Here is a 56987-nt window from a genome sequence, read left to right as displayed (position 1 = left end):
GAGCGAGCTTTTCTACAACGCCGTGCCCAACGCGACCCGTGTCGCCCCGCCCCTGCCTGTGCCACGTATGTATCCCACGCAAAAACCAGCCAAGGTTTACCTGTTTGGCACGTGCGTGGTCGACCTGTTCTTCCCCGAAGCCGGCATGGACGCGATCCATTTGCTGGAGCGCGAAGGCATCGAAGTCGACTACCCGCAAGGGCAAAGCTGTTGCGGCCAACCGGCCTACACCTCGGGTTACACCCAGCAGGCGCGCGATGTCGCTCGCTCGCAACTGGCCCTGTTTGCCGAGGACTACCCGGTCGTAGTGCCGTCTGGTTCCTGCGCGGGCATGCTGCGCGAGCACTATGAAGACTTGTTCAAAGACGAACCCGACACCCTGAAGCGCGTTCACGCCCTGGCCGAACGCACCTACGAACTCACCGAATTCCTGCTGTTCGTGTGCAAGGTCCAATTCAAGGACCACGGCGCCCCGGTCAAAGTCGCCTTGCACACTTCCTGCTCCGCCCGCCGCGAAATGAACACCCACCTGCACGGCCGCGAAATGCTGGCCCAGTTGAGCAACGTTGAACGCATCGACCACAGCCACGAAAGTGAATGCTGCGGCTTTGGTGGGACATTCAGCGTACGCATGCCGGATATTTCCGGCGCCATGGTGGCCGACAAGACCCGCTCCTTGATCGAAACCGGCGCACACCAAGTGCTCACCGCCGACTGCGGCTGCCTGATGAACATCAACGGCTCGCTGGAAAAACAGAAGCAATCACTGCGCGGCCAGCATCTGGCCAGTTTTCTGTGGCAGCGCACCGGAGGTGAACAATGAGCACCAGCACACTGATCCCGACCGTCGCCGTCGAAGAAGACTTCCGCGAACGCGCCCACGAAGCCTTGGCTGACAAACAACTGCGAAATAACTTTCGCAGTGCCATGGATTCTCTGATGACCAAACGCGCCGTGGCCTTCAGTGATGCCCACGAACGCGAGCACTTGCGCGCCCTGGGCAACGCCATTCGCGCCCGCGCCCTGTCCAAACTGCCCGACTTGCTGGAGCGACTGGAAGCCAACCTGACCCGCAATGGCGTGCAGGTTCATTGGGCCGAGACCGTCGAAGAAGCCAACGAAATTGTCTTGTCGATTGCTCGCCGTCGCGCGGCCAAGCAAGTGATCAAAGGCAAATCGATGGTCAGCGAAGAAATGGAAATGAACCACGTGCTCGGCGCCCAAGGCATTGAATGCCTGGAATCCGACATGGGCGAATACATCGTTCAGCTCGACAACGAAAAGCCTTCCCACATCATCATGCCCGCGATCCATAAGAACGCCGGGCAAGTGGCCGACTTGTTTCACGAAAAACTCGGCGTGGAATACACCAAGGACGTCGACCAACTGATCCAGATCGGTCGTCGCGTACTGCGGCAAAAATTCTTTGAGGCCGACATCGGCGTCTCCGGCGTCAACTTCGCCGTGGCCGAAACCGGCACCTTGCTGCTAGTGGAAAACGAAGGCAACGGCCGTATGTCGACCACTGTGCCGCCCGTGCACATCGCTGTGACCGGCATCGAAAAAGTCGTCGAAAACCTGCGCGATGTGGTGCCGCTGGTATCACTGCTGACCCGCTCCGCCCTCGGCCAGCCCATCACCACCTACGTCAACATGATCTCCGGCCCGCGCAAACCCGGTGAACTCGACGGCCCTGAAGAAGTGCACTTGGTCTTGCTCGATAACGGCCGCAGCCAAGCGTTTGCCGACAGCGAACTGCGCCAGACCCTGAACTGCATTCGCTGTGGGGCCTGCATGAACCATTGCCCGGTTTACACGCGCATTGGCGGCCATGCCTACGGCGAGGTCTACCCCGGTCCTATCGGCGCGATCATCACACCGCACATGGTCGGGCTGGCCAACGTCCCGGATCACCCAAGCGCGTCTTCGCTCTGCGGCGCCTGCGGCGAAGTTTGTCCGGTCAAAATCCCGATCCCGGCGTTGCTGCGCCGACTGCGCGAAGAAAACGTCAAAGCGCCCGACACCCAGCCGCGCATCATGCGCGGCCAGGGCAGCAAGTATTCACGCAAAGAGCGTTTTATCTGGAACGCCTGGGCCAAGCTCAACAGCTCGCCCAACCTCTATCGGTTGTTCTTGAAAGCCGCCACCCGCCTGCGCGGTTTGACCCCAAGCAACGTAGGACCGTGGACCCAAAACCACAGCGCCCCTAAACCCGCCGCCCGTTCGCTGCACGACATGGCCCGCGAGCATTTGGCGAAAAAGTCGGGAGACCAGTGATGAGCGCCAAACACAACATCCTAAACAAACTGCGCAAAAGTCTGACGGGCACAACGCCTGTGGCTGACAACTTTGACGAAGTGCTAGTGACGCAACCCTGGACCTACACCCAGGAGCAACGCATCCCGCAATTGCGCAAGCTGATGGAAGCCGTACACACCGAGATTCACCTCAGCAGCGAGCACGGTTGGCCTGCCTTGTTGGCGCAACTGGTCACGGACCGGCAACTGCCCAGCCTGCTGATTGCCCCGACGACCCCTCATGGGCAAAAAGTGACGGCGCATTGGGCGCAAAATCCTGCGCTACCAGCACTTAAAGCCTACGACCGCCGGGTAGAAGACTGGAAAGACGAACTGTTCAATGACACGCCTGCCAGCCTGACCACCACCTTGGGCGCCATCGCCGCCACCGGTAGCCTGATCCTGTGGCCGACCCCCGAAGAACCCCGCTTGATGAGCCTCGTTCCGCCGGTGCATTTCGCCTTGCTTAAGGCCAGTGAGATCCGCGACAACTTCTATCAGGTGCAACGTGAAATGAACTGGGCCGCCGGCATGCCGACCAATGCACTGCTGGTGTCCGGCCCGTCTAAAACGGCCGACATCGAGCAAGTTCTGGCCTACGGCGCCCACGGTCCGAAAGACCTGGTGGTGTTAATCCTGGAGGACGCATGAGCCTGCCCGCTGCTTTTCTGCGCGACGCCGAACGCCTGATCCCGCAAGACCGGCGTTTCACCGACGCCCTGTCGACCCTGGCCTTTGGCACCGACGCGAGCTTCTATCGGCTGATCCCGAAACTGGTGGTGCGCGTTGAGTCCGAAGACGAAGTGGTTGAACTGCTGCGTCTGGCACGGCGCGACAACGTCTCGGTGACCTTCCGCGCAGCGGGCACCAGTTTGTCCGGCCAAGCCATCAGTGATTCAGTACTGATCGTGCTGGGGGATAACTGGAACGCTAAAGAAATTCGCAGTCAGGGCACGCAAATCCGTCTGCAACCTGGCGTGATTGGCGCCCAAGCCAACGCATGGCTGGCGCCGTACGGGCGCAAAATCGGTCCGGATCCGGCCTCGATTAACGCCTGCAAAATTGGCGGCATCGTGGCCAACAACGCCAGCGGCATGTGCTGCGGCACCGCTCAAAACACCTACCACACGCTGGCGGGCATGCGGGTGGTACTGGCCGACGGCACACGTATCGACACCGAAGATGCAGCCAACGTGGCCGCGTTCCGTCAAAGCCACAGCGCACTGCTCGAACAGCTGGCGACATTGGCCCGCGAGACCCGCGCAAACACTGAATTGGCAGCAAAAATCCGCCACAAATACCGTCTGAAAAACACCACCGGCCTGTCGCTCAACGCCCTGGTGGATTTCGACGACCCGCTGGATATCCTCAGCCACTTGTTGGTGGGCAGTGAAGGCACCCTGGGCTTTATCAGTTCGGTCACCTACGACACGGTCATCGATCACCCCAACAAAGCCTCGGCGCTGATCGTGTTCCCGGACGTGGAAACCTGCTGTACCGCCGTGACGGTGTTGAAAAGCCAACCGGTGTCCGCCGTTGAACTGCTTGATCGCCGCAGCCTGCGTTCTGTGCAAGACAAGCCCGGCATGCCTGCTTTCGTACAGCAACTGTCGGCCAATGCCTGCGCACTCTTGATCGAATCTCGGGCGGCCACGCAGACGTTGTTACACGAACAACTGGCGCACATCATGGGCTCGCTGTCGGCATTTCCTGTCGAGAAACAAGTCGATTTCACTGAAGACCCGGTCGAAAACGCAAAGCTGTGGGCCATCCGCAAAGACACCTTCCCCGCCGTGGGCGCCGTGCGCAAAACCGGCACCACAGTCATCATCGAAGACGTGACCTTCCCCGTCGAACAATTGGCCATCGGCGTAAACCGCCTGATTGAGCTGTTTGACAAGCATCACTACGACGAAGCGATCCTTTTCGGACACGCGCTAGAGGGCAACCTGCACTTCGTCTTCACCCAAGGCTTCAACAGCCCGGAAGAAGTCGCACGTTATCAGGCGTTCATGGATGACGTAGCCCAGTTGGTCGCTGTGGAATTCGGCGGCTCGCTCAAGGCTGAACACGGCACCGGCCGTAACATGGCGCCCTTCGTGGAACTGGAATGGGGCAGCGATGCTTATCAACTGATGTGGTCACTCAAGCGTTTGCTCGACCCACAAGGCATCCTGAACCCGGACGTCGTACTCAGCGACGACCCACAGATCCACCTCAAACACCTCAAACCCCTGCCCGCCGCAGACGAGATTGTGGATAAGTGCATTGAGTGCGGGTTTTGCGAACCGGTGTGCCCGGCCAAGGGCTTGACCCTTAGCCCGCGCCAGCGAATCGTGATCTGGCGTGACATTCAAGCTAAAAAACGCGCCGGGGTGGACACCCGAGAGCTGGAAAAAGCCTACGAATACCAAGGCATCGACACCTGCGCGGCGACCGGTTTGTGTGCGCAACGTTGCCCGGTCGGCATTAACACCGGCGAACTGGTGAAGAAACTGCGCGCCCGCAACGCCGATCATGTCAAAACGGCCGACTGGCTGGGCAATCACTTTGCAACCACGCTGCAAGGGGCGCGTTTTACGCTGCATGTGGCCAATGGCGCGCGCATGCTCTTGGGCGCGCCGCGTCTGGCCCGGCTGTCTGCCACTCTGACCAAGGCCAGTAAAGGGCGCGTGCCCCAGTGGACCAACGCCATGCCGCAACCTGAGCGGGCGATACGCTTCACCCCGCCGATCAACGATGCACGCCCGCGCGTGGTGTACCTGGCGGCGTGCGTGTCCCGTGTCATGGGCCCCGCAGCGGGCGACCGCGAACAAATGTCCCTGTTGGACAAAACCCGGGGGCTGCTGGAAAAAGCCGGTTACCAAGTCGTCTTCCCCGACAACCTGGACAGCCTGTGTTGCGGCCAGCCGTTTGCTTCAAAAGGGTACGCCGAACAGGCCGAACACAAGCGTCAGGAAATGATTGGCGCCTTGCTGCACGCCAGCCGTGGCGGGCTTGACCCGATCTACTGCGACACCAGCCCGTGTACCCTGCGACTGGTGCAAGACCTGGGCGACACCCGCCTCGACCTGTACGACCCGGTGCGCTTCATTCGCACCCACCTTGTGGATAAGTTGCGTTTCACCCCGCAACCGGCGCCGATTGCCGTGCATGTCACGTGCAGCACGCAACACTTGGGCGAAAGTCAGGCACTGATCGATATTGCGCGGTTATGCAGCCAGGAAGTGGTCATCCCAGAAGGCATTCACTGTTGTGGCTTTGCGGGTGATAAAGGCTTTACCACGCCGGAGCTCAATGCCCACTCGCTGCGCAGCTTGAAAGACGCCGTGCAGCACTGCAGCGAAGGCATTTCCACCAGCCGCACGTGCGAGATTGGTCTGACGCAACACGGCGGTATCGACTACCACGGGTTGGTGTATTTGGTGGATCGGGTCACCACGGCTAAAGCGCTACAGCCTTAGGGCGTTCGGTCAATGTGACGCGCCTGCTTGCACTCAGGCGCGTCCTGCTCAGTGCGTCGTCAAACCGTCCAGCGATTTGTCGACATGCTCCCTGGCCAGCTCCACCAGGTGCATGACCGACAACACCAAATGGCGCGTGTGCCCGCTCAAACCATTCCCCGCCTCACTCGCCGAAGCGCCCGCGCAGCGCAACAAGTCTGACGCTTGGGCCAAAGCCGCTTCTAAATTGACACTGCTGGGGGCGGCATACGGGTGCGTGCCCGTGTGCCACGTGGGCTTAAGGTCGAGCCGGTAATAACGAAGGGCGCGTTCGGCGGCGGCCCGGTCCAGCGACTGTGAATCGCACGGGGCAGCATCTTGCAGGGGAAACAGGGGTGGATCAGGGGTGATCTTGCTCATGGGGCTCTCCAAATTTAGGGAGCTGCCAACAGTCGCTACTAAACGATTAGGGGTGGCAGCCGTACGCAGGTTAGTAGACCGGCAAACTTGGAAACCGGCGCACCCGAAGGCGCCCTGCGCACGGCCACCATAACGCGGAGGCCAAAAAAAGCGCCTCTGGAAGGTGGCGCCTTGCGCCAAGTTTGAAAGCCAGGCTACTAAACCCGACCGCTGATGAGCAGCGATGGGCCGAGACTATGCCCTGAACTGGACTGGCGCAAGCGAACGGGATTTTCTAGGAAGTTTCGACGGAATGAAAGGGATGAGGCCTACGAAACCCTCAATTTCAGCGTCTGCGGGCGCCTGCGAAGTCGCACGTGATCGCGCCCTCACACCGTCGCTCCCCGCAGGACAAAAAAATTAATCCCATGATGGCCAATTAAAAGCAGAACCCTTGAGCACGGCTATAGTCAATTGGCTTGAGCCCCATTGTTTTGGGCTTATAACCGAGCCCGGAGCCACCGGGCCTAACGTCTGCACAAGGAGTTTTCCCCATGAAACGTACCGCGCTTGCTGGCCTGTTTGTGGCTGCTGCAATGTTGGCCTCTCCGGTGTTCGCCAATGAGCCCGCAAAAGATGACCTGTGCGCCATCAACTTGCAGGAAATCGATTCTGCGATGGAGACCTCCGGGCAGACCAGCGAAAACACCAGCGACGACATCAAGACGGGCATAGAGAAAGCAAAGTCCGAACAAGCCAAGGGCGACAAAGCGGCTTGCATCGCCACCACCACACAATTGCTCAAGCGTATCCAGGACATCAACAAGGGCGACAAAAGCAATTAAGCCTTGAGATTGGCCTTCTGCGTCAGATTGGCGTAGACTCCGCAAGCTTGCTGGTTATGCACAGCAAGCATCGGGGCCGTTTAGGATTCGACGCCGGTTGCGAAACTCTAGGTGCATGCCGAGTTGGTAACAGAACTCGTAAATCCACTGTTGCAACTTTCTATAGTTGCCAATGACGAAACCTACGAGGGTCAAGCTCTCGCAGCGTAAGCTGCCTTAGCCATCCTCCTGGTACCTTCGGGTCCAGCAATCACTAGGGGATGCCTGTAAACCTGAAGTGATTGTCATATAGAACAGGATCGCCGTGCAGTACGTTGTGGACGAAGCGGCTAAAACTTACACAACTCGCCCAAAGCACCCTGCCCTTCGGGTCGCTGAGGGTTAACTTAATAGAAACGGCTAAGCATGTAGTACCGACAGCGGAGTACTGGCGGACGGGGGTTCAAATCCCCCCGGCTCCACCACTTCAACATCTAAAGACGTCCACGGACGTCTTTTTTTGTGCCTGAAATCCAGAAAAATCAAGGGCTTCGGGGCTACTGGCTTCAAGAGAGTCCATTTGAGTTCCGCTCCTTTTGGTATCCCAAGCGTGCTGGTGCCAATGTTTGGAACACCGCAACGGTGTCAGAAGTAGCTCTCATGCCTGCGTGAGCCCACCACCTGGCCAGCCGCCAGCGCAAGGCAGAGAACAAAGCCAAGCGAGCACTGTCGGGACAATCGTTAGAGAATGTGGCGATTGCCAGGTTCGATTTGAACAAATACTTTGTCACCGCAGCCTGCGCCTAAGACATCTGGCACGCGCTCACCCTGCATAGTTTTCTAAGCCTAGGTTTTCTGGTCATCGTGCGTGTGTACGGCCCGCCACAGGCGTTTTTTGATCAGACGTGGAAGCCGGGGGACTTGGTTAAACAATCGTCTCCCAGCTCGCCACCGGCGGCTGACCGCGGTTAAACCTTGGCGCGATCCTAGAAAACGTCTGCGTCCGCCAGGCACTTGCCCTGACGGTCTTTACCGGACAATGCGGGCTCGCCCTTTAGAGGCCAGTCGATGCCGATTGCAGGATCATTCCAGCTGATGCAACGCTCGTGTTCCGGCGCGTAATAGTCTGTGGTTTTGTAGAGGAACTCTGCGCTGTCGGACAGCACGACAAAACCATGGGCAAACCCTTCTGGCACCCACAACTGGTGCTTGTTTTCAGCGGATAGGTACGAGCCGACCCATTTGCCGAACGTCGGCGAGCTGCGCCGGATATCCACGGCCACGTCGAATACTTCTCCGTGAACCACACGCACCAATTTGCCCTGGGCGCGGTGAAGCTGATAGTGCAGGCCGCGCAGAACGCCTTTCACGGAGCGGGAATGGTTGTCTTGAACAAATTGCACCGAACGCCCGATGGCGTCTTCAAACTGGCGGTGGTTGAAGCTTTCAAAGAAAAACCCGCGATCATCCCCAAAGACCTTGGGTTCGAATCGCACGACGTCGGGTATGTCTAGCGGGGTGGTTTTCATCAATAGATCTTCTCTAGCAGAAGGCGTTTCAGGTAATGACCGTAATCGTTTTTGCACAGCGGCTCAGCGAGCGCTTCCAGTTGCTCGGCACTGATCCACTTTTGTCGAAACGCCACTTCTTCAGGGCAGGCGACTTTCAGGCCCTGGCGGTGTTCCAGCGTGGCAATGAAAAGACTCGCTTCGAGCAGTGACTGGTGCGTGCCGGTGTCGAGCCAGGCATAACCGCGCCCCATGATCTCAACCGACATTTCGCCCCGCTCCATGTAGATGCGATTAACATCGGTAATTTCCAGTTCACCACGGGCTGAAGGCTTGATGCTCTTGGCGATGTCCACCACTTGCTGGTCGTAGAAATACAGGCCCGTCACGGCATAGTTGGACTTGGGCTTGAGCGGTTTTTCTTCAAGGCTGATGGCTTTGCCCTGATTGTCGAATTCCACCACGCCATAGCGTTCCGGGTCTTTCACGTGGTAGGCGAACACGCTAGCGCCTGTCTCACGCTGCATGGCGCTGTGCAGCAGTTCGTTGAACTGGTGACCGTGATAGATGTTGTCGCCCAACACCAGTGCGCATGGGTCATTACCAATAAAGTCCTGACCGATGATGAACGCTTGTGCGAGGCCGTCGGGTGAGTCTTGCACGGCATACGCTATGTTCAGGCCCCAACGGCTACCATCGCCCAGCAATTGAGAGAAACGCGGAGTATCTTGTGGCGTCGAGATGATCAAAATATCGCGAATCCCGGCCAACATCAGTGTGGTGAGCGGGTAATAGATCATCGGCTTGTCATAAACCGGCAATAGCTGCTTTGAAATAGCCAATGTCGCCGGATGAAGGCGGGTGCCAGATCCGCCAGCCAAAATGATCCCTTTACGCTTAAGCATGTTTAATTCCTACACATTCGGTGAGCATCCGTCCCACACCATCTTGTCGAATGCCAAGCCTCGACGAGAGGATCCTTGCGGACATCAAGTCGCGTCCCCTTCAGCGATCCAGAGGACGACTTGGGGCACTGCGTGCCGGTAAGCCTAATACACAATGGCCGACTGCGACGTTATCGCAACCTGTAACGCTGAAAAATTCGATAAAACAATCGAGGCTGCTGAGAATCTTGCGAAACACAGAGCCATTGAGGCGCGGCAGGCAGGATACCTGCAACGTAGTGGATCGGCTTCTTTTTATGCCAATTCAACAGGTTATCGAGGGGGATTGACCGAGAAGGGGCTCAGCGCAAAAGGGAGGGATTGAGAAGACAAGTCTCAGGGTGCTGATTAAATCGCTGGTATGAAAGCATGCATCCATTTTTGAAGCAGTTATCGGCCCTCGTAAGGGCCGATAACAGGCTAGAGCGAAGCCCCAGCTTTAGACATTCGGCGAGCGCCAGTCATCCGAACCCGAAGTGCCGCACACTTCGTGCGTCCAGGTGATTTTGCGATACGTGAAATGCACGTCCTCCAGGTGCGTGAAATGAGCATTTTCCGGGTCCTGACAGTTATGCATGTACCCATTGATCTCAACGATGATCGCGTCTTCAAGCTTGGTGGTGTAGTAATGCTCCTGAGTGCCATTGGCAGACGTTCTGTACCACTGGATGACAACCTCGCTCATGCGCTCACCTGATGTCAGTGCCGCCCACAGCAATGGAGAAGCCTTGTCGAAAACCTTAGTAACGCACACAGGCTTGTGAACGCGCTGCCCGGTTGGCTGACCCGATTGAGGATCACGTGGAATGATGACCTGGTGACTGAACGCCTGGACCATGACCTGGTTTTCATGCCCTTCCTGATAGGAGTTCCCCACTGAATCTGCCGTGAAGGCTTCATTGGTGATCAACCCCTGTTTTTCACCGGTGACGGACATATACGCTGGCGTAGCCATAACTCTCTCCTTGGAATCCATAGGGTAAACCTGCGAATACTGTTTGCAGGTGCCCCTGTAATCCAAGACTTGTGCCAGAACAGCTGAACCCCTTATGCATCGGGGGTTTGAAAGCTGAGCGCAACTAAAAAATCATATAAACAGACACTTGATGCCTTCGATTGCGCAACTATTGGCTCACTCCTCTGCAATTAATGGCGCAACGGGCTGCAGGCCCTGGTTATTAAGACTCGACGAATTCGGGGCCGGTAAAAAACAGTCGGTTTGCAGTACGAAAAGTTGCGCAAATGAGGGATGTTGAAAAGGCTGCGTTTGAGCGTGCAATACGCCTACATCCGAAATCGATGACACCCTCCTCGCGACCGCATAAAAAAGGCCCTTCCCGTTTCCGGAAAGAGCCTTTTAATTAACGCAACGCTTTAGCCCAAGTTAACGCCATAACTTGAGGCCAGGGCCGCCAGGCCACCCGCATAGCCTTGGCCGATGGCCTTGAACTTCCACTCGCCATTATGGTGATACAGCTCGCCGAAATTCATCGCGGTTTCGGTCGATGCATCTTCACTCAGGTCGTAGCGCGCAATTTCTTTACCGTCCGCTTTGCTCAGAACGCGGATATACGCGTTCGAAACCTGACCAAAACTCTGCTTGCGTGCATCGGCGTCGTGAATGGTGACGGCGAACACCAGCTTCTTGGTTTCCGGTGCAAAGCCGGCCAAGTTCACGTTGACCTGTTCGTCATCGCCATCGCCCGCGCCCGAACGGTTGTCACCCTGGTGCACAACGTTGCCGTCCGGCGACGTCTTGTTGTTGTAAAACACAAAGCTGCCGTCATTCAGCACTTTGCCATTCTCACCAAGGATGAATACCGAGGCGTCGAGGTCAAACTCCGTACCATCCGTTACACGTGGATCCCAACCCAGACCTACAACCACTTCGGTCAGACCGGGGGCTTCTTTAGTCAGGGAAACGTTGCCGCCTTTACTCAGACTTACTGCCATGTTCGTGAACCCTTATAGAGAGAGTTGGTGGGGTGACGATTAAAATTTCAGACCGAAACTTTCAGCGAGAGGCTTGAGGCCACCGTTAAAACCTTGGCCTACCGCACGGAATTTCCACTCGGTGCCGTGGCGATACAGCTCACCAAAAATCACCGCTGTTTCGGTGCTGGCGTCTTCATCCAAGTCATAACGTCCCACCTCGACGTTGGTGTCCTGATTCACAATGCGGATAAACGCATTGCGCACCTGACCGAAGCTTTGACGCCGGGCTTCAGCTTCGTGGATGGTGACCGTAAAAGCGATCTTGTGGATATCAGCCGGTATTTTTGACAGGTCGACCTTGATCGCCTCGTCATCTCCGTCACCTTCGCCGGTACGGTTGTCGCCGGTGTGCTCTACCGAGCCATCAACACTTTTAAGCTGGTTGTAAAAAATGAAGTCAGAATCGGCGCGTACTTTGCCGTCAGCCTTGAGCAGGAAGGCGCTGGCATCCAGGTCAAACTCCGTACCATCCGTAGAACGGGCATCCCAACCCAGTCCAACGAGGACTTTGGTCATCCCAGGGGCTTCCTTGGTCAACGACAGGTTGCCGCCTTTAGTGAGGGAAAGTGCCATGAGTGATTCTCCTTAATAAATATGCGATCAAGCGTTCGTGTCGTTTTTGACGTCAGATTGCTCTTCATCTTTACCGGGAAAGATGACGCTGGCCACGATACCTATGGCCAATACCACCAATACAACGATCAAGCTGGTGTTCGGATCGATGCTGATGCCATGGCCAAACAGGTGATCGGTGGCGTTCAGGGCCAGCTTGCCGGCAATAAAGAACAACAGCGCGATAACCGATTTTTCCAGGTGAACGAGGTAGCGCTTCAGGGCTTCGAGTACGAAGTACATGGTCCGCAGGCCCAGAATCGCAAACATCATGGCCGAGTACACGATCAACGGTTCGCGGCTCACGGCGATCACTGCCGGTACGGAGTCGAAGGCGAACAAGATGTCCGACACCTCAACCACCACAACACACAAAAACAACGGTGTTGCGAACAAAGCACCCTTGCCCACCAGGGTCATTCCCTTGTTCTGCGGCTTCGTGATCTCTTTTTCAAGCTCTGTGCGTGAAACAAAGAAATTATGCCCGTGCAGCTTCGGCCAAACCGGGAAGAGTTTTTTCGCAAACCGGTAAGCAATGTGCTGGGAATAATCCTCGTCTTCGTCGTCTTCGCTCCCACGCAGCATCATGATCGCCGTCCAGGCCACGACCACGGCGAACAGCACTTCGACCCATGGGCCGAACGCCAGCAAGCCCGTACCGATAGCCACGAAGATGAGACGGAAAACGATGGCCCCGATGATCCCCCAGTACAAAACACGGTGGCGCAGCGCGTCCGGTATTTTGAACCAGGCAAAAATCGCCATGAACACAAAGAGGTTGTCGACGCTGAGCACTTTTTCGAGCGCGTAACCGGTCACGAACAGGCTGGCCACGCTCGGGCCGTGGGCGTAGTACAAGTAACCCGCAAACGCGAGGGAGATCAGCACCCAAAAGATCGACCAGACGGCCGCATTGGTCAGCGTGACCGGTTTATCGCTTTTGTGCGTGAACAGGTCGATTGCCAGAGCAATGACCGCCAAAGCCACAAATACCGCGATGGTCGTTGGCGGAAAGCCAATTGCCGTGTTTTCCATGATGTCCTCAGAGATCAAAATCGCCAGGGTTCAGCCCCAGCTCATTGCAGATGGTGCGGCAAGCAGCCCGCTCACTTTCATCGAAGTTGCCGTCAGCACTGCCGATGGCGCAGCACACGCGCACCAGCAGACGCGCGGCATCTTCTTTTTTACGTAATTGACCGATCGACTTCAGTGCTTCGGCACGGCCGATCTGTTGATCGAATTCGAATTTTTCGCACACGGCGTTGAAGGACTTGATGACGTCTTTCACGTCAAATGCCTTCAGCTCATTCGAGTTCTGGATAAAGCCGACCATCTTTTGCTTTTCACTGCTGCTGATGTCGCCATCGGAAGCGGCCACCAGCGCGCACCCGGAAACCACGGCTTCCATGAATTCACGGTTCTTGAACTTGCTGACTTCTGCCGAGAGTTTGTCGCGGGCAGCCGTCGCGTTGGTTTTCAGCCATTCGAGCATGGGAGTTACCTTGTCAGAAATTGAGGGAGCGCCGCCTGCACCGGCAGGCGGCCATTCACAGAACGCTCATTTGGATCCGGCAGCCCAGCGCATGCCCCAGCCAAAGGCTTTGTCCATGTCTGAATGCCCTTTGAAAAATTCCACCTTGCGGTTGACCCGCACGCTACCACCCACGTTTTCGAGCAAAGCGATGGCGCACATGCCTTTGCTGCCACCCTCTTCACTCAAACGCACCTCAATCGGGGCTTCGCCGGGGATATACAAGGTGATGACGCCATCCGTCGCCTGCCAGTTAGGTGCGCCTTCGTAAATGAATGCGTACACCAGCACGCGGCGGATCTGGCGCCATTCCTTACCGTTGATGCGCAGCCATTCGCCATCACTGACCGAACCTGTGCGGTCATCGCCCATCAGTTGGATAAACGGTGCGTCACGGAAATCGCCAAAGGCATTGCCCAAGGCCTGTACCGCGCCTTTGCTGCCGTTTTCCATTTCATAGAGACAACCGACGTCAAGGTCGATACCGCCCGACTTGCCGCGCAACGAGGCAAAGAAACCGCCGCCGCCACTGTTTTGAGAGCTGCGGTTCCAGTTCAGGTTGATTTTGATCTCGCCGAAGTCGCCGTCTTTCTTTTCAAGGCTGATCGACGGGCGCTGTTTGTCGAGGGTGATTTTCGACAAGTTCACTTTCGACGCAGGGGCCGGGGCTGCAGGGGCGGTAACGGGCGCAGGTGCGGGGGTCGGAGCGGCTGACGGAGCAGGCGCCGCGATGTCCACCCCGAAGTGCTGAGCCAGAGGGGCAAGCCCGCCCGCAAAGCCCTGTGCCACGCAACGGAACTTCCACGCGCCCTGGCGACGATAAAACTCACCCAGGATCAAGGCGGTTTCTTGCATGCCCTGGGTCGGGATCGGAGCTTCGATGCCGCCACTGACCGACACGTTCAAAACCGGGAACGCCGCGAATTTGGCCTTGTTCTCGTAAATGGTGGCCGTCAGGGCGACCTTCTCGACGGCCTGATCGATCGCCTCCAGGTTCAAACTGAAGACCGTGCGCCCCGCCGCTGATTCGACCAGTTTGACCGCGCCGTTGTTGACGCTTTGCTGGCCGAAGAAACACATGTCGTTGTCGCCACGCACCTTGCCAGTATCGGTGAGCAAGAACGCCGACACGTCCAGGTCAGCGCCCGCAACCGGGGTGTAGGTGATGGTGACGGTTTGCACGCCCGCGGAAACGGAGGTGTTGGCACCCGGCGTCAATGTGCTCATGCGCGCACCGCCCGAGCGGCATCGTTAACCAGATCCTGTGCAGTACGGCCATTGGCCACGGTGCCGAGGGTGGTGAAGTCCCAACCTGCAGAGGTGCGGCTCAGGTTCGCCATGACCAGGCCGGTGTGACGGCCTTTTTCCGATAAAACAAAACGCGCCAGTTCTTTGCCGCTGACTTCATCGACGATACGGCAGTAAGCGTTCTCGACCGCTTCAAAGTTCTGCCCGGTGAACGAGTTCACGGTAAACACCAGGTGCTTGACGTTGGCGGGTAATTTCTCAAGGTTGACCTGAATCGACTCGTCGTCGCCGTCCCCCTCGCCAGTGCGGTTGTCGCCCGAGTGGACGATGGAGCCATCCTTGGACTTGAGTTCGCGAAACCACACCAGGTCCAGCGATTGCTTGTCGCTGTCGAGCACGATGCACGACGCATCCAGGTCGATGGCGCTGTCACTGTTCAGTAGCTTGGCAAAAAAACCGCTGGGTTTGACCGGGTCCCAGCCCAGGCCCATGCGGATTTTCTTGAGACCGGTTCCGGCTTCTTTTTCGAGGGAAATGGTTTGGTTCTTGGACAGCGAAATGGCCATGAAGCGTCTCCTTGTCTGCATCGATGCACAACGTGCTGTTTAACCTAATCTAACGCCTGTATATGACGAGCAGTGCTTACAGTTCTTCACGCAAGCACACGTCAAGCGGCCGCTTGCGGCGCCACAGCGCATGAAATTCACGCCAGTGGGGCTCTTGAGCGGCGCCGAGCATTTGTTCATCGCCCCGGGTGTCACCCCAGGCGCGCAATGTGTATTGGTCCAAAGGCCCGTATTGCGCCTCCAGACGGATGACTTTTTGTTCACACCGGCAGTTAGTGCCGCTGATTTCACCGGTCAGCACGCCGTTTACCGCCTCCAGTTGAGTGCCGATCAAGCCGATACCCAGTTTTTTGGCGAACGGTTTGAGTACCAATTCAGGCGATGCCGAGCAAATGGTCACGAGCGCCTGCTGCTCTCGTTGATGGGCGACAGATGTTAAGCCCAAAGGCCGCATTAACCGCTGCCACGAAACGTCACAAAATGCTTCAGCACGCTCTTCAACCCACGCGACTTTGGCACCTGTCAGATAGACCGTGATGAGCTTTTCCTTCAGGTCGTTGCGGGAAATCTGCCCCAGCAAGTAGCTGAGCGTCGCTGGAATCATCCGGAACAGACGCATGGCAAACAGCCGATTGCCGAACGCAAAGCGTAAAAACGGTACAAAACTGTCGTGATAGGTCAGCGTGCCGTCGAAGTCGAACGCCGACAGCACCTGTTTATTTGTAACCGGTTTATTTAAAACGTTGTTCAACCTACCCATTCAGCCAATCTCAGGCTGCCTCCAAAAGTGTCGGAAGGGTTACCGCACTCTGTGCGAACCCCTTGCCAATGAGCGCGTTCGATAACGGTTTGCGCCCATTTGTAATGTGTTGCCGGCTCGCACATGGCGTCGTTGAACTTGAACACCGCGGGCGCCGACTCACTCAGTATTTGGCGTGCGCTGTTCAAATCTTCAAGGGTGACTTGCAACGCCTTGTGGATAACCGTGATTTGCGACGGGTGTATCGCGGTTTTACCCACAAGCCCGTGCGCCATGTCCAATGCCAGCTCCTGCTCCAGCAGATGCGGTGTATTGAGCTGTTCAAACACCGGCGCCGTCAGCGCAAAACCCGCCGCGCCCATCACCCCGCACAACATCGGTATCACGTAACTCATGGGCGTACTGTAAAGCGTCAGGGCCGGGCTGCGCCGCAAGCCCAGGCAGCCCATCAGGTCATTGCCGCCAATGCGCAGGGCGATGATACGTCCCGGCAACTGTTCCAGCATGGCGTCACGCAGTTCCACCATGGCCCCCGGATCGAACACCTCCGGGGTTTCAAGCGTCGGCATCAGCATCAGTTCGTGACGGGTAACGGCCTGTTGCCATTGGCGAATGTTGCTCAGGCGCAATTTGGGCACCACAAAACCATCGACGTGACGCATCAACGACCACTCGTTGAGCACCGCCGCCATTTCCGCATCCCGGGGGCGAACAAACAGAATCGGGCCGCCGGACGGTCGTCCGCCCCGGGCTTCTATCCCCAATAACAGATGCTTGAGATTGGACAGCGCCTGCTGCACGTCGGTCTCGGCGACAGCGTCTTCCAGGCACACCACCAATGAGCGCAACCCTTGAATCTTCTCGCCAAACACCACATCCAGAATGTCCGCACGGGTGGCGGGCATATACAGCGTGGCGCCCAAGGCATAAGCGGAATGTCTGATCATCAACGAACACTCCTGATCACGGTCACGGCCCGATAAGGCCCCAGCTCATCGCCCGCCTCTTCGACGTCAATATTGGCCTGACGGGTCAGGTGCATCAGCAATTGCACATCCTGATCGTCGCGGCTGCGGACCAGCACGTGGTCCGGCACGCGGCGCATCACCGCACGCGTGGCTTCGGCAATGCCCGGTTTGACGCGATTGGGGTTGGTCACCCCGAACCGCGTCGAGATACGTTCGACCGCAGCCACGGCTGAGTGTTGCAACGCATGTGCCTGCTCGCAGGTCCACGGCAGCGCCGGTGCCTGTGGCGCCAATAGCGCGCGCTCGCGTTCGATGCTGTGGATAAATGCCTGCGTCACGTCGTGCTCGGCCAAATGCCCATACACCACACACCCGTGCAGGCCCGGATCAGTTGGCCAGATGGAGCGCGAAACCAGCCCCGACACGGTGGCCCCCAGGATGCCCGAGGGAATCAACCAGTCTTCGGCCGATGCCGACAACCACGCCCGACCACATGGGTCGGCCAATACCACGAGACGCGGCTCGGACGGGAAACGCGCATCCCCCGCCAGGCTGTCGCGAATCTGACCGCTGATCGCCCCTTTACCGGTCCAGCCGTCCACGAACACGATGTTCTCGGCGCCGTGGGTCTTGATGATAGCTTCAAGTGCCACGCTGTCGATGCCACGGTCACGAATGATGCTGATGCCGTAGTGCCGCGCGTCGCGCCCCATTTCAACCAGCGCCCGACGCAGCAGTACGCCCAACGGCAACCCGGCGCGCACAAACGACACCAGCGCAATCGAGGAACCCTGATACCGCTCATTCAGGGCCAGGGCCAATGCCTGAACATCGGCGGCCATGCGTGCGCCATTTTGCGCCAGCGCTTGCAGGTAAAGGCTTTTGTGAGTGTCAGACGGCGGGTGTTCCTGACTGATCATTTCCGAATAGTGGCGCTGTTGGGTCTGAATCAGACGCTCTTTTTCCTCTACGTCGGTGACGTCGATGTCCATCGCCCGCAACAGGAAATGCACGTCATCCGGGGCATAGCTGCCACTGCCTACCGTGGTTAAACCGTCAAACGCGTCACGCATGGTCAACACTCGCCATCACATGGCTGGCCAGTTGCCCACGACGGGGCGTGCCCCACCAGTTGCATTCGGCCATAAACCCCAGGTCCGACACACTGTCGCCAAACCCCAGCATCGGCCGCTTGCCATTGACCGCCTGATCGCGACGAATCCATTCGCGCACGGCTTCGCGCTTTTGCAGCGCCAGCGGCAGAAACGCCAGATTGTTGCCATTGCCATGCACATACAAACCGTCCAGCAAACCCCGCGCCTTGACCTCGGCCAGCACGGTCAGCAGCGCGTCGTCGGTTTCGTTGTTGTGTTTGGTGACGACGTAATGGGCCAGCCCCTGTTCCTCCACCACCCAGCCGCGCAGCGAAAAACCCAGTTCGGCGCCAATGGCCAGGGTGTGCTCGCTCAGTTGGTGCAAACGGGTTTGTTCCTGCGCCAGCAAGTCGCCCATGCGTGCATGCCAGGCGGCGTCCAGCGACCCATCGGCGGCAAGGATCACGCCTCCGTGGGCGCACACCGCGCCATGGGCAAACGGCAACTGCACCCGCTGATAGGCTTCGATGCTGCGCGCCGTCACCGGCACCACATCAGAGGTGGCCAACAGCCACTCAACAAAGCTCTTTTGGGTGGCGTTCATGAAGCCGTTAGGCTGCCCGTCAACATCGAGCGTGGCGGTAAAACGGGGTTCATCGCCCATTTTGCGGGCGGTCTGGAACAGGGTGTCGTCGAGATCGACGAACACCAGCGGACGATTAGTTGTCATCAACGATCACCTGCGCATTCAACGCGCTGACCAGCGCCGGGTCGACGGCCGCGGCCGGCGTTTCGCTGCAAATCAGCACCCGGTCGAACTGGCCGGGGGCGACGTTATACAAAAAGTTAGGAATGCCCAGCCCGTAGTTATCGGAAAAACACAGCGCATGGTCAATGGCATGGCCCAGGGCAATCGGCGAACGGCTGGTGGAACTGAAATGCACATCAGCCCCCGCCTTTTCCAGGCGCTCGGCCAGCAAGAAGGGACGCCACACAAACTCGCTGGTGCCCACGACCAAAATGCGCTCGCCGGGTGTGACGTGCAGGTCGGGCGCCAGCGTATCGCGGTGTTCGCTCACCCCCATGCGGCCCCAGTCGCGACGCGGGTCCAGCGTCCAGTCACCTTGGGCAACACAGCCCACTTCAGGCATGTCCGGCAAATCAGCGGTGGGATCTTCGTGGAACGTGTAGCGACCGTCGAGCAACGAGACACTGGTCACTTGATCGCCCATCGCGTGACGCACGGCGTCTTGCGACCAGTCTGTCAGGGTGGCGGTCACCAGACGCTCAATGCGCGTAAGCCCGGCATCCACCAAGGCTTTGGACAGGTTGATAAAGGTATTGCCAGTGGAGGCTTCGTCATCCACCAGCACCAGCGAGCGCGCCGCCATCATCCGCTCACGGGTGACCGCATCAGCGGGCAGATGCAGCAAATGCGAACTGGCGTGGCTGTGCTCCTCCTCAAAGCGGGCAAACAATTGACTGCCGGTCGGGTGACGGGTGCTGACCAGGTACACGGTGTCATCACGGGTCTGGCTCAAGGCTCTGTGCACACCGGCGCCAAGGCCGACGGCGGTTTCAGCCATACCGATCACCAACACTGGGCCGGGCAAGTCCGCAGGAATTTTTGCCGCAAGGGCGTTGAAACTGTCAGCCATCAACGAAGGACGCGCCGGTATATGGCGACCGAGCACACGGGAAACAAACAAAAAAGCGCGCTTGGGATTACGACGTTCAGCGAAACTGAAAAGTGCCTCCGGGTCAAAGGTCGATGCATTGACCTCAACCTGGAGACGACCACGCTTAAGGTTTGCGTGCAAAACCTTGGAGCCGGTCAGGGGGTTACCGCTATTCATTAAAATTGATTACCTGGAAATACAAAAAAAGTGAGAGACGATTCGCGAGTCAACGGGTTATGACAAGCACGAAATCGTTACTGGAGATGGCTGGCGTCTATCCGCCATAAACCCGACTGCGCCGCCCGAACCAGCTCGGGCGTGCTCAATGCGCGTTCACTGCGCCCGCGCTGAGCGGGCACGCGGGCGGCCTCAAGAAACGCCAGCACCAGCGCCGCCTTCACGGCAAAATTCATGTTCTGCGCATCTGCCATGCTGGACGTGACCAACCCGCCCACCAGACCGTACGGGTCAAACACCGGGCTGCCACTGGAGCCCGGCTGTATCGGTGCAGTGAACTGCATCAGGCTGGCATCATCGCGCAGACCGAACAGCCCCGATACCACACCTTGGGAGACTTGCACCCCGCCACCCGCCAGCCCGGCCAACGGAAAGCCCAACGTGACGACGCTTTCGCCCAGCTCGCAGCCAATGCCGTCACGAAACGTCACCGGGCTCAAAGGCGGCGCACCACTGACCCGCAGCAGCGCCAGATCATTCGTGCGATCCACCACCACGGCTTCTGCCTGAAAGCGGCCCTCGAACGAGGCGATGGACAAATGGTTCAAACCTTCAATCACGTGGGCGCACGTCAGAATATGCTGCGCACTGACCGCAAACCCGGTGCCAGTCGCACTTTGTCGCGCGTCAGTGTCAGGGGCATCGGTCCTGACCCGTTGCGGGTGACGATCATCCAGACTGCTGCCCAGGTGTCGGACAAATGCACTCAAACCGTAAGCCGATGCTTCAACCAATGCGCGAAGCTTCCATTGGTCCTGGCGACGGTACACCTCGGCAATCACCATCGCACTGTCGCCGTAGTCAGCCAGCGACAGACCATGCTCGATCTGGTCTTCAACGTTTAGCTCAAATGAACCCAGCTCACGCAGCGGCCCCAGCGCGCCGTACACATACAACACCAGCAGCACGCGTTCGCAGGTGGCGGGCAGTTGATCCAGCGCCAGGGCAAACTTGGCCAGGCCACAGGTGTCGTGCCATTGCACCCAGGGCTGGGGCTGATGCAGCAGCGCAGGTTCAGTCACCAGTTGACGCTGGTTATCCAGCGCCAGCAAGGCCAGCCCGGCGTAATCGCCCAGCGCCCCGGCCCGCGCGCAAACCAGGTTAAATTCACAACGCACCGACTGCAGAGGCGCGTTGCCTCCCGGCATCAATTTCATCTTCCTTGATTCCCCTGTGCCAGTACGCTTAATGAGAGGCGCTCACCTTAACAGCTCTTCCCCACGAACCGAAACGGCCACCGTAATGGCCTTGACCTGCACATCGTCACGCCATGCGCCCAATGGTTGCGGCAGATTCAGACGTCGGGTGGCGAAAATTCCCGGCAGGTTGACGCCGGTTTCTCGTGTGTAACCGATACCACCTGAATAACGCAGATTAATCTCCAGCAAATGCGGCTGGCCGCTGGCGTCATCACGGGTTTGCACATTGACAATGCCATCGCAGCCAAAATGCTCAGCCGCCCGGAGGGCCAGTTCCACGGCATCGCTGTCGCGCTCGAACGTTTGCATCAAGCCCTGTTTGCGCCGCCCGACGAACGCCACGGCCTTGCCCGCTTCGCACACCATGTCCACCGAGCACTCACTGCCCGGCATATAGGGCATCACCAGCAGTGGCTTGGGCTGCTCGGACTGGCCATACGCCTGCGCGAAGACATTCAGATTCACCTCGTGGGAATCAGCGTTGGCGAAGCTGCGAAACGGGTCGACGTCTTCCGACACACGCCAGAACCCTTGGCCATAAATACCGCGCGTGGGTTTCACACACACCTGCCCATCACGGGACAACTGGGCGTAGGCGCTTTCCAGTTCGGCTTGGGTGTGTACGGTGATTGCAGGGATACAGGCCAGTCCGGCCGCCGATGCCTCGCGGGTGAACACCGACTTGTCGTCAACCCGCTCAAAGGTGTCGAGGCTCAGTGCGCCCGTGACCAGCACCAGCCCGGCCCGCTCAAAATCAGCCCGATGCGCTTCATAAACGTGCCCGACCCGACCCGCCAGCACGACCTTGACGCCATGGGCGCGTGCGGTGTCGATGACCCAGGCGATGCGCGCTTCATTGTCCTGCGGTTCGCGTAGGGCCAAATCCGCCAGCCCGGTGATTTCGGGGCGGCTCTGGCGATGCGAGGCCACAATTTGTATACGTTCAGGCAATGCCGCACGGGCGCCCGCAATCACGTCGCGCTGGCTGGATTGCCCTTCAAGAAACCAGATCATGGACATCCCTTGGTACACATGGAGGAGAGACACACTAAGCGCGGAATTCTACGCCAGCTCACCTCAATGTGAACGCTTATGAACAGTACTATTGAAATGCCACTACTGCACATGCTCCAATTGCCGCCCTTTTTGAAACATTCGGCATTAATTGGCTCTGACCGACGCGTGTGCGGTCGCCAATTGGCCTTAAACCTGTCCGCGTTTAAGAGCGCCGTTTGCCCGGAACAGACTTAGCAGCAACTCATCTATCTACCCCTCGTTTAATGAGGGGAACACAAGGAGCAGTACATGAAAGGCAAGGTTCTTGAGTTCAACTCGGCAAGTCGCACCGGCACCATCTCGGCGGATGACGGCAACCGTTACGCGTTCAGCGTCGATCAATGGAAAAGCGCAGTACTGCCAAAGGCAGGCAGCCGTGTGGATTTTTCCGCCAATGCCAGCAACGCCGAAGCCATCTTCCTGGACGGCCCGACAGCCTCCGGTAACTCGAAAAAAATCCCGGCGGCCCTGCTGGCGTTTTTCCTGGGTGCATTTGGCGCGCACAAGTTTTACCTGGGCTACAACGCCCAAGGCATCATCATGCTGTTGGTGTTCCTGTTCGGCTTCATCTTGCTGGGCGTGCCTTCGATGATCATCGGCCTGATCGCCTTCATCGAATTCATCATCTACCTGACCAAGACCGACGAAGACTTTGAACAGACCTACGTGGTTGGCCGCAAGCCTTGGTTCTAAGCCATCACGCTGACGCGTTGTAATCGCTGACGAGCAGCGCGAGGCTGCGTCCCATGGCACAGCCTCGCACCACGATGACAACCCCTCATGCCTGTACCGCTGTGCGGCCTGCGCTTCGTAGGCCGCGAAGATGATCCAGCGCAATAGAACCTGACTTGGCATGGCCCTTCGCGGCGAATTGACTACGCTCCACTGACGCTGTTTTCAACCCGTCAAGGAGCCTGCCATGACCCTTTCCGTTACCAGCAAAACCCTCAGCGACTACGACGCCCAGTGGGCCTTTAACACCGCCACGGCGTTTTTGCGCAAATCCCCCATTGCCGACTACTTGATCAAGCAGCTTGAAAAGCAGAAAACAGTGACGCTCACCGTCGAGGTGTATGCCGACCCTGCCCAGGCCAACCGCAACACGTCCGATCACGGCGTCATTGAGTGGAGCGTGCTCAGCAACGACCTGTCGAGCAATGAAGCCAGCGAAGTCACCGCCTTTCTGAGCCGCACCCCAATTGAGCAAAAACCTTACCTCGCCAGCCAATTGAATTTGCTGCATCTGCTGGCCCTCGCCTGCCAGCAACTGAATAACCAGCTCGACTTGCGTGACGCCGATGCCCCTTGGCCATGGCTGGATGAGAAGACGCTCAGCGCAGTCGATATCGAAAACCACGTCGCCCGGGAATTGAGCGAACAGCCGTTGCCTGACGAGCAGAACTGGGATCGCATACTCAACGGCAAATAAGCCCTGTACCTGACGCCCGGCCACCCAGGTCGGGCATGCCGCTTCCTCTGTGCAATAGGGAAAATCGCCGTGCAGCGCTCAGGTGAAACCTGATATCACTTGGTAATAATTCCTATCTGCAAGGGGTGCATTTCCTACTTATAAGGGGGTGGCACGCGTCCTTAGTATCCAAATGGACACTTAAGATTCCAAGGACCGAACAATGGACGTCAACGACCTCAACCTGGTCAACATTCGCCAACTGCCCCACTCGCTGCAAGCGCTCATTGACTGCGTGGGGCTGGAGCATGCCTACCGACTGACCTGCGAGTTTGGCGGCAGGCCCAAGTACATCCCCAAACACGCCGAACGCACCTCGCTGTCGCAGATCTTGCCGCCCGATGCACTGGGCGCACTGATCAAGCGGTTTGCCGGGCTGGCGCTGGAAATCCCCAAGGCCGATCACTTTTGTCGCCAGATCCGCAATCAGCATATCCAGCAGGAAACCTGCCAAGGGTTGTCGCGCAGTAGGCTGGCGGACAAGTACGGCCTGAGCCTGCGCCAGATCGGCAATATCCGCCGCCTCGAAACCCCGATTCCACGGTAATCGGTTCCCGCTGAACGGCTCCTGGGCGAGCCCCTACAGTGACATTGCGCACCCTCGCGCACCTCAATACGGAGATTGACCATGTCACACATCGATTCAGGCCTGATTGGCTCAGTGATTAACGCACTGCCGCTGGACCGCATGATTGCGGGCCCGTTGCAGGCCATGATTCAGGCGCAGGTGCAGGCCAGCAAGTCGTACGCCGACTTCCTCATGGGCGTGTGCATTCAGGAAGGCAAAGCGGTTTCGGTGCAGTTTGACTACGACGAAACGCTGGTGGACGACCAGGGCGTCTACAAGGGAACCGTCACCAAGCACATGCGCATCCCGCTGCTGGCGGCGATCAGTCACCCGAACATCACCATTGAAGAAGGCAACATCGATTTCGAGCTGACCATCAGTCAGCAAGCCGAAAGCACCCAGCAAACCAGCGGCGAAGGCAGCTTTGCCGCGTCGATGGGCTGGGGGCCGTTCAATGTGTCGATCAAGGGGTCGGCCAGTCACACGTCGTCGCAAACCCGCAAGACCGATACCCGTGCGCGGTATGCCATCAGCACCCGGGTGGTGCGTCAGGGCCCGCCCGAAGCGCTGATGCGGGTGATCGACTTCCTCACCGAGGCCGCCACCAAGCCCATCGTGATGCCAAACGCGACCGCGCAGCATCTGGATGCCCTGCCGACCGCCGGGGTCTTGCCCGCGCCGGGCGCACCGGCTGCACACACCCAGGCATAACCCTCTGGACGTGGCCCCGTCCCTGGCGACGGGGTCGCTTACCCCCACACCAAGGAGTGTGAAACATGGCGCTTTTCAATCGCCACAAAGAGCCGCTGGCGTTGCCCGACCCACGCAAGCAACCCATGGCCGCCTGCGACCTGAGCAGCATTACCCGGGGTTTGCAGCAAGCCGCTGCGGCCACCCAACACCTGGTGGCGCAGCAATACATCAAACTGTTCGACCAGTTTTTCGACTACGACATTGACGACCTGGGAACCCCGATGAAAGCCAAAATGGTCGACGTAGCGCTGGATGAACAGCACACCCTGCGCGTACCGCTGGTGACGCTCGTGGCACCGCGCGGTTTGGCGCTGGAAGCGATGAAGGTGGATCTGTCGGTGCGCATGCACGCCACCGAGCAGCAAAAGGCCAGCCACGCACTGGAGAACGGTGAGCTGGACTGTGCGCAGTTTTTCGTCACCTTTGGCGGTGACAAAAACGACCATCACCCCCGCAAAACCGATGAGATGCACATCAGCATGGAATTTCGCGCGTGCGATCCTCCCGAGTCGATTCACCGCATGATTGAGGAATACACCCAACTCATCAGCCCGGTGCGTAACGACGCGCCAGGAGTTTCGTCCGGTGCGCCCCGGTCGCCGGGTGTATTGAGCGAGCCGTGAAGCGCTTAGAAACTGGAGGTTTCAAGGCTGCGGTGCAGCCCGGCCACGACCCTCGGCAGGATGCGCTCCCAGTCGCCGGTTTCGATGTAGCCCAGCATCTTGGGCGGCGCGTTTGCAGCGCCAACCTCAATAAACAGCGACGCGCCGTAACCAAAGGTGGTGTCAGTGGCCACGTGCAGCGACTGCTCCAATTGGTCCATGCATTCGCTGTGGGTGACCAGCACCAGATTGCGCCCCGCCACCTTGTGCTTAAGGGCATCACTCAACAAGGTGCTACGGCAGTTGAATAACCAATCCTGAGCCTGCACCGGCCGCTCGAACATAAAACCGGCCGTCTGCCGGGTTCGGGTCAGCGGGCTGCTGTAGATGTCCACGTTTTGCAGACCCATTTTCTGAAAGTCGGCACCCAGTTGGCGGGCGGTGTCGGTGGCGCGCACGGTTACCCCATCGACAGGTCCCAGGCACGGCGCAATGGAGCGGTCGCAGCGCTCAACATGACGCACCAGCGCAATCACGTCGCCCTGGGCCCAGCTCAGGGTCAGCGCCTGCACACGGTCAAGGTGGCGCGTCTGGGCCAGATTGGGCACCGCCGCTGGCGCCAGCAACTGCACGGTGAGCACGATGGTCAGCACGCTGGCGGCCAGCACCACCCAGGCATTGCGGTAACGGGCGAACACACGCCGCAGCGGGAAACCTTTAACGTCGGTAAGGCCGAGACTTGGCGTCAAAATAGCACTACCCCTGTGGGACTCATTAACTGAAACAGGCCGATAAGCCCTCGATACAAGGCAGATCCTTGCACGCACAGGCCATCAGCCGACTGAACAGAAGTCTAAAAACAGGCACGTCGGGGATCGGTGAAACCGATGTGAAAAAAAACGTGAGCGCGCAGCCTTTCCCCCACTGTTTAAAGGGCTTCTGACCGTTTATCGAGGCGTTTAAAAAAGCGTTTCAGCTCTGCGCCCTGCCGCCGATACAGCCCAATACACCTTCTGCTGGGCCAGAACAAAAAGACTCTCCAGCGAAATCTCGATCAAGAAGCGAACGGTTCCTGGAGGAACGCATGAACAGCTGGCTGAGCAATATCAGCGTCAACATGAAACTCGCACTGGGCTTTGGCCTGGTGTTGACCCTTACGTTATTAATGGCCATCAGCGACTGGCTCAGCCTGGACAAGCTGATCGACCGCAGTAACTGGATGAGCGACATCACCCGCCTCAACAGTTCATTGACCAACCTGCGCGTGGCGCGCTTGCAGTACATGCTCACCGATGGCGACGAAACCGCGGCGCAAAACGTACAGACCAATCTGGACGCCTTTGTGGTGCAGCAAAAACAGCTGATTGCATCGTTCAAGAGCCCGGAAAACCTCAAGCTGCTTAACGAACAGCACGAGATCATCAAACAGTACCAATCGGCCCTGGTCACCATGCGCAAAGCGTATGTGGAATCGGCGGTGTCTCGCGATGAAATGGACCAGTACTCGAAAGTCGCGCGCGACGCGATGGACCTGTTGAAAAGCCGCGTCATGCAGAGCAGTGCCAGTGAACAGGACCGCTTTGAGCAATTGGAAACGCTGACTACCGTTCGCGAAAAATTCCTCGTCGCCCGCTACCAAGTCCGCGCCTACATCGCCGCCCAGACCACCGCTAACGAACAGGCCGCACGCCAGCAACTCAACGAGGCGATTGCCAGCCTGACCGCGCTCAACACCTATTTCGTCGCCAGCGCTCCTGAGACCCTTCGCACCCTGGATGACGCGTTGTCGCACTATCAGCACGCCTTGCAGGTCTACGCCGACACCGACAAAACCATCACTGACATGCGCAAGGAAATGACCGACTACGGGTCGGGCATCCTCAACCGCAGCGATGCGTTGTACACCATCCAGCTGGAGCGCCGCGACAACGAAAGCGCCAACGCCAACACCATTCAATTGGTCAGCACGCTGCTGGTGCTGTTGTTCGGGATACTGGCCGCCGTCATCATCACCCGCCAGATCACCCGCCCGCTGCGTGAAACCCTGGAAGTCGTGGAGCGTATTGCCGGGGGCGATCTGAGCCACAACCTGCGCGTCACCCGCCGCGATGACCTGGGCGTGTTGCAACAAGGGATTGCGCGCATGGGCACCACCCTGCGCGAGCTGATTGGCGGCATCCGCGATGGCGTGACGCAAATTGCCAGCGCCGCCGAAGAGTTGTCGGCCGTGACCGAGCAGACCAGCGCCGGGGTCAACAGCCAAAAGATCGAGACCGATCAAGTGGCCACCGCCATGCATGAAATGACCGCCACCGTGCAGGAAGTTGCACGCAATGCTGAAGACGCCTCGCAAGCCGCCGCGGCAGCCGACGCTGAAGCCCGCGAAGGCGACCAGGTGGTTAATCAGGCCATCGACCAGATCGAGCGTCTGGCGGTGGAAGTGGGTCGTTCGACCGAAGCCATGGCCGTGCTGCAACAGGAAAGCGACAAGATCGGCAGCGTGATGGACGTGATTAAAGCGGTGGCCGAGCAAACCAACCTGCTGGCCCTCAACGCCGCCATTGAAGCCGCACGTGCCGGTGAAGCCGGTCGCGGGTTTGCCGTCGTCGCGGATGAAGTGCGTGGGCTGGCCCAGCGTACGCAAAAGTCCACCGAAGAAATCCAGACGTTGGTCGCGGCCCTGCAAAGTGGCACCCAACACGTGGCCAGCGTGATGAACAGCAGCCGCAGCCTGACCGACAGCAGCGTGACCCTGACGCGTCAGGCGGGGACTTCGCTGCAAGGCATCACGCGGACCGTGTCCAACATCCAGTCGATGAACCAGCAAATCGCGGCAGCGGCGGAACAACAGAGCGCCGTGGCAGAAGAAATCAGCCGCAGCATCATCAACGTGCGTGACGTGTCGGAACAAACCGCCGCCGCGAGCGATGAAACGGCCAAGTCCAGCATCGAATTGGCGCGCCTGGGCAATCAGCTGCAAATGATGGTGAGCCACTTCAGAATCTGATGCAGTCGCCACGACGTTGATCTCAAGCCCTTCTCAATGAAGGGCTTTTTGTTTTCAGACTGGCTGAAGCTCACTCCCGCGTCAGGCCCGCAGCGGCCCGTGGGGCTGGGGCTACCTGTCATTTATGACAGTATAAAAACCGCGTGAAATCACTTAATAAAGGAGCACCCCACTCAACCGTTAGAGCATTGCATGACGACAATGATCATCTCGGACGGCCGCCCCCCGATAACACGGCCAATTAAAACAAAAAGGGCCCCTCGGACATTCTCCCGCCTGATTTATTTAACTGCCCTGGCCGGCCTGACGTTTAACGCCTTGGCTGAGCCGGGCGATGACATTGCCGCCGAGATGACCCGGTACTACCAGTCCACTGTTGAGTCTTGTGCTGACGGGCAACGCCCGGCCTATTACTGTTCGGGCCTGATGATAAAAAACACACGCGCCCGCCCGGGGCATTACGCCTGGAATCCGGGGCGCGCTGCGGTCTCAAGCGGGGGCACCTCTTTCATCTACTTGCGCGCCGACACCCGGTTCAATAACCCCGACGCCAATACGCTCAATGGCTTTGTGTTTTACCCCTATGGCCATGCCCACCCGCCCATAAAAAAAGCGCCCCAGGTGCTGTGCGCGTTCCCTCTCACGACGTGGACGCACAAACGGGACGATAAAGGGTGCGGGGATCAATTCGATACGTCGGCCGTCGAAACGTCCTGTGAAGCACTGAACATTCATACGGCTGAAGACTGGGTCGACGACCATTTGAAAACCGATGGCAACCTCAGAAAGCAATGCGGCTTCCGGGAGGTCAGCGGTCGCTTTGAAGAAAAGGGGGCGCAACACTTTTATGCCAGCCTGAAGGCCCGATCACTGCTGCTTAAAAACTCAGACCAACTTGAATACGACACCTTTGAAACACCCAACAAACTGCGCTTATCGACCTGGGCAGAAAACCCGGATTCGCTGCCGATCATGGCGTTCTTTTACGTAGACGATCCGTATCTGGGCAGCGGGCTGGCGGCCGCTCAACAGGATCAACTGGATTGGGTCGTCGAGAACAAGCGCGCCTACACCCCCATCATCAAAATCACCTACCCGGCCACCATGAAAGAGCACGCGGTCTTCACGTTCAATCAGGCCGATCAACGGGTATGCCCCACCTACTTCGACTCATCGCGCTGGGTGTTGAAAGAGGGCAAATGGTGGTTGGTGGTAACACCCAGCGCATGCAGTCAAGCGGTTGCGCTGTTTAACAGCCAGGCCGCGAGCAAAGAGTTGCTGGCGCTGCACGGCGCGGATGCCGAGCTCAACGCCTTGGCGCCAGGTCAGTCGATAGCAGAACAGCTCCAGTGCCTGGCCTCCAAGTACCGCAGCGCCGGCGAATGGAACCTCGCTCCCTGGCGTTCGGCCGAGGGTTTGACCCAGGCTCAGGTCCTGGCTGCGGATTGCCACCCCTAGGGTCTGTTCCCGTTTCATTGCCAGCCGCGTCGCGGGGGTCATGGATTAACGGATCAACTGAATGCCAGCGCGGCGAGAAATCTAAAAAAAAGCGGCCGTGAGTGAAGGCAGCCACGGCCGCTGAATCGATACAGTCTTGACCCGTTTATTTCCCTGAATCGACGCTGCTTCAGCGCGCTCAGGCTTGAGTAGGTCGAGAATGCGTTTAAAAGTGTGTGGCTGGATCGGTGCGTGGTGTGTATTGCTGACCTTGCAGGGTTGCGGCCCGAATGTTTCTTATGTGTATTCGCCGCCACCGGACGTGGCCGGCAAATACTGCATCAACGCCTGCTCCAGCCAAAAAAGCCAGTGCAAAACGATGGCCCAGATGCAGTCGCAAACCCAGCGAGCGCTCTACGATGCGCAGTTGACGGCGTACAACTATTGCCGTCAGAACGGCGATAAAAAACAGCGCAAATTGTGCAGCTATCCCACCGCGAGTTACCACTACGGCGGCTTTGGCGACACCTGCGGCGAAGACTACAACGCCTGCTATCAAAACTGCGGGGGCACCATTCGCCGCGTGGTTCACGACGACTGATTACACCGCCTGCACGCGTGCTCGTTTAAGCAGCTTTTTGCAGCGCTCGGACACGTTCAGCACCCGCAGGTGTTTCCCCGCCTTGGCATAGCGCTCGCGCAATGTCATCAGTGCGGCAATGGCCGAATAATCGACAAAGCTCAGGTGACGACAATCGAGCGTCACCTGGGCCGGGTCGTTGGCCGGGTCGAACTGATTTAAAAACGTGGTCGTCGACGCAAAAAACAGCGTCCCATGTACGCGGTACAGCTTGCTGCCATCACGCTCCAGCGAGCTGTCGGCGTACAACTGACGCGCTTGCTGCCAGGCAAAGTTCAGCGCGGCGATGATGATGCCGCACAGCACCGCAAAGGCCAGGTCGGTGAACACCGTAATCACCGTCACGGCAACGATCACCAGTACGTCGTTGAGCGGCACTTTGTTCAACACCCGCAACGAGGCCCAGGCGAAGGTTTGCTGCGCGACCACAAACATCACCCCCACCAGCGCCGCCAGGGGAATACGCTCGATCAACGGCGACAGAAATAGCACGAACAACACAATCATCACCCCCGCGACCACGCCTGACAGTCGCCCGCGACCGCCGGAGCTGAGGTTGACCACGGTCTGGCCGATCATCGCGCACCCGCCCATGCCGCCAAACGCGCCGGACACCATGTTCGCAGCGCCCAACGCCACGCATTCGCGGTCCGGGTAACCACGGCTTTCGGTGATTTCGTCCGTCAGGTTAAGGGTGAGCAACGTTTCCAGCAGTCCGACCATGGCCATCAAAAACGCATAGGGCGCGATGATGCGCAGGGTGTCGAAGGTCCACGGGATCTGCGGCAGGCTGAAGCTCGGCAAGCCACCTGCGATGTGGGCCATGTCGCCCAGCGTGCGGGTCGGCAGGCCCAACAGGTACACCGCCAGCCCCACCCCCAAAATCGCCACCAGCGCGGGCGGCGCCACTTTGGTCAGGCGCGGCAGGCCGTAGACCACCAACATCGTCAGCGCCACCAGCCCGGCCATCACATACAACGGCGTGCCCGCGAGCCACTGCCCGTCCTGCTTGAAATGCTCCAGCTGGGCCATGGCAATGATGATCGCCAGCCCGTTGACGAACCCTAGCATCACCGGGTGCGGGACCATGCGCACCAGTTTGCCGAGCCGGAGCAGCCCGAACGCCATCATGATCAGGCCGCCCAGCAGCACCGTGGCGAGGAAGTACTGCACGCCGTGTTGCACCACCAGCGCGATAATCACCACCGCCATCGACCCGGCCGCGCCGGACACCATGCCGGGACGGCCGCCGAACAGCGCGGTGAGGGTGCAAATGATGAACGCGCCATACAGGCCCATTAACGGGTTGAGGTGAGCCACCAGCGCAAAAGCGATGCACTCGGGCAGCAAGGCAAAGGACGTCGTGAGTCCGGCCAGAACATCGGCACGCAGACGAGAGAATTTCATGGAGTACCTAAAAGCGGGACGATCAGAAGGGTGTTTCAGAAACAGATAGTAACAAACTGCGTAGCACTCAGATAACTGGAGCCGCTGACGGGGTGAGCGCGGCTGCGCTCAGCAGGCGAAAGCGCTTTGCACGCCTTCGCCGCTCCTGCCCCGACAGCGACTGCAAGAAGGTTACTTCACCACTTTGCCCACGCCACGGCCGCGCGGGTCGGAGGCTGTTTCAAGTTGGGTGCCGTTGACGCGGATGGCCTGAATGTCGCCCATGTTCCAGCCCTGATCTTCCAGGGTGTAGCCCATGGCTTTGAGTTGGTCAGCCACCTGCCCGGTGATCGGCGCGTAGGCATCGAAGTAGATCGTGTCTTTGGGCAGCAACTGGTGATGCACGCGCTGGGCGCTGACGGCTTGCTCCAGCGGCAGGTTGTAGTCATACAGGTTGTTCAGCACCTGGAAAATCGAGGTAAAGATCCGCGATCCGCCCGGCGTACCCAGCACCAGGGTGACGTCGCCATCACGGGTCACCAGCGTCGGGCTCATCGACGACAGCATGCGCTTGCCCGGCTCAATCGCGTTGGCGTTACCGCCCACCACGCCGAACGAGTTGGCCACGCCCGGTTTCGAGCTGAAGTCATCCATTTCGTCGTTGAGCAGGAAACCCGCGCCTTTGACCACAACACCGCTGCCGTAATCCCAGTTCAAGGTGTAGGTATTGCTAACCGCGTTGCCGTCTTTATCGACAATGGAAAAGTGCGTGGTCTGATGCGGTTCCAGGCCCGGTTTGACTTTGTCTGTCGCTGAAATGGCTGTGGGGTTGACCTCTTTCGCACGCTTGGCGATGTACGCCGGGTCGGTCAGTTCGGCCACAGGCATCTTGCCGAAATCCGGGTCGCCCAAGTAATCGGCGCGGTCAGCGAACACGCGTTTTTCAATTTCAGCCAGCAGGTGGATATACGGCGCAGAGTTCAGTTCGACGCCTTTGAAGTCCGCCGCCCGCGCTTCCTTGATGCCGATCAGTTGCGCCAGCGCGATCCCGCCTGAGCTGGGCAGTGGCGCGGTGTACAGGGTGTTGCCGCGAAAATCCACGCGCATCGGTTCACGCCAGTTGACCTTGTAATCGTTCAAGTCTTCCTTGGTGATCAGGCCCTTGTCCTGCTGCATTTGAGCGACCAGCAAGTCGGCGGTTTTGCCGCGGTAAAACTCCTGGGCGCCCTGATCGGCAATGCGTTCCAGGGTGGTGGCCAGTTCTGGCTGCTTGAAGGTTTCACCCGGCTTCATGCTGCCGAAATAATCCCCGAAGTTGGTGGTGCCGTTGAACAGCTTCAACGCATCCTCGCGGTATTGGTATTGCTTGTCCGCAACCTTGAAGCCATTTTTCGCGTACCCCACGGCGGGGGTCAGCAACTCTGACCACGGCAATTTGCCGAAACGCTGGTGCGCTTCCCACAAGCCCATCACCGTGCCCGGCACACCGGCAGCACGTGAGCCCACCAGGCTCATGTTTTCGATGATCTCGCCTTTGTCGTCCAGGTACATGTCGCGGCTGGCGGCTTTGGGCGCTGTTTCGCGGTAGTCGAGAAAGTAAGGCTTGCCATCGATGAACAACGTCATGAACCCGCCGCCGCCAATGTTGCCGGCTTCAGGGTAGGTCACGGCCAGGGTGAACGCCGTGGCGACGGCAGCATCGACGGCGTTGCCGCCTTTTTTGAGGATTTGCGCGGCCACTTCAGCGCCATATTGATCCGGGGCGGCCACGGCGCCGCCTTCCAGAGTGACGGCAAACGCCGACGAGCTGGCTGCAATCGCAGCCGCCAAGGTGAGGGATGTGAACCAGACAACACGCATGGGGACTTCCTTTTATTTTTGTATGACGGTGCTGAACCTTGTCTGATTTCAGAAGCCTTTTCAAACAACAAAAGAGAAGCCCGAGGCTTAATGCGTGAAGTTGGCGGCCGCGTAGCTCGCGAGTTTGGTCTGGATAAAATCCAGAAAACACTGAATTCGCAGGGCCAATTGCGAGTTGCGGTAATACACGGCATGAATCGGCTGACGATAGCCGCTGTTGAACTCACCCAGCACCACCTGTAAACGGCCGGCGGCGATGTCTTGATGGGTCATGAAATGCGACAGGCACGCGATGCCCTGCCCCTGCAACGCCAGATGCCGCACCGTCTCGCCACTGGACGCGCTGATGTTCGGCTCGATCGGCCAGCGATCGCCCTGTGCATAACGCAGAGGCCATTGGTTCAGGCCATCGTTTTGGGTGAAGCCGATCAGGCTGTGACTGGCCAGCTCTGCGACCGAGTTCGGCATGCCGTGAGCGGCGATGTACGCCGGACTGGCAAGGATATTCAGCGGACTGCACCCCAACGAGCGGGCATGCAACGTGGAGTCGGCCAGGGTGCCGATGCGAATGGCAATGTCGGTGCTTTGCTCCAGCAAGTCGATAATCAGGTCGTTGCTGTTGAGCTCCAGCTGAATGTCCGGGTACAGCTCACGAAACTCGGGGATGTATGGCACGATGGCATGCAGCATGAACGGGGACGCGGCATTGATGCGCAGGCGCCCGGACGGCGTGCGCTGGTGAGCGATCAGGCGCTCTTCGAGTTCGTCCATTTGCTCAAGGATCTGCTTGGCACGCTCGAAGAAAAACTTGCCCTCCTCGGTCAGGTCCATGCGCCGCGTGGTGCGGTTGATCAGCGTGGTCTCGAGCTTGGCTTCAAGCCGCGACAACGTGCGACTGACGGCAGACGGTGTCTGCCCGGCATGTTCGGCGGCGGCTGAGATTGAGCCGCACTCGATCACCGACACAAAGATTTGCAACTCATCCGATCTGGCTTTCACACGCGTCCCTCATTGAATAGCCAGTCATGGTAGTCGCTGCCGGGCAGCGCGCGGCTGCGAGCCTCTCGTTACCGAAGAAACACGTCGATGAGGTGTTGCTCGTAGCGGGCAGCATCCACTTCAGGCTGCGGACGCTTCATCACGTCAACGCACAGGAAGGTCGGCAAACCACTCATGCCCAAAAACTGGTTGGCTTTGTGGAATGGAAAATACACCGCATCGACGCCCTTGCCTTCAAAGAAATCGGCCGGATCGTCAAACGCTTGCTGCGGCGCATTCCAAGTCAGGGACAGCATGTATTTTTTGTCGTGGATCAAACCGCCACTGCCATAGCGCTGGGACGCATCGGAGCGCGTGCGGCCATCACTGGCGTACAAACTGCCATGGCCTTCGGTGAACACTTCGTCGACGTATTTTTTAACGATCCACGGGGCGCCCATCCACCAGCCGGGCATTTGATAAATGATGACGTCGGCCCACAGAAACTTTTGCACCTCTTCGGCCACGTCGTAGCCTTCGTCGATGTGGGTGACTTTGACGTCAAAGCCATTGCGGTCGAAAAATGCCAGTGCGGTGTCGTGCAGGGTCTGGTTGTAACGACCGTCCGAGTGCGCAAATTTTTTGGCACCGTTGAGCAAGAGTATTTTTTTCATCATCAGCCTCGTGAATAAACCCTCTGCGCTGTTGAGCGGCGTTGGAGTTAAAGGTTTAAAAGTGACCGGCACAGTAACGATTCCTTCCTTTAGGAAATACCCGTGCCGCGGCAAATAACATTTGCTCAATAGTCACAAATACCCATCGCATTGTTGCCTTATCCTCTCGAAACCACTGACCTGAGGAGCCGACGAGATGCGCCCATTGCACGGATTTATTCTGCACGCCCACACCAAACCCGAAAAAGCTGACGCCTTTGAAGCGCTGTTTCGTTCCTACGTGGCGCCTAGCCGTCTGGAACCCGGCTGCATCGAGTACCACATGCTGCGCGATCAGCAAGACCCCACCCTGTTCATCTTTTATGAGATCTGGCAGTCCCGCGAGCACTTGGCCGTGCATGAAAACCTGCCGCACATGAAGCAGTTTTTCGACAACCGCATGGACTATCTGGCACGCGACTTTGACGTGCGCCTGATCGACATGCTCAGCCCGTCTTCGGCTAGCCGCTGATTAACAAGTGCGCGCCCAGCAGGGCCATGCCGACGAAAAAGACGCGTTTGAACAACGTCGCACTGACGCGTTGACGCAGGAGTTGCCCGATCCACATGCCGAGCATGGCGGGTAACAGCGCCAGCAGGGACGCGCTCAATTCGCCGCCCCCCAAACTGCCGCGCCCATACAGCCCGGCAGCCAGAGCCAAGGTGGAGACACTGAAGGACAATCCCAAGGCTTGAACCAACTGATTTTTGCCCAGCCCCAAGGCTTGCAGGTACGGCACGGCAGGGATCACGAACACGCCCGTCGCTGAGGTAATGACACCCGTGACCACGCCACACAGCGGCCCGAGCCAAGGCTCACGGGCCGGCGCCACCCGCCAGGTGGGCAAAAACAGTCCGCTCAAGGCGTACAGCAATAACGCGGCCCCTAAGGCGCGCACCACCCCGCTGCCGCCGTCGATGCCGAGCCACAACATGCCGAATCCCGTGCCGCAAACAATCCCCAACTGCATGGGCCATAAACGCCGGATCAAAGCGCGCAATTGACCACCGGCTGCCAATTGCCAGGCATTGGTGACGATCGACGGAATGATCAACAACGCGGCTGCCTGCGCCGGAGCAATAGCCAGCCCCAGCATGCCCATCGCCACCGTAGGCAAGCCCAGGCCGATCATACCTTTGACCGTGCCTGCCATCAGAAACGTGAGCATGACCAGCAGCGACACTGCCCAACCCAGGGTTTGGTAAAACTCGATTAATGTCTTCATGCGCGTATGCTGGCGCACGGCCGACAAGCAGAAAATGCGCCATTGCCAGAGCCAGCCTATTGTTTGGCAAGAGGCTGTATCACCTCACACCGTCCGAATCTCGTCGCCCGACGCTGCGGGTGCAACAGAAGGAAACCCCACGATGCCTGTCGACCTGATTGATTTGCGCCTGTATTTGAACATCGTGCAGGCAGGCAATATCACGGCGGGGGCCCGCCTCAGTCATTTATCGCTGCCCGCTGCCAGCGCCCGGATCAGGGCCATGGAAGCCTCGCTGGGGGTCGAATGTTTGCAGCGCAGCCGACGCGGCATCAGCCCGACGCCAGCGGGTCAGGCGCTGGCCCAGCATGCCCGGGTGCTGCTGCAACAGGCCGAGCGCATGCGGCACGATCTGGCGGAGTACGCACAAGGCTTCAAAGGCCGTGTGCGGCTGCTGTGCAACACCTCCGCACTCACTGAATACCTGCCGGAGTTGCTGGCAGACTTTGTGCGCCAACACCCCGCGATCAGCGTCGATCAGCAAGAACTGACCAGCCTGCGCATTACCCACGCCCTGCGTCAGGATGCGGCCGATATCGGGATCATTTCCGATGCCGTAGACACACACGACCTACAGACCCGCCCCTTTCGCAATGACCCGCTGGTGCTGGTGATCCCGCTTGATCATCCGCTGGCTGAGCACGCGGCCCCGTGTTTTAACGACGCTTTGCGCCATGATTTTGTCGGCCTTTCCGTCCACAGCGCGCTGGCGGTGTACCTTGAGGAACAAGCGCTGCACAGCGGCTTTCGCCTGAACACGCGGCTGCGCGCAGAGGGCTTTGACGGTGTGTTGCGCATGGTCGCCCGTGGCGCCGGGTTGGGGATTGTGCCGCGCGCCACCATTGAGCGATGGCAAGCCCCCCGCACCTTCCGCGTGGTCACGCTCAATGAGCCGTGGGCAGATCGCAAGCTGCTGCTCTGTGCGCGTTCGTTCGAGCAACTTCCGGCGTACGCACAGGCGTTGGCGAACGCGTTGCGCGCGCCGTAGCCTTGTAGGAATTGGCCTAGAAGCACGCATGACTGTATGCCGGAATTTTTACCGGGAGTACTATCGCGGACTTTACTGCGCGAGGGGCTGGCACCTGCCATGCCTGACGTGGACTCCAACACTGAAAACAACAACGAACAGGGCACCTGATGGCTGACCATAACGCTCCCCCCATCACACTCAAGCGCGGCCTGAAAAACCGCCACATCCAGCTGATTGCCCTGGGCGGCGCCATTGGCACGGGGCTGTTCCTCGGCTCGGCGGGCGTCCTCAAGTCCGCCGGGCCATCGATGATCCTGGGCTATGCCATTGCCGGTTTTATCGCGTTCCTGATCATGCGCCAGCTCGGCGAAATGATCGTCGAAGAGCCAGTGGCCGGGTCGTTTAGCCACTTTGCTCACAAGTACTGGGGCGGCTATGCGGGGTTTCTCTCGGGCTGGAACTACTGGGTGCTGTACGTACTGGTGGGCATGGCCGAGCTCACGGCGGTCGGCAAATACATACAGTTCTGGTGGCCCGAGGTGCCGACGTGGGTCAGCGCCGTGGTGTTCTTTGTGCTGGTCAACCTGATCAACACCTTGAATGTGAAAGTGTTCGGGGAGATGGAGTTCTGGTTTGCCATCATCAAAGTGGTGGCGATTATCGGCATGATCGCGCTCGGCTGTTACCTGCTGATCAGTGGCACCGGCGGGCCGCAGGCGTCGATCAGTAACCTGTGGAGCCACGGCGGGTTCTTCCCCAACGGTGGCACCGGGCTGTTGATGGCAATGGCGTTCATCATGTTCTCGTTCGGCGGGCTGGAGCTGGTGGGCATTACCGCTGCCGAAGCCAGCGAGCCGAAAAAAGTCATCCCCAAGGCGATCAACCAGGTGGTGTATCGCGTGCTGATTTTTTACGTCGGCGCCTTGACCGTGTTGCTGGCGCTGTACCCGTGGGATCAGTTGCTGGTCACCCTGGGCGCTTCGGGCGATGCCTACAGCGGCAGCCCGTTTGTGCAGATTTTCGCCCTGATCGGCAGCAACACAGCGGCGCAGATTCTTAACTTCGTGGTGCTGACGGCCGCGCTGTCGGTCTATAACAGCGGCGTTTACTGCAACAGCCGCATGCTCTTCGGCCTGGCCGAACAGGGCGACGCGCCCAAAGCCTTGATGAAACTGACCAAAAACGGCGTGCCGCTGCGGGCTCTGGGTGTGTCGGCGCTGGTGACAATGCTGTGCGTGGTGGTGAACTACGTGGCGCCGCACAAGGCGCTGGAACTGCTGTTTGCGCTGGTGGTTGCCTCGCTGATGATCAACTGGGCGCTGATCAGCCTCACGCACCTCAAGTTCCGCAAGGCCATGGCGGTCCAAGGGGTGGTGCCCTCGTTCAAGGCGTTCTGGTCGCCGTTGAGCAACATCGTGTGCCTGGCCTTCATGGTGATGATTGTGTCAGTGATCTGGATGATTCCCGACGTGCGCGCCTCGGTGTATGCCATCCCCGTGTGGCTGCTGATCATCTACGGTTTCTACCGTATTCGCCTGCGCACTGGCCAACCGTTGGCCACGCAACGCTAGGGTCAGTGCCCGTTTCATCGCCGCTGCAACGAAAACCCCCGGCACTCGCAGAGGACCGGGGGTTTTTAATGGCCGCAAAAAACCGGGATGCCCGCCCGACGCGGACTCCCGGAAAAGACCCTATTCGGGCTTGCGATAACTGTTGATGATGGCGGAAAAGTCCTTGCCGCCCTCGCCGCGCAAACTCATCGCCTGGTACAGCTGCTGAGCCACGGCGCCCAGTACCACCGGCTGATGCGCCTGACGCGCGGCTTCGGTGGCCAGACCCAAGTCCTTGAGCATCAGCTCGGCCCCAAAACCGCCGGTGTACCCCCGTGACGCCGGGGCCGTTTCCACGATGCCCGGCCACGGATTGTAGGTTTCGGAACTCCAGCAGCGCCCGGTCGAGCTGTTGATAACACCGGCCAGCACTTCGGTATCGATGCCCAATGCCGCGCCCAGCGCCATGGCTTCGCTGACACCGACCATGGAAATCCCCAGCAGCAGGTTGTTGCAGATTTTAGCCACTTGACCGGTGCCCACCTCCCCGCAATGGACGATGTTGCGCCCCATCTGCGCGAGTACCGGGTGCAAGGTATCGAACAGCGCTTTTTGCGCACCGACCATAAAGGTCAGGGTGCCGGCCTGCGCGCCACCCGTACCGCCGGACACGGGCGCATCGGCCATCTGCACGCCCTGTTTGGCCGCCGCAGCCGCCACGTCACGGGCCGTTTGCGGGTCGATGGTGCTGCAATCCACGGCAGGAATGCCTTCGCCAATCCCCGCCAACACCCCCTCTTCACCCAACCACACGCTGCGCACGTGAGCGGCAGCGGGCAGCATGGTTATCACCAGCTGCGCCCCCTGCGCGGCCGTCTTGGGCGACGCGCTGATGTGCCCGCCCTGGGCGGCGAGTTCCGAGAGAATGTCCTGGTTCAGGTCGAACAGGTTCAGCGAGTGCCCGGCCTTGATCAGGTTGCGCGCCATTGGCGCGCCCATGTTGCCCAATCCGATAAATGCGATGTTCATGACGCTGTCCTCAACGAAGATTGATGGTGGTGTTGACGCCATCATTCACGCTGTCATCGTCGAACCAACGACTGGTGACGGTCTTGGTCTGGGTATAAAACTGCACGACCTGTTTGCCGTACGGGCCCAGATCACCCAGTTTGGAACCCCGCGAGCCGGTGAAGCTGAAGAACGGGACCGGGACCGGGATCGGAATGTTGATGCCCACCTGACCGACGTCGATTTCACTCTGGAACTTGCGGGCGGCCGCGCCACTTTGGGTAAACAGACCGGTGCCGTTGCCGAAGGGGTTGGCGTTGACCAGCGCGATGGCCTGGTCCAGCGTATCGACCTCCAGTACCACCAACACAGGGCCAAAGATTTCCTGGGTATAGATCTGCATGTCGGTGGTCACGCCCGAAAACAGGGTCGGCCCGACAAAGTTGCCCTGCTCGAAACCCGGCACGCTCACCGTGCGACCATCGAGTTCCAGCTTCGCCCCTTCCTTGATCCCGCTTTCAATCAAGCTGAGCACCCGCTCTTTCGCCCGCTTGGAAATCACCGGGCCGACGTCAGTGCCCGGCTCACTGCCTGCGTTCACTTTGAGTTGTTGCGCCAGCGCCTTGAGGTCTGGCAGCCACTGTTTGGCCGCGCCCACCAGCACCACCACGGAGGTGGCCATGCAACGCTGACCCGCCGCGCCGAAACTGGCACCGACCAGCGCATTCAGGGTCTGTTGACGGTTGGCGTCCGGTAGCACCACGGCGTGGTTCTTGGCGCCCATCATCGATTGCACGCGCTTGCCATGGCGGCCGGCCAGGTCATAGACATGAGTGCCGACCGCGGTTGAGCCGACAAACGAAACAGCTTTGATATCGGCGTGGGTACACAGCGCATCCACCACTTCCTTGCCACCGTGGACCACGTTGAGCACACCCGGCGGCACACCGGCTTCAAGCGCCAGCTCGACCAGCATCAGGGTCGACAACGGGTCTTGCTCCGAAGGCTTGAGAACGAATGTGTTACCGCAGGCGATGGCCATGGGGAACATCCACAGCGGAATCATTGCCGGGAAGTTGAAAGGCGTGATCCCTGCGCACACACCAATGGGTTGACGCAGGGTGTAGGTATCGACCCCGCCCGCGACGTTTTCAGCGAATTCGCCCATTTGCAGCGTGCCGATGGAGCACGCGTGCTCAACCACTTCCAGGCCACGAAAAATATCGCCCTCGGCGTCTGCAATGGTTTTGCCCTGCTCGGCACTGAGCACGGTGGCGATGCGTTTGGAGTGTTCACGGATCAGTGCTTGCAGCTTGAGCATGATGCGCATGCGCGCACCGATCGGCGTCAGCTTCCAGGTCTGGAAGGCACGCTGAGCGGCCTCGATGGCCGCGTTGACTTCAGCTGCAGTGGCGAACGGGACTTTGGCCAGCACTTGCTGAGTGGCCGGGTTGACGATGTCTTGCCACTGCGTGGTTTGCGACTCGATCCACTCACCGTCAATCAGCAAGCGGGCGTTTTGATACGGGGTAGAAGCCGTCATGGAAGTCTCCGGAATTATTCTTATGGGAGGGGCGACGGGTTGGTCGCGGGACTGTTTTTGGAGTATAGGTGTGCGTTCTTCTAATAAGAACGCACATAAAAGCCGGTCTAACATGCAAAAAAACATCACTTCGTTGAGCGCACTGAACTGGGACGACCTGAAGTTTTTTCTTGAGGTGGCCCGTACCCGCAAAGCCAGCAGCGCGGCCAAACGGCTGGCGGTGGACTACACCACGGTATCGCGACGCATCAGTTCGCTGGAGACGGCACTCGGCACGTTGCTGTTTGAAAAGTCGCGCACCAATGGCTTCACCCTGACCAATGAAGGCCAGCGTTTGCTGGGCTATGCGGAGTCAATCGAAAGCACGCTGCACATGGCCTGCGAGCAAGTGTCGGGGTCGGGCGTGGCGTTGTCGGGGCATGTGCGCATGGGCTGCACAGAAGGCTTCGGCAGCTTTTTCATCACCCCGCAGCTCAGCCATTTTGTGGACACCTACCCGGCCATTTCGGTGGACATCCTGCCGCTGCCGCACTTCATCAGCCTGTCCAAGCGCGAAGCTGACATCGTGATCGCGCTGGAGCGCCCCGAGCATGGGCCGTATGTGTGTTGCAAATTGTGCGACTACCGGCTGCAACTCTATGCGACCCAGGACTACCTCGACGCTCACCCGCCGATTCGTCGCCCGTCAGATCTGGCAGAGCATCCGTTTATCAGTTATGTCGACGACCTGGCCTTCAGTTCCGAGCTGCTGTACCTGGCGAACGTCCTGCCGGGCGCCAGCGCCACCCTGCGCAGCACCAGCGTGATCGCCCAATACGTCGCCGCGCAGCAAGGTCGATCAATGGCGATTCTGCCGTGCTTTTTGGCGGCTCAAGACCCGCGCCTGCTGCCGGTATTGCCGCAAGAGATCAATCTCACGCGGCAGTTCTGGATGTACTGCCGCGAGGACCTGCGCAAGCTGAAGCGGATCACCCTGCTGTGGGATTACATCCGTGAGGTGACTGAGCTGAATGCGCCGTTGCTGCTCGGGGAAACGCGGGCGTTGAAGTTTGCCGATTGAGCATTTAACGGGGGTTAGCAAGCCATTTCCAACGCCTTGTAACAAGACTTGGAGGTAACTCGTCATACGCCGACGTGTGCATTCCGCCCCACTCAAGGGTGCCTCCCCATTCAAGCATCCAGTGACGACTTTTTATAACTTTTGAGAATCTTCCTACCGACAAGCCAAACATCTGTGAAGTAGCGTCCTGTTGCACTTAGGCGGTGAATACGGATCGTCAAATTGCAGAGGCGGTGTTATGGCGGTTAAGCATATCTTCCCGAATACCCTGGGATGTAATGGGATAGATGGCAACCGGCGACATGCCGAGGCGACAGAGGACGCACAGGCCGCTTGGGACAGAACACTGGCGGCGAATGCACGGAACGAGCGGGAAGCTGACGCACGCAGGCGTTCGATCAAGAAGCCGGATGAAGTGGCCTCACGCGGATGCGTCTTTGCCAAGCGTTGCACGCTGCCAGAAGGGACCATTAACTACATCAGTCCCGGCGGAGCCATCCCCACCGATCCGGTTAGCCAATATGGCGAGTTTGCCTTGCTGGGTGGCCGTGAAACGGATGCACAAGAAGTAGCCAAGGGCGGTAAAGCTTACGATGTCGATAACCTGAACGTCGTCACGCCGAAGCACCACATCGACATCCACAGGAACGGATAACACGACAATGAAGAAAGATATCACCGACTTTACCGAAGACGAATTCATCGCATTCATGCACAAGATTCTGGCTGAAAACGTAGCGCCAACGGATGATGTATTAGACGTGCTCCTAGAGGAGTTCTGCGAGATCACTGGTCATCCAGATGGCACCGACCTTATCTACTATCCTGAAGCTGACTCCAGCGGATCAGCAGAGGATGTAACACGCGTCGTGAAGGAATGGCGCGCTGCTCAAGGACTGCCGGGATTTAAAGAGTAATCAAGGGAGCGTAAAAGAAAATATGGAGCTTCGCCCTGACTTAATGCCACCGGTGCTGGATGAATCCTTGGTTTCTCGGCTGACGAAATACGCTGAAGAAATTGATTGCGGACATCACGAACAAACTCGGAGTCAAGTGGCAGCGTTCAACCGGGAAGCAATGACCGCACTTGAGTTCATCGACTTTCAGGGAATCTATGGTGGGCAATCTCACGACACATGGGTTCGCAAAGTCTTAGCAACACCGTATGAGCGGCGCCTGACGGATGTAACCAAGCAAGAGTTGGTTGAGTTGGCTCGAAGGGTCATGGAGGATGTTGGCGCTGACCATGAAGTCGAGTTCTGGTTGAGCATGTTGGCAATCAACATACCCAATGAACGTATATCCGATCTGATTTTCTGGCCGGATGAGTACTTTGGCGATGTGAACTACTCGCAGAGACTATCGCCAGAGCAGGTAGTAGAAATTGCGTTGGGTGATCGAGATATAGAGCTGTAATCAAGACCCGCCCACACCAACTTGCTCCTGTTGCACTTCGAGAAGGTAAGCGAGCACCCAGCAGGATCAGACTTGATCTACTATCCAGAGCCAGGAGCAGATAACCCCCCTGAAGGTGTGACGCAGATTGTAAAAGAATGGCGTGCGTCCAAGGGCTTGCCGGGGTTCAAAGACAATTGACTTCCACTGCTAGGGAGAAGGGATGACGATGGCATGGCGCCAACCGTCAACGGTGAAATGACATTCAGACGCCCACTGAATACGCCGTTGCTGCTCGGGGAAAAGCGGGCGTTGAAGTTTGCCGATCATCCGCTTTGATACCGGATCAGTCCGCGATGACCACAATCGAGACCCGGCGGTTTTCGGTACGTCCGGCGCGGGTTTTGTTGGACGCTACGGGTTCACGGCTGCCGAGGCCTCGCACCTGGATGTTTTCCGGGCGCATGCCCACTTGGGTCAGTACGTTGACCACGCTGTTGGCGCGGCGCACTGAGAGTTGCTCGTTGTAGGCTTCTTGACCCGAGGCGTCCGTGTGGCCGTCGACGCGCACGCGTTGGATATCCACAGCCAGCAACGCTTTGCCGATACGTTCGACGATTTCCCGGCTTTGCGCGTTGAGCACTTCGAGGTCGCTGCCAAACAGGACTTTGCCCGACAAACCAAACGCCCAGCCTTCTTCGGTCAGTTCAAAGCCTTGTTGTTTGAGTACGGCGATTTGCGCCGGAGTCAGGCCTTTTTGCGGCGCCGTCTGGCAACCGCTCAGCGTCAGCATGACGAACAAGACGCCGAGGCCGAAAAACTGAAAATAACGCTGAGTCATCGCGCGCATGGGTTAGCTCCTGAGGGTGACGGGGGGCGCAAGAGACTGGTCTTGCGCCAGGTGTTGGCCGCCCCGGTCCTGGCGCTTGGCCTGGTACATCGCGGTATCGGCGGCACTGAGCAGTGAGTCCGGGGTGGCGCCATGTTCGGGGTAAACCGCAATGCCAATACTGAGCGAGGTCACGACCTGCACCTGATGGGGCAAGTCGATGGGCGCCAGCATGCTGGCAATGATCTTGTCGGCAATACGTTGCGCATCTTCGGGTTTGTGCAGCGGGGTCAGCAGAATCGCAAATTCATCGCCTCCCAGGCGCGCCACCAGGTCCTCTTCGCGCAGTTGGGCGCGTATGCGCGACGCGACGGCGACCAGCACAGCATCGCCTGCCGCATGGCCATAGGTGTCGTTAATGCCTTTGAAACGATCGCTGTCGAGGAACAACACGGCCGCTTTTTCGTCGGCTTTTTTCAGTTTGCGCAAGGTCCGCGCCAAGCGTGCTTCGAAGTAGGCGCGGTTGGGCAGGTCGGTCAATGAATCGTGGCTGGCCTGATGGGCGAGGGTTTCATTCTCGTTTTTCAAATGGGTTTGCCATGACTCCAACTCGTCGAGCAGAGCGTTGAAGTCGTTGCCCAGGTTATTCAGTTCCTGAATCCGGGCTTCAGGCACCCGCTGATCAAAGGCCCGCTCCTGACGCGCCGCGTGGGCAACACGGGCTAACTGCCGAAGTGGCCCGGTGATGCCATTGAGCAAGCGTCGTGACAGAAACAACGCACTCCAGGCGCTGAGGATGGTGCACACCAGAATGCCGAGCAGGCCACTGAGCAAGAAGCGCAGCATGTTGGCGCCGTGGCCGCTGAGGGTGACGGTGCCGACTTCGCGCCCCTGGTGCAGGATGGGCAAGGTGATGGGTTGCGCCAGCAAGCTGTTGGCCAGCAGCATTTCGACTTTGGACAACAGGTCGGTTTCGGGGCGTTTCCACTGCGCCAGTAATTCGCCGTCAGCGGTGAACACCTTGGCATCGGCCACGGCTTCGGTCGAAGCGATCAACGCCAACGCTTCGGTGGCTGCTGCGCGGTCTTCGAATACCACAGCTGCCTCGACGGTGTAATTGATGGAGCGGCCGATGAGGTGCAGGTTGTGGTCGGCGTACACCTTCAACGCGACCACTCCCAAAATGGTCAGCGATACGCTGGCCATCGTCACCGCCACCAGCGCCAGCCCTAAATGCCCACGGCTTAGCACCGAACGCAGGCTGCGCCGTTGTTGGGGCTTTTTCGACGCACTCATGGCTGGGCGGCCCGCCGACGCGACAGTTGCAACACACTGGGGTGAATGCGCACGCCGCTTCGGGCCACGGAATCGAGGTTGACCTCAAAAGACACTTGTTCATCGCCCACGCGCAAACAAAACAATGTGCCGACGGTGCAACGGTCATCGCGCTCACTGATGCTCAACACCGGCTGGCCATTGAGCCGTTGGAACAGCGTGCTGCGCTCCTCTTCCGTGAGTTTTCCCAAGTACAGTGCGTTGCAGTCGCTGACGATGGCGGGGTTATTTGCCAGCAAACGTCGGACCTGCACCGGCCGGCCTGTGGATTGGGTCGCGCCCTTGAGCAAGTCATCGGTGTATTCGGTCGGGCCGACCACACACAGGTGCAGCTCGGCCGGTTCGACGGGCCAGCGCGCATAGCTGAGGATGCCGAGGACGACTTGTGTCACGGCTTTGGCACGCTGATCAGCCAGACTGATCGGCGTTTCAGGTTGGGCAAAGCAGGGAGTGCTCATCAGAAACAGGCAAAGTGGGAGCCAGAAATGCCACCCTCTGCAACGCTGCTCTGAAGATGAGGCAGCCACGTCCATGCAGGAATACTCTGTGAACTTTGTAGGAATGATGCCGCAACGATAGCACAGGCGATGTACCGCCTGTGATACACGTCACGTTTCATCCATCGCCCCCACCTGTGCCCTATACGGCCCTAGTCTTCCTATCGAAGGCACGCGTTGGCTTTATCCCAGCCCCAACATCAACCCGCTGAGACGCTTCACTTTGCGCAACACCGCGCCCTCGAAAACGCCCGCACGCGGCTCGATCAAGCTGAACCAGTGTTTGGCCCGCGTGATGCCGGTGTAGATCAGTTCTTTGGTCAAAACCGGGTTGAGCGCCTCCGGGAGCACCAGTGCCGTGTGGGAAAACTCAGAGCCTTGGGACTTATGCACAGTCATGGCATACACCGTTTCGACATCATTCAGACGACTGGGCAATACAAAGCGGATGCCGCCCTGCCCATCGTTACGCGCAAAGGCCACGCGCAGCACGTGCCGTTCGGTGTGACCGTCGCGTTCAGGGAGTTTCAGGGCGATGCCGATGTCCCCGTTCATCAGCCCGAGGCCGTAGTCGTTGCGGGTCATGAGAACCGGTCGGCCTTCGTACCAGTGTTGGTCGCTTTCAATCAGTTTGCGGGCAAAGAGCGCGCGAGTGATGCGCTCGTTCAAACCCTCGACGCCCCAAGGGCCTTTCCGTACCGCGCAGAGCACTTGAAACGCCTCAAAAGCAGCCAGCACCTCGCCCGCCCACGCTGCCCAGCAAGGGTCTTCGAGCGGCGCGCCGGTGGCCGGACGCTGATCGCGCAAGACCTCCAGATAATGCCGATAGCCTTTTGCCTCGCCCCCTCGCCCTTCGAGCACCAGGCGCTCGAAATGCGTGTCCTGATCCCCCTTGAGCGCCAGCGCCGACAGGTCTGCGTACTCGCCAGAGGACAAGAGCGTACGGGCTTGCTGCGCCTGCTGCTGATTAACCAGACGCGAAAGCTGCCCGATTCCGCTGCCCTCTCCGAACCGCCGTGAATGACGCAGCATCACCACTTGTTGGGCCAATGGGTGCGTGCCATCCAGGTCCTGCTGCAAACCACTGTCCGCCAGGTTCTCACCGCTGACGCGCTCCAGCCAGGCGCGGGTCGCCGGGGTGTACCAACCAGCTTCGGCATCGCGACACAAATCGCCGAGCACGGCGCCCGCCTCCACCGAGGCCAATTGATCCTTGTCACCGAGCAGTACCAGCCGCGCATGGTCCGGCAGCGCATCCAGCACGTTGGCCATCATTTCCAGATCAATCATGGAGGCTTCGTCGACCACCAGCACGTCCAGCGGCAACCGGTTGCCCGCATGATGACGGAAGTGCCGCGTACCGGGTCGGCTACCGAGGAGTCGGTGAACGGTGGTCACATCACTGGGGATTTTTTGCCGAAGGTTGTCGTCCACTTCAAGGGATCTGACCTGAAGGCTGATGGATTCCGTCAAACGTGCAGCGGCTTTCCCGGTGGGTGCGGCCAGGCGAATCCGCAGAGGCGTGCCGGCTTCCACGGCGGGGGCTTGCAGCAGGGCCAACAAACGCACGACGGTGGTAGTTTTGCCTGTACCGGGGCCGCCCGTGACGATGCTGAAGGCACCACGGGTGGCCAGCGCACAGGCCAACTTTTGCCAGTCAATCGGCGCATTCGCCTGCGGACAGCCGAACAAGGTATTCAAGCGCGCAGGCAAGTCGTCAGGCGTCATCTCGGACACGGTCAGGCGTTGACGCAACGCGTTGTCGATTCGTCGCTCATACGCCCAATAACGCCGCAAGTACACACGCCGTTCGCTGATCACTAACGGTCGGTTGGCGGCTTCTGCCGAGGCATGCCCTGCGTGCTCAACCAACGGGCTGGCCTGTAACGCCTTACACCACGCTTCACCGTCCAGCGCCTCCAGCAATTGCGAAGGCAGCAGCATGGCGCCGGTCTGCACATCCCCTTCGGGCGGCAGCGACAGCGCAAAGTCGGGTTCTTTGAGGGTTTCGAACAGGTCCAGACAGACGTGCCCGTGCCCCAGTTGATGGCTGGTCAAGGCCGCGGCCAACAAGACCAGCGGATCGCCATGCGGTGCGCGCTCATGCAAAAAGGCGACGAAGGCTTTGTCCAGCGCACGCAGCCAACCCCGTTCGACCCAGCGCTCAAGCAGCAGCAATAAATCCTCGGCCCGGGTCAGTGGTTGCAACAGCGCAAGGCTCTCGGCCGTCAACGGGGTGGGCAACAGTTCGGCAAACGAACGACTCATAACAACACTCCCTGTTCCCACGCGGGTTCAGCCACAATGGGCGGTGCCTTACCTTGAAATATGACGTCCAGGCTTTCAATCAGATTTCTGGGCGGCCGAGTGAAAAAGACGCCCTGACTTTGGGAACGTGTACCCCGTAAAAACAGGTATAACGCACCGCCCATGTGCCGGTCGTAGTCGTAGTCCGCCAAGCGGGCCTTGAGTTGGCGGTGCAGGGCCAACAGGTAAAGCACGTATTGCAGGTCGTAACGGTTGTCCAGGATAGACGCGGTCATGGCCTCTTCGGTATAGGCCATGTCGTCTGGCCCAAGCCAGTTGGACTTGTAGTCGGCCACGTAATAGCGCCCGGCGTGCTCGAATGTCAGGTCGATAAATCCCTTGAACATCCCGTTGAGCACGCTCGGTTCAGCGGCGGGCCGCGCGGCCCCGCCATGGGTGTGCTGGCGCACGGTTTGATCGAGTTGCAGCACGTCGACTTTATGACTGGCGAACCAGAACTCCATTTCAATCTGATACTGGGTCAATTCGCTCAGGACCACGGCGGGCTGGCCATTATTCAGCCGCAACGGTTCATCTTGCAGGTGCACCAGCCACTCGCCGAGGGTTTCGATCCAGCCTTCCCAACCCCGCCGGTTGCAACGGCGCGCAACGGCGTCCTCGACCACCGAAGGCGTTGCCTTGAAACCCTCCCTGCCCGCCCATTCGAGCAAGCCGTGCAAGAACGTTCCCGGATTCGGCCCACGTGGAAAACGGTGAATATCCCCACCACTGAGCAACACGTCGCGCGGAGCATCCGGATCAAGCCGCTCGTCATCCGAGAGCTTTTGTGCCAAAGCACTTTCCGGCGCCTCGGACGGGCTGAGGCTGTCACCAATGCGCAATGCACTGTAGGACGCAATCCACCAGTTTTCAGACGCCCGCCGCGCAGGGACCCGAGGTTTAAGCAGCGTCGCCAGATTGAGCGGCGGGTAAAAATGCGCTTCGCTGGCGGGCGGTACAGGGGCGTAGTCAATCGCCGCACAGCCCTGCTGCAGATCGGCCAGCCACCGCTCCAAACCGGGCGACTCGGTCAGCAACGCGCCGCCACCGAGCAAATACCCCAAAGCCGAGACATGCAAGACCGAGCGATTGTTGTTACCGCGTTTCAGGTCGGCCACGCCCAGCCAGCAGGCATGCCGGGCGCGCGTCAACGCGACATAGAGCAAGCGCAGGTCTTCGGCCAGGCGCTCATCGTCAGCCTGGGTAATCAGCTCGGGCGTCGGCTTGAGGCTGACGTGCGCGTGACCGTCAGCGTCATGGAAATGCAAGGGCAAACGGCTGCCATCCACCGGCTTGGTTGAGCAAATAAAAGGCAAAAACACCAACGGGTATTCCAAGCCTTTGGATTTGTGGATGGTCACCACTTTGACCAGTTGCTCATCGCTCTCGAGGCGCAAAATTTGCTCTTCACCGGTCTGCCCGGATAACGCCAGGTGCTCACTCAGGTGCCGAATCAACGCCTGCTCGCCATCCAGTTCGGCGGATGCTTGCTGGAGCAGTTCCGACAAGTGCAGCACGTTGGTCAGCACGCGTTCACCGTCGGTACGCGCCATCAGCGCCTGGGGCAATTTGAAGTCGTGCAGCAGACGGCGCAGCATGGCCAGCACCCCTTGCTTGCGCCAGATTTCACGGTAGCCACGGAATTGCATCACGCGCGATTCCCACGCCAGTTCGTCCTGATTCAGACGCTCCAGTTCAATCAGCGGCAAGTCGAGCGTTATGCAGGCAAGCGCTGCGCGCAGAGGACGTTCGACGTCAGGTTCGGCACACGCGTTGAGCCACGCCAATACGTCATGCGCTTCTTGCGCCGCGTAGACCGAATCCTTGTCTGAGAGGTAAACGCTTCGCACGCCACGCACCGACAATTCACGCCGAACGGCCTGAGCTTCCTTACCGTCGCGCACCAAAATGGCAATGTCGGCCGGTAGTACGCCGCGCAGGGCGTCATCGTCCTTGGCAAAACCGCAACGGCCTTGTTGCCCTCCATTGAGTAACTCGACAATTTGACCTGCGCATACCGCAGCCAGCTGCTGTCGATAAACCGCTCCTGAAATCGGTTGTTCAGAAGGCAGCAACCACAGGTTCATCGCCGTGACGGGTTGGCCATCCTGGAGCAACACTTCCTTTCGGCCCTGGGATTTGACCGAGACAAAAGGCACAGGGTTTTCGTCCCCATCACGAAACAGAAAAGCCCCACGACCCGCGTCCCGTTGTTCAGCACGCTCAAACACATGGTTGACCGCATTGACCATGGCATGGCTGGAGCGGAAGTTCGTGTCTAACGTGTGCAATCGTCCACGCGTGGCATGCCGGGCCCGCAAGTAGGTGTAAATGTCCGCGCCGCGAAACGCGTAGATGGCTTGTTTCGGGTCACCGATCAGGAACAGGCCGGTCTCCGGGCTGTTGGCCTCAATGCGGTAAATGGTCTCAAAAATGCGGTACTGCACGGGGTCTGTGTCTTGAAATTCGTCGATCAGCGCGACCGGAAATTGCTCACGAATCAGAATGGCCAGACGCTCCCCGCCCTCAGCCTGCAAGGCTGTGTCGAGACGAACGAGCATGTCGTCAAACCCCATCTCGGCGCGTCGGCGCTTTTCCTCTTCGAAACGCTCACTCACCCAGCGCGCCGCATGCTCCAGCACTGCCGCATCCGGACTTGGCAACGCATCCAGGGCTGCCTTGAGCTCGTGCATGGCGTCAAGGGCCGGATGCCGTGGCGGCTCACCCTTTTTCCAGGCTTGCGCCATTCCTTCAGGTGTCAGCCGTGTGAACCCGGTACCCAGGTCCAGTTGTTCCAATGAGGCGTCTGACGCCCAGGCAGACAGTTTTTCAAACCAGGGTTCGAAATAGCGCGCCTGCATTTTCCGACCGTCGACGGTTTTATCGGCCACACCTTGCAGGCAAATATCGCGCAACTCTTGCGCCCATTGCAGCCAAGGTGCTTTTAACCCGGTCAACACCTGGCGCCGTTCGAGCAGGCTCGCTTCAATCATTTCTGCTGGCGTTTGATCGGGGTTTGCGGCGGGCCGCGAGGTGCCAAACAAGGCGCGAACCCGTGGTAACAGGGCAGCCGGGCCACTCCAGTTTGCGCGCACCCAATTCAGCGCATCGCCATGCATCGGGTAGCAAAACAGTCGCCAGTAATCACGCAGCACTTCGCCCAGCAAATCGCTGTGGTCGGTCTCAAGGGTTTGGGTGAAGAGGCTGCCGCTGTCAAATGCGTGCTCGCGCAACATGCGCTGGCACCAACTGTGGATGGTTGAAACCGCGGCTTCATCCATCCACTGTGCGGCAATGTCCAACCGCCCGGCGCACCCTGCCCATTGCCCGGGTTCGAACTCTTCGCGCAACTGTGCGACCAGTGCATCGGGGGCTTCGGTTTCTTCGCGAAAGAAGCGCGCAGCTTCAGCAAGACGCGTACGAATCCGGTCGCGCAACTCTTTGGTCGCGGCATCGGTAAAGGTGACGACCAGGATTTGCGGTGGCAGTAGTTCTCGGCCAAAGCCGGTTTCCTGCGCACCGTGGCCAAGAATCAGACGCAGGTACAGCGCAGAGATGGTGAACGTTTTGCCTGTGCCTGCGCTGGCTTCGATCAGTTGACTGCCGCGTAACGGGAAGGCCAGTGCCAAAGGACGGTCGAGTTGATTCATCAGCGGCTCTCCTCGCCGGTCAAGGAGCGCCAAGGCGCGTCGAGCAACGGGCGGTAAAGCGCATCGCACCAGGCTTCAAATTCTTCTACCGCCATCAAGGCTGCGTAGTCGGGGTACTGCCGGGACAGCGCAGCGCTTTCACGCCGCTCACCTTCGCTGGTCTGACCGTCGCCTTCATAGGTTTTCTGGGCGGCCGCAGCGGCTTTGGCAGGATCGTTTTGGCCCAGCCACGCAAAGGCTGTTTTGACCGCGATGGGTAGCGGACGGCTCATGCCTGCCTGCCAGGCCATCATCAAATTGCCAAGGATCTCGGCGGCCTGCCTCGCATCAAGGGGCGCAAGCAGCAAGGTGTCATCGCTCGCCACCAAAGCGGTGGACATCTCTAAACCGGTGGCACAGGCCACCAAGTGGTTAACCCACGGGCGCGTCAATCGATGCCATTTACGGGTTTTGACTGCGCCAATGCTGTTAGGAATTGTCGTAATGGAGAGTAAGCCGTTGTCGCTGCGCTGATGCAGATTGGCCAACCAGCCTTCAAGGACCAGGCCATGATCTTCAAACCTGACAGGTAGGGCACTGTTGAGGGGGGTTGGCCACATACTTAATAGCTGCTGATAACGCTGCAATACGTCAGGTAACGGTTCGATCAGCTCGTGCTGCAATGATTCGCCAAATCCGGCCATGGGCAATAAGCCACTGCCTTGTAACCGGGTGGCGCGAGCGTGCAATGCTTTTTCGAGCTGGTCAGGTTGCGCCAGGGCGGCCTCAAGCAAGCTGTCACTAAGGGTATAGCGCTCCAAGGCATCGAGCACGAAGGGCTCTTCGTCGGCCAAAGGTACGTGCGCGGCCTCAAAGAACACTTTTAGCCGCTGGCTGAAGAAGTGACGCACGGGGTTACGTAAAAAGTCCTGAAGCTGGGTCAGATTGATCGGTTCTTCTTGTACGTGAGCCGATAAATGGATGGGCACGGGCACTTCGCTTTGCGGCTCATGGAGTTGCTGCCACTCACGGGCATAACTGAATAGCTTGGGATCGCCTTCATGAAAATAGCGAGTGCTGAACGGCTGAAGCGGATGCTCCTGTGTCATGGCGTCCAGCAAGTCTTCACCCTGCGGGAGCCTCCAGCCGCTGGCCAAGTGATCACGCAACTGGCCAATTAATACGCATGCGGGGCGCTCACTGTTATCCCGGATACTTCGTCCGACCCAGCTGATATAGAGCTGATCGCGGGCCGAAAGTAGCGCTTCCAGCAGCAGGTAACGGTCATCTTCCCGGCGGGAACGGTCGCCCGGACGGTAGTCGCTGCCCATCAAGTCAAAATCCAGCGGGGGCTGAGCGCGCGGGTAGTCGCCATCGTTCATACCCAACAAGCACACGAGTTTGAACGGGATGGCCCGCATCGGCATCAACGTGCAGAAATTGACTGCCCCGGCCAGAAAGCGCTGAGAGAGTTTGCCTTGGTCCAGCCCGGTCAGCCAGGCTTCACGCACGACTGTCAGGGGTAATGCATCTTGCAGACCGACCAGCTCACAGGTCTCCAGCCAGCTTTCGCGCAGCGCTTCAAGCTGGGCCAGCAGGTAGTCGTCATGATCGGTTTCAGCCTGGAAAAACAGCTGCATCAACGCTTGAAGCCGTTCACCCCATTGATGCGGTAAAGCCGGTTGCGACAGCTCCTGGTGCGCAATTTCGAGCGCATCCAACAGGGCCACCAGCGGGCCAATCAAGACCGCGTCCAGACCGCCGATTTCGTCGTAAGGCTCAATGCCATCGCACCCTTCACCGCTGCCCACCGCGTATCCCAGTAGCATGCGGCGCAGACCAAAACGCCAACTGTTTTGCTCAAGGTGCGGTGGCAACCCCAGGCCTGCACGCTGCTCGGCATTTAATCCCCAGCGAATACCTGCACCTTCAATCCAGCGGTGCAAGGTGGGCAGGTCGCGCTCTTGAACGCCAAAGCGGGCACGCAAGGCCGGTACGTCGAGCAGGTCAAGAATTTCACTGACGGGAAATCGGCTGTCTGGCAGTTTCAGCAAGTGCTCGACCGCAATCAAAAGTGGATCCCGCCCTCGCTGTCCTTGGTCGGCCAGCGTGAACGGGATGAAACGGCGATCATCGCGATCGATCTGCCCGAACACGGCGCGAATATGCGGGGCGTAACTGTCGACATCCGGCACCATCACGATCACATCACGTGGATGAAGATCAGGATTTTCGCTAAAACGCGCCAGTAATTGATCGTGAAGAATCTCAACTTCTCGCTGAGCACTGTGCGCAATGTGGAAACGGATGGATTGGTCTTTTTCCAAATCCACTGCAGGCCAATACTCGCGGGTTTCGCTCAACGGGCGCAGCTCAAGGATGTCGTCCTGCAATTGGTTGAGCAGGTTGAGGGGTTCCACTTCACTGAACAGATCGATGCGGCCATCACGGAACGCAGATCGATAGCTGTTGGGGTCATCAAAACTGTCGAGCAGGTTAATGTAATCACGGCCCTGCTTGCCCCACGCTGCCAATAAGGGGTGGGCGTGTTGATGCAGGATGTCTACGTCCAATGCTGTAGGCATGCCGGCTTTACGCGCTTGGCGTTTGTATTGATGCCGTAGCAGATCTTTATCGGCAACGATGTCAGACCAATGATGGCGACACGGGTTGTGCACGCACAGCAACACTTGGCTGAAGCGTGCAAGTCCCGCCAGCGCTTCGAGGGCCTGAGCTGGCAGTGACGAAATACCAAATACGATGACCCTGGCAGGCAAGCCCGGCGGCGCTTGTTCAAGACTGTTTATCTTTTCAATAAAACGCTGATGAACACCGGCACGGCTTTGAGCCATGCCTTCTTCACCGACATCCAGCAACAAGGCGCGCCACAGTTCCGCTTGCCAGCAATTGGCAGGGCTCAACGGCGGGGTTTCGCCTCGCGCATTTCGTAATTGATGGCGCCCGGCGGCCCAATCTTCGAGCCAGTCCGCGCGATACACCTGGTATTGGTCAAACAGGTCTGCAAGGCGTTCCGACAATTGATAGCGCTTGCGCAGATCAGTGTCATGCGTCAAAAAACGCTGCAGAGGCTCGAAATGGGGCTGATCGATCAGGGCGGGTAACAGGCGCATCAGTCGCCACGTTAAGGGGGCTTTATCGAGCAAGGATTTGGCGGGGATCTCTTCGCTGCCAAGTACAAGTCGATACAGCTGCCACAAAAACGTGCCAGGGAGCTGAACGTCTATCGCTGCCGCAATGCCGCAGCCACCCGTATCATCGTCCTGTGCATCTTCGGCTAAGGCCAGCTTCAGCCATTGAGCAATGCCATTGCTCTGGACGAGAGCAATTTCGTTCTCCAAGGGAGCCAAGGGATACATGCGCATCCAACTGACGACCAAGCTGCGCAGTTCATCAAGACGGTTACCGTGAACCACCATAAAACCCGCATTGAGGGACGTAGCAACCGTCATGACAGCATCCTTAGGAGAAGGCGAAAATCAAAGGCGAACCTTACCACTGCGCAGGCGCGTGAAGGCAAGTTGCGAGCTGCAAAGTAGGCGCATGGGCACTGCGGCTTTGACTGAACAACCGGGCCTTTGAGCCTGTAGGAGGGAAGAGCTTTGTTGGCGCTGGTAGCGTTGAGGCCAAGCAAGGTTGGCCGGCAAGAGTTTCGTCAATTGAGGCCGTCGGAGGCGTGTAACTCTTCTTGAGGAATGGGGTTACCCGTAGAAATACCTGAAAGCTCTTTTTCAGGCACAAAAACAAAATCCCTGTCTGCGTGAGCAGACAGGGATTTCGGAATTTAATCTTGACGATGACCTACTCTC

General features: G+C 58.8%; 51 protein-coding genes, 1 other RNA gene and 2 pseudogenes (1 of these 54 running past the window's edge). 23 read left to right on the top strand and 31 right to left on the bottom strand.

The annotated features are described in order from the left end of the window. The 4 genes in view from BKD70_RS01655 to BKD70_RS01640 are tightly spaced (each overlapping or abutting the next) and all read left to right on the top strand, a layout consistent with a single transcriptional unit that may run on beyond the window. Nucleotides 1-823 carry the 3' portion of a (Fe-S)-binding protein gene (locus BKD70_RS01655; RefSeq protein WP_047277576.1) on the top strand. Its footprint begins 2 nt before the window's first position, so the window shows 823 of its 825 coding nt (coding positions 3-825); the start codon is cut by the window's left edge — 1 of its three bases falls inside, at nt 1; it ends in the stop codon at nt 821-823. After that, nucleotides 820-2277 carry a LutB/LldF family L-lactate oxidation iron-sulfur protein gene (locus BKD70_RS01650; RefSeq protein WP_047277577.1) on the top strand — a complete coding sequence of 486 codons (1458 nt, stop codon included), beginning with the start codon at nt 820-822 and terminating at the stop codon, nt 2275-2277. The genes BKD70_RS01655 and BKD70_RS01650 overlap by 4 nt, the downstream gene beginning before the upstream one ends. Continuing rightward, nucleotides 2277-2948 carry an LUD domain-containing protein gene (locus BKD70_RS01645; RefSeq protein WP_047277579.1) on the top strand — a complete coding sequence of 224 codons (672 nt, stop codon included), beginning with the start codon at nt 2277-2279 and terminating at the stop codon, nt 2946-2948. The genes BKD70_RS01650 and BKD70_RS01645 overlap by 1 nt, the downstream gene beginning before the upstream one ends. Then, on the top strand, nt 2945-5761 hold the full coding sequence (locus BKD70_RS01640) for an FAD-binding and (Fe-S)-binding domain-containing protein (RefSeq protein ID WP_047277582.1): 2817 nt from the start codon (nt 2945-2947) through the stop codon (nt 5759-5761). The genes BKD70_RS01645 and BKD70_RS01640 overlap by 4 nt, the downstream gene beginning before the upstream one ends. A gap of 48 nt (nt 5762-5809) precedes the next feature. Here BKD70_RS01640 and BKD70_RS01635 read toward each other — a convergent pair whose 3' ends face one another. Beyond that, nucleotides 5810-6160 (bottom strand): DUF6124 family protein, encoded by a 351-nt coding sequence (locus BKD70_RS01635; RefSeq protein WP_047277584.1) that lies wholly within the window; start codon nt 6158-6160, stop codon nt 5810-5812. 533 nt (nt 6161-6693) lie between these two features. On the opposite strand from BKD70_RS01635, the gene BKD70_RS01630 reads away from it, so the two are divergent. Both BKD70_RS01630 and ssrA read left to right on the top strand, forming a co-directional pair. Next, nucleotides 6694-6984: a hypothetical protein gene (locus BKD70_RS01630; protein ID WP_047277586.1), complete on the top strand. Its 291-nt coding sequence runs from the start codon at nt 6694-6696 to the stop codon at nt 6982-6984. A 72-nt stretch (nt 6985-7056) separates the two neighbouring features. Continuing rightward, nucleotides 7057-7448, top strand: a transfer-messenger RNA (tmRNA) gene (gene ssrA / locus BKD70_RS01625). A gap of 501 nt (nt 7449-7949) precedes the next feature. Here ssrA and rfbC read toward each other — a convergent pair. From rfbC to BKD70_RS01545, 16 genes are all read right to left on the bottom strand, one after another. Further along, nucleotides 7950-8492, bottom strand: coding sequence for a dTDP-4-dehydrorhamnose 3,5-epimerase (rfbC, locus tag BKD70_RS01620; RefSeq protein ID WP_047277588.1), 543 nt, complete (start codon nt 8490-8492; stop codon nt 7950-7952). Beyond that, nucleotides 8492-9376 (bottom strand): glucose-1-phosphate thymidylyltransferase RfbA, encoded by an 885-nt coding sequence (rfbA, locus tag BKD70_RS01615; RefSeq protein ID WP_047277589.1) that lies wholly within the window; start codon nt 9374-9376, stop codon nt 8492-8494. The genes rfbC and rfbA overlap by 1 nt, the downstream gene beginning before the upstream one ends. Before the next feature lie 478 nt (nt 9377-9854). Continuing rightward, entirely contained in the window at nt 9855-10370 is a 516-nt protein-coding gene (locus tag BKD70_RS01610) for an Hcp family type VI secretion system effector (RefSeq protein WP_047277591.1), read from the bottom strand. 419 nt (nt 10371-10789) lie between these two features. Continuing rightward, on the bottom strand, nt 10790-11368 hold the full coding sequence (locus tag BKD70_RS01605) for a TerD family protein (RefSeq protein WP_047277593.1): 579 nt from the start codon (nt 11366-11368) through the stop codon (nt 10790-10792). 39 nt (nt 11369-11407) lie between these two features. Then, a complete protein-coding gene (locus BKD70_RS01600; protein ID WP_047277595.1) occupies nt 11408-11983 on the bottom strand; it encodes a TerD family protein in 576 nt (191 codons plus the stop codon). A gap of 27 nt (nt 11984-12010) precedes the next feature. Beyond that, nucleotides 12011-13057, bottom strand: a complete 1047-nt coding sequence (locus BKD70_RS01595; protein WP_047277597.1) for a TerC/Alx family metal homeostasis membrane protein — start codon at nt 13055-13057, stop codon at nt 12011-12013. 7 nt (nt 13058-13064) lie between these two features. Beyond that, nucleotides 13065-13514: a tellurite resistance TerB family protein gene (locus tag BKD70_RS01590; protein WP_047277599.1), complete on the bottom strand. Its 450-nt coding sequence runs from the start codon at nt 13512-13514 to the stop codon at nt 13065-13067. 66 nt (nt 13515-13580) lie between these two features. After that, nucleotides 13581-14780, bottom strand: a complete 1200-nt coding sequence (locus BKD70_RS01585) for a TerD family protein (protein ID WP_047277602.1) — start codon at nt 14778-14780, stop codon at nt 13581-13583. Continuing rightward, a complete protein-coding gene (locus BKD70_RS01580; protein WP_047277603.1) occupies nt 14777-15367 on the bottom strand; it encodes a TerD family protein in 591 nt (196 codons plus the stop codon). The genes BKD70_RS01585 and BKD70_RS01580 overlap by 4 nt, the downstream gene beginning before the upstream one ends. Nucleotides 15368-15443: 76 nt before the next feature. Further along, nucleotides 15444-16118, bottom strand: a complete 675-nt coding sequence (locus BKD70_RS01575; protein ID WP_047277605.1) for an HAD family hydrolase — start codon at nt 16116-16118, stop codon at nt 15444-15446. Next, complete coding sequence (locus tag BKD70_RS01570; protein WP_047277606.1) at nt 16115-17074, bottom strand: HpcH/HpaI aldolase/citrate lyase family protein; 960 nt, start codon at nt 17072-17074, stop codon at nt 16115-16117. The genes BKD70_RS01575 and BKD70_RS01570 overlap by 4 nt, the downstream gene beginning before the upstream one ends. Beyond that, on the bottom strand, nt 17074-18168 hold the full coding sequence (locus BKD70_RS01565) for a cysteine protease StiP family protein (RefSeq protein WP_047277608.1): 1095 nt from the start codon (nt 18166-18168) through the stop codon (nt 17074-17076). The genes BKD70_RS01570 and BKD70_RS01565 overlap by 1 nt, the downstream gene beginning before the upstream one ends. Further along, nucleotides 18161-18919 carry a hypothetical protein gene (locus BKD70_RS01560; RefSeq protein WP_047277610.1) on the bottom strand — a complete coding sequence of 253 codons (759 nt, stop codon included), beginning with the start codon at nt 18917-18919 and terminating at the stop codon, nt 18161-18163. Before BKD70_RS01560 ends, BKD70_RS01565 begins: the two co-directional genes overlap by 8 nt. Next, on the bottom strand, nt 18909-20045 hold the full coding sequence (locus BKD70_RS01555; protein ID WP_047277612.1) for a phosphoribosyltransferase domain-containing protein: 1137 nt from the start codon (nt 20043-20045) through the stop codon (nt 18909-18911). Before BKD70_RS01555 ends, BKD70_RS01560 begins: the two co-directional genes overlap by 11 nt. A gap of 77 nt (nt 20046-20122) precedes the next feature. After that, nucleotides 20123-21262 carry a trypsin-like peptidase domain-containing protein gene (locus tag BKD70_RS01550; protein ID WP_047277614.1) on the bottom strand — a complete coding sequence of 380 codons (1140 nt, stop codon included), beginning with the start codon at nt 21260-21262 and terminating at the stop codon, nt 20123-20125. 42 nt (nt 21263-21304) lie between these two features. Beyond that, complete coding sequence (locus tag BKD70_RS01545) at nt 21305-22318, bottom strand: ATP-grasp domain-containing protein (protein ID WP_047277615.1); 1014 nt, start codon at nt 22316-22318, stop codon at nt 21305-21307. Nucleotides 22319-22609: 291 nt separating this feature from the next. Here BKD70_RS01545 and BKD70_RS01540 point away from each other — a divergent pair, with 291 nt between their 5' ends. From BKD70_RS01540 to BKD70_RS01520, 5 genes are all read left to right on the top strand, one after another. Further along, entirely contained in the window at nt 22610-23053 is a 444-nt protein-coding gene (locus BKD70_RS01540) for a TM2 domain-containing protein (RefSeq protein WP_047277617.1), read from the top strand. 226 nt (nt 23054-23279) lie between these two features. Next, a complete protein-coding gene (locus BKD70_RS01535; RefSeq protein ID WP_047277620.1) occupies nt 23280-23789 on the top strand; it encodes a hypothetical protein in 510 nt (169 codons plus the stop codon). A 202-nt stretch (nt 23790-23991) separates the two neighbouring features. Beyond that, on the top strand, nt 23992-24375 hold the full coding sequence (locus BKD70_RS01530) for a transcriptional regulator (RefSeq protein ID WP_047277622.1): 384 nt from the start codon (nt 23992-23994) through the stop codon (nt 24373-24375). Nucleotides 24376-24456: 81 nt separating this feature from the next. Further along, complete coding sequence (locus BKD70_RS01525; RefSeq protein ID WP_047277624.1) at nt 24457-25107, top strand: DUF2589 domain-containing protein; 651 nt, start codon at nt 24457-24459, stop codon at nt 25105-25107. Nucleotides 25108-25172: 65 nt separating this feature from the next. After that, entirely contained in the window at nt 25173-25772 is a 600-nt protein-coding gene (locus tag BKD70_RS01520; RefSeq protein ID WP_047277625.1) for a DUF2589 domain-containing protein, read from the top strand. 5 nt (nt 25773-25777) lie between these two features. Here BKD70_RS01520 and BKD70_RS01515 read toward each other — a convergent pair whose 3' ends face one another. Continuing rightward, nucleotides 25778-26500 carry a histidine phosphatase family protein gene (locus BKD70_RS01515; protein ID WP_047277627.1) on the bottom strand — a complete coding sequence of 241 codons (723 nt, stop codon included), beginning with the start codon at nt 26498-26500 and terminating at the stop codon, nt 25778-25780. Between the two features lie 335 nt (nt 26501-26835). Here BKD70_RS01515 and BKD70_RS25595 point away from each other — a divergent pair. From BKD70_RS25595 to BKD70_RS01500, 4 genes and pseudogenes are all read left to right on the top strand, one after another. Further along, nucleotides 26836-27903 (top strand): annotated as a pseudogene (locus BKD70_RS25595) (methyl-accepting chemotaxis protein); the annotation flags it as partial. Then, nucleotides 27895-28758, top strand: a complete 864-nt coding sequence (locus BKD70_RS25590) for a methyl-accepting chemotaxis protein (RefSeq protein ID WP_371264303.1) — start codon at nt 27895-27897, stop codon at nt 28756-28758. The pseudogene BKD70_RS25595 and the gene BKD70_RS25590, both read left to right, overlap by 9 nt. A 318-nt stretch (nt 28759-29076) precedes the next feature. Further along, on the top strand, nt 29077-30216 hold the full coding sequence (locus BKD70_RS01505) for a DUF2599 domain-containing protein (RefSeq protein WP_169859576.1): 1140 nt from the start codon (nt 29077-29079) through the stop codon (nt 30214-30216). 199 nt (nt 30217-30415) lie between these two features. Next, nucleotides 30416-30796 carry a hypothetical protein gene (locus BKD70_RS01500; RefSeq protein WP_047277634.1) on the top strand — a complete coding sequence of 127 codons (381 nt, stop codon included), beginning with the start codon at nt 30416-30418 and terminating at the stop codon, nt 30794-30796. Here BKD70_RS01500 and BKD70_RS01495 read toward each other — a convergent pair whose 3' ends face one another. The 4 genes from BKD70_RS01495 to BKD70_RS01480 form a co-directional block, all read right to left on the bottom strand. Further along, a complete protein-coding gene (locus BKD70_RS01495; RefSeq protein WP_047277636.1) occupies nt 30797-32242 on the bottom strand; it encodes a SulP family inorganic anion transporter in 1446 nt (481 codons plus the stop codon). 171 nt (nt 32243-32413) lie between these two features. After that, the gene (gene ggt, locus BKD70_RS01490) at nt 32414-34081 is read right to left on the bottom strand and encodes a gamma-glutamyltransferase (protein WP_047277638.1); all 1668 of its coding nucleotides are present in this window, start codon (nt 34079-34081) and stop codon (nt 32414-32416) included. Between the two features lie 87 nt (nt 34082-34168). Then, the gene (locus BKD70_RS01485) at nt 34169-35080 is read right to left on the bottom strand and encodes a LysR family transcriptional regulator (RefSeq protein WP_047277640.1); all 912 of its coding nucleotides are present in this window, start codon (nt 35078-35080) and stop codon (nt 34169-34171) included. A gap of 68 nt (nt 35081-35148) precedes the next feature. Next, nucleotides 35149-35733 carry an NAD(P)H-dependent oxidoreductase gene (locus BKD70_RS01480; protein ID WP_047277642.1) on the bottom strand — a complete coding sequence of 195 codons (585 nt, stop codon included), beginning with the start codon at nt 35731-35733 and terminating at the stop codon, nt 35149-35151. A 196-nt stretch (nt 35734-35929) separates the two neighbouring features. On the opposite strand from BKD70_RS01480, the gene BKD70_RS01475 reads away from it, so the two are divergent. Continuing rightward, nucleotides 35930-36244, top strand: coding sequence for a putative quinol monooxygenase (locus tag BKD70_RS01475; protein ID WP_047277644.1), 315 nt, complete (start codon nt 35930-35932; stop codon nt 36242-36244). On the opposite strand, the gene BKD70_RS01470 is transcribed toward BKD70_RS01475, so the two are convergent. Continuing rightward, nucleotides 36234-36998: a sulfite exporter TauE/SafE family protein gene (locus BKD70_RS01470; protein WP_047277646.1), complete on the bottom strand. Its 765-nt coding sequence runs from the start codon at nt 36996-36998 to the stop codon at nt 36234-36236. The two genes, BKD70_RS01475 and BKD70_RS01470, sit on opposite strands and share 11 nt — an antisense overlap. Nucleotides 36999-37140: 142 nt before the next feature. Here BKD70_RS01470 and BKD70_RS01465 point away from each other — a divergent pair, with 142 nt between their 5' ends. After that, nucleotides 37141-38025 carry a LysR substrate-binding domain-containing protein gene (locus BKD70_RS01465; RefSeq protein WP_047277647.1) on the top strand — a complete coding sequence of 295 codons (885 nt, stop codon included), beginning with the start codon at nt 37141-37143 and terminating at the stop codon, nt 38023-38025. 149 nt (nt 38026-38174) lie between these two features. Continuing rightward, the gene (locus BKD70_RS01460; RefSeq protein ID WP_047277649.1) at nt 38175-39578 is read left to right on the top strand and encodes an amino acid permease; all 1404 of its coding nucleotides are present in this window, start codon (nt 38175-38177) and stop codon (nt 39576-39578) included. Nucleotides 39579-39698: 120 nt separating this feature from the next. On the opposite strand, the gene mmsB is transcribed toward BKD70_RS01460, so the two are convergent. Together mmsB and BKD70_RS01450 are read right to left on the bottom strand one after the other, a co-directional pair. Next, complete coding sequence (gene mmsB, locus BKD70_RS01455) at nt 39699-40586, bottom strand: 3-hydroxyisobutyrate dehydrogenase (protein WP_047277651.1); 888 nt, start codon at nt 40584-40586, stop codon at nt 39699-39701. Nucleotides 40587-40596: 10 nt separating this feature from the next. After that, nucleotides 40597-42108: a CoA-acylating methylmalonate-semialdehyde dehydrogenase gene (locus BKD70_RS01450; RefSeq protein ID WP_047277653.1), complete on the bottom strand. Its 1512-nt coding sequence runs from the start codon at nt 42106-42108 to the stop codon at nt 40597-40599. Between the two features lie 112 nt (nt 42109-42220). On the opposite strand from BKD70_RS01450, the gene BKD70_RS01445 reads away from it, so the two are divergent. The 5 genes and pseudogenes from BKD70_RS01445 to BKD70_RS24620 form a co-directional block, all read left to right on the top strand. Next, nucleotides 42221-43168, top strand: coding sequence for a LysR family transcriptional regulator (locus tag BKD70_RS01445; RefSeq protein ID WP_047277656.1), 948 nt, complete (start codon nt 42221-42223; stop codon nt 43166-43168). Between the two features lie 238 nt (nt 43169-43406). Next, complete coding sequence (locus tag BKD70_RS25175; protein ID WP_047277658.1) at nt 43407-43823, top strand: hypothetical protein; 417 nt, start codon at nt 43407-43409, stop codon at nt 43821-43823. A 7-nt stretch (nt 43824-43830) separates the two neighbouring features. After that, nucleotides 43831-44085 carry a bacteriocin immunity protein gene (locus BKD70_RS01435; protein ID WP_047277659.1) on the top strand — a complete coding sequence of 85 codons (255 nt, stop codon included), beginning with the start codon at nt 43831-43833 and terminating at the stop codon, nt 44083-44085. A gap of 22 nt (nt 44086-44107) precedes the next feature. Further along, entirely contained in the window at nt 44108-44584 is a 477-nt protein-coding gene (locus BKD70_RS24625; protein WP_047277661.1) for a hypothetical protein, read from the top strand. 24 nt (nt 44585-44608) lie between these two features. Continuing rightward, nucleotides 44609-44764: pseudogene (locus BKD70_RS24620) on the top strand (bacteriocin immunity protein); the annotation flags it as partial. Between the two features lie 145 nt (nt 44765-44909). Here BKD70_RS24620 and BKD70_RS01425 read toward each other — a convergent pair. From BKD70_RS01425 to recC, 6 genes are all read right to left on the bottom strand, one after another. Then, entirely contained in the window at nt 44910-45413 is a 504-nt protein-coding gene (locus BKD70_RS01425; protein ID WP_047277663.1) for an OmpA family protein, read from the bottom strand. 3 nt (nt 45414-45416) lie between these two features. Further along, entirely contained in the window at nt 45417-46688 is a 1272-nt protein-coding gene (locus BKD70_RS01420) for a diguanylate cyclase domain-containing protein (RefSeq protein ID WP_047277665.1), read from the bottom strand. Next, nucleotides 46685-47185: a YfiR family protein gene (locus BKD70_RS01415; RefSeq protein ID WP_230683734.1), complete on the bottom strand. Its 501-nt coding sequence runs from the start codon at nt 47183-47185 to the stop codon at nt 46685-46687. The genes BKD70_RS01420 and BKD70_RS01415 overlap by 4 nt, the downstream gene beginning before the upstream one ends. Before the next feature lie 222 nt (nt 47186-47407). Further along, on the bottom strand, nt 47408-49492 hold the full coding sequence (gene recD / locus BKD70_RS01410) for an exodeoxyribonuclease V subunit alpha (RefSeq protein ID WP_047277669.1): 2085 nt from the start codon (nt 49490-49492) through the stop codon (nt 47408-47410). Further along, nucleotides 49489-53181 carry an exodeoxyribonuclease V subunit beta gene (gene recB / locus BKD70_RS01405; protein WP_047277672.1) on the bottom strand — a complete coding sequence of 1231 codons (3693 nt, stop codon included), beginning with the start codon at nt 53179-53181 and terminating at the stop codon, nt 49489-49491. Before recB ends, recD begins: the two co-directional genes overlap by 4 nt. Next, on the bottom strand, nt 53181-56630 hold the full coding sequence (gene recC / locus BKD70_RS01400; protein WP_047277674.1) for an exodeoxyribonuclease V subunit gamma: 3450 nt from the start codon (nt 56628-56630) through the stop codon (nt 53181-53183). The genes recB and recC overlap by 1 nt, the downstream gene beginning before the upstream one ends. Nucleotides 56631-56987: the final 357 nt, after the last annotated feature.

Origin of the sequence: Pseudomonas sp. BS-2016, from assembly GCF_001806145.1 — a bacterium.
Lineage (GTDB): Bacteria > Pseudomonadota > Gammaproteobacteria > Pseudomonadales > Pseudomonadaceae > Aquipseudomonas > Aquipseudomonas lundensis.
Note: the sequence above shows the minus strand (reverse complement) of the source record. Positions and strands in the feature narration are given on the sequence as shown.

Bases quoted from the DNA above. Each gene is read 5' to 3' on its own strand.
- ggt (WP_047277638.1), bottom strand. From the start codon at position 34,081: ATGCGTGTTGTCTGGTTCACATCCCTCACCTTGGCGGCTGCGATTGCA.
- BKD70_RS01610 (WP_047277591.1), bottom strand. From the start codon at position 10,370: ATGGCTACGCCAGCGTATATGTCCGTCACCGGTGAAAAACAGGGGTTG.
- BKD70_RS01550 (WP_047277614.1), bottom strand. From the start codon at position 21,262: ATGAAATTGATGCCGGGAGGCAACGCGCCTCTGCAGTCGGTGCGTTGT.
- BKD70_RS01480 (WP_047277642.1), bottom strand. From the start codon at position 35,733: ATGAAAAAAATACTCTTGCTCAACGGTGCCAAAAAATTTGCGCACTCG.
- BKD70_RS24625 (WP_047277661.1), top strand. From the start codon at position 44,108: ATGGAGCTTCGCCCTGACTTAATGCCACCGGTGCTGGATGAATCCTTG.
- BKD70_RS01565 (WP_047277608.1), bottom strand. From the start codon at position 18,168: ATGCGTGACGCGTTTGACGGTTTAACCACGGTAGGCAGTGGCAGCTAT.
- BKD70_RS01470 (WP_047277646.1), bottom strand. From the start codon at position 36,998: ATGAAGACATTAATCGAGTTTTACCAAACCCTGGGTTGGGCAGTGTCG.
- BKD70_RS01540 (WP_047277617.1), top strand. From the start codon at position 22,610: ATGAAAGGCAAGGTTCTTGAGTTCAACTCGGCAAGTCGCACCGGCACC.
- mmsB (WP_047277651.1), bottom strand. From the start codon at position 40,586: ATGAACATCGCATTTATCGGATTGGGCAACATGGGCGCGCCAATGGCG.
- BKD70_RS01635 (WP_047277584.1), bottom strand. From the start codon at position 6,160: ATGAGCAAGATCACCCCTGATCCACCCCTGTTTCCCCTGCAAGATGCT.
- BKD70_RS25590 (WP_371264303.1), top strand. From the start codon at position 27,895: ATGGGCACCACCCTGCGCGAGCTGATTGGCGGCATCCGCGATGGCGTG.
- BKD70_RS01475 (WP_047277644.1), top strand. From the start codon at position 35,930: ATGCGCCCATTGCACGGATTTATTCTGCACGCCCACACCAAACCCGAA.
- BKD70_RS01525 (WP_047277624.1), top strand. From the start codon at position 24,457: ATGTCACACATCGATTCAGGCCTGATTGGCTCAGTGATTAACGCACTG.
- rfbA (WP_047277589.1), bottom strand. From the start codon at position 9,376: ATGCTTAAGCGTAAAGGGATCATTTTGGCTGGCGGATCTGGCACCCGC.
- BKD70_RS01415 (WP_230683734.1), bottom strand. From the start codon at position 47,185: ATGAGCACTCCCTGCTTTGCCCAACCTGAAACGCCGATCAGTCTGGCT.
- BKD70_RS25175 (WP_047277658.1), top strand. From the start codon at position 43,407: ATGGCGGTTAAGCATATCTTCCCGAATACCCTGGGATGTAATGGGATA.
- BKD70_RS01650 (WP_047277577.1), top strand. From the start codon at position 820: ATGAGCACCAGCACACTGATCCCGACCGTCGCCGTCGAAGAAGACTTC.
- BKD70_RS01560 (WP_047277610.1), bottom strand. From the start codon at position 18,919: ATGACAACTAATCGTCCGCTGGTGTTCGTCGATCTCGACGACACCCTG.
- BKD70_RS01450 (WP_047277653.1), bottom strand. From the start codon at position 42,108: ATGACGGCTTCTACCCCGTATCAAAACGCCCGCTTGCTGATTGACGGT.
- BKD70_RS01590 (WP_047277599.1), bottom strand. From the start codon at position 13,514: ATGCTCGAATGGCTGAAAACCAACGCGACGGCTGCCCGCGACAAACTC.
- BKD70_RS01605 (WP_047277593.1), bottom strand. From the start codon at position 11,368: ATGGCAGTAAGTCTGAGTAAAGGCGGCAACGTTTCCCTGACTAAAGAA.
- BKD70_RS01645 (WP_047277579.1), top strand. From the start codon at position 2,277: ATGAGCGCCAAACACAACATCCTAAACAAACTGCGCAAAAGTCTGACG.
- BKD70_RS01495 (WP_047277636.1), bottom strand. From the start codon at position 32,242: ATGAAATTCTCTCGTCTGCGTGCCGATGTTCTGGCCGGACTCACGACG.
- recC (WP_047277674.1), bottom strand. From the start codon at position 56,630: ATGACGGTTGCTACGTCCCTCAATGCGGGTTTTATGGTGGTTCACGGT.
- BKD70_RS01460 (WP_047277649.1), top strand. From the start codon at position 38,175: ATGGCTGACCATAACGCTCCCCCCATCACACTCAAGCGCGGCCTGAAA.
- BKD70_RS01595 (WP_047277597.1), bottom strand. From the start codon at position 13,057: ATGGAAAACACGGCAATTGGCTTTCCGCCAACGACCATCGCGGTATTT.
- BKD70_RS01570 (WP_047277606.1), bottom strand. From the start codon at position 17,074: ATGATCAGACATTCCGCTTATGCCTTGGGCGCCACGCTGTATATGCCC.
- recB (WP_047277672.1), bottom strand. From the start codon at position 53,181: ATGAATCAACTCGACCGTCCTTTGGCACTGGCCTTCCCGTTACGCGGC.
- BKD70_RS01500 (WP_047277634.1), top strand. From the start codon at position 30,416: ATGCGTTTAAAAGTGTGTGGCTGGATCGGTGCGTGGTGTGTATTGCTG.
- BKD70_RS01585 (WP_047277602.1), bottom strand. From the start codon at position 14,780: ATGAGCACATTGACGCCGGGTGCCAACACCTCCGTTTCCGCGGGCGTG.
- BKD70_RS01580 (WP_047277603.1), bottom strand. From the start codon at position 15,367: ATGGCCATTTCGCTGTCCAAGAACCAAACCATTTCCCTCGAAAAAGAA.
- BKD70_RS01435 (WP_047277659.1), top strand. From the start codon at position 43,831: ATGAAGAAAGATATCACCGACTTTACCGAAGACGAATTCATCGCATTC.
- BKD70_RS01630 (WP_047277586.1), top strand. From the start codon at position 6,694: ATGAAACGTACCGCGCTTGCTGGCCTGTTTGTGGCTGCTGCAATGTTG.
- BKD70_RS01530 (WP_047277622.1), top strand. From the start codon at position 23,992: ATGGACGTCAACGACCTCAACCTGGTCAACATTCGCCAACTGCCCCAC.
- rfbC (WP_047277588.1), bottom strand. From the start codon at position 8,492: ATGAAAACCACCCCGCTAGACATACCCGACGTCGTGCGATTCGAACCC.
- BKD70_RS01545 (WP_047277615.1), bottom strand. From the start codon at position 22,318: ATGATCTGGTTTCTTGAAGGGCAATCCAGCCAGCGCGACGTGATTGCG.
- BKD70_RS01465 (WP_047277647.1), top strand. From the start codon at position 37,141: ATGCCTGTCGACCTGATTGATTTGCGCCTGTATTTGAACATCGTGCAG.
- BKD70_RS01420 (WP_047277665.1), bottom strand. From the start codon at position 46,688: ATGAGTGCGTCGAAAAAGCCCCAACAACGGCGCAGCCTGCGTTCGGTG.
- BKD70_RS01600 (WP_047277595.1), bottom strand. From the start codon at position 11,983: ATGGCACTTTCCCTCACTAAAGGCGGCAACCTGTCGTTGACCAAGGAA.
- BKD70_RS01425 (WP_047277663.1), bottom strand. From the start codon at position 45,413: ATGCGCGCGATGACTCAGCGTTATTTTCAGTTTTTCGGCCTCGGCGTC.
- BKD70_RS01555 (WP_047277612.1), bottom strand. From the start codon at position 20,045: ATGAATAGCGGTAACCCCCTGACCGGCTCCAAGGTTTTGCACGCAAAC.
- recD (WP_047277669.1), bottom strand. From the start codon at position 49,492: ATGAGTCGTTCGTTTGCCGAACTGTTGCCCACCCCGTTGACGGCCGAG.
- BKD70_RS01520 (WP_047277625.1), top strand. From the start codon at position 25,173: ATGGCGCTTTTCAATCGCCACAAAGAGCCGCTGGCGTTGCCCGACCCA.
- BKD70_RS01535 (WP_047277620.1), top strand. From the start codon at position 23,280: ATGACCCTTTCCGTTACCAGCAAAACCCTCAGCGACTACGACGCCCAG.
- BKD70_RS01445 (WP_047277656.1), top strand. From the start codon at position 42,221: ATGCAAAAAAACATCACTTCGTTGAGCGCACTGAACTGGGACGACCTG.
- BKD70_RS01640 (WP_047277582.1), top strand. From the start codon at position 2,945: ATGAGCCTGCCCGCTGCTTTTCTGCGCGACGCCGAACGCCTGATCCCG.